Genomic DNA, 57671 nt, shown 5'->3' with positions numbered 1-57671 from the left:
ACAAATCCATCAACAGATTTAAACATAGCCGGTAACTCTTTTTCCGATCTTAACAAAAATGGTGTACAAGATGCGGACGAACTAGGCTTAAATGCTGTTAAATTAGATTTATACAAAAAAAATAACAATGAATTCGAGAAAGTGGAAACCGTTTATACTTCCTCGGACGCTTTGGATAAACAAAAAGGTTTATTTGATTTTAATGGCTTGAGTAATGGAACATATAAAATAGCTGCTCATTTACCAAATAAAAATGCAGACTTTATTACTACCGGTCCAAATAAAATCGTAAAAGACTCAAAAGATGATTCGATTGGCTGGATAACAGTCAATAACTCTACAGAATTCACAATTGATGATTTGGCTAACGGAAATCCTAAAAGTCTAGTTGGTATTCATATACCTATTTATATGGCAACACCTATAAAAGGCGCTGTTGTTTTTGTAAATAAAGACGGAGAACCAAAAATCACATCTTACGGTCAAGATTATGAAATAGCTTTATTTGATAAAGATGGAAAAGAAGTACAATCAGCAATTAAAACGAATAGTAAGGGAGAATTTTCTTTTGGTGATGTAGCTATTAAAAACCCAGCTGATTTTAAATTAAAAGTAACTGCGCCAACTGGAACGAATTTTGTCTATTCAGCAAAGAATCCTTTATTTAATATGTCTACAAAGGAATATACTTTAAATAGTGTAGTTCCAGGTGTGGGTGGGGTAGCAGAAATTTATATTACTGAAACTAGTAAACCAACTACAAAGATTATACTAGATAAAGCAGTTACTCCAAATGCAATTACAATTGAATCAAGTGATGAGGCTACAGAAGTAACAAATGAATGGACAGTAGTAGATAGTAATGGAACAGTCATTTATTCTGGAACTGGAAATACGATTCGTATTCCAAACGATGAAGGAACATATATCGCTAAAAACACAGCAACAGATGAGGCTGGAAATACCGCTTCTGATGAAAAAACGTTTGATATAGATTATACAGTTCCGACATTAACAGTTAATCAAGATGCATCAGCAGAAGTAAATAGTACGGAAGCAAATATTGATTGGAATAAGCCGCTAAATGTAACAGCAACAGATACGCATGATGGAAATATCACACCAGTAGTAGACTATAGTAAAGTTAAATGGGATGTACTTGGAACATACCCAGTTACTGTTACAGCAACAGATGCAAGTGGCAACAAAGCTACTCAAACAGTAAATTTACGCATAGTAGATACTACTTCGCCTACAATTTTAATAACGAATAATCCATTAACGTATTCTATCGAAAACATGCGAAAATTAACTGAACAAGAATTGTATAAAGCGGCAGGACTTATCGGTGGAGATAATTATGATTTAGCACCAGGTCAATCAGTCCAACCAAATAAACAGCCAATGGTATTTACTAGCAACTTTAGTACTATTTTTAGTGACATCGCTAGTGTGAAACCTGGACAATATCAAGTTCAAGTGAATTTAGCAGATTCTAGTGGAAATCAAGCTATTCCACAAACAATTACTATTAATGTAGTAGATACCGTGGGACCAGTGATTAAAACAGATAATGTGTCTTACCACGTTAATACAACAAAAACAGAAGCAGAATTCTTCCAAGATGCTCGTTTAGATGTGACAGATAACAATGATGATACAACTGATTTAATTATTACTTCTAATTTTGCAGAAAAAGTGAATTTGAATAAGCCTGGTAAGTATGAAGTAACCATCAGTGCTACAGATACTAAAGGCAATCAAACAACAAAAAAAGTAACGGTTGAAGTAAGTAAGGATAAACCAGTGATTAGTGCAGATCCAAAAATAAGTTATCAAGGAAAAACCGAAGTAACAGAAGCTACCTTTTTAAGCGATATCCACGGGGAAGTAACGGATGAATTAGATGGTGATGTTAAAATTACTAGTGATTTTGCTAAAAAAGTAGATTTTAATAAAGTAGGAACATATACAGTTACTTTAAATGCGAAAGATGAATATGGTAATACTGCAGAACCTGTAAAAGTGTCAGTAAGTATCTTTAATAAGATCGCACCAACTTTCAATAATGCTGATAATAAAACAATCGAAGCAGTAAACGAGTTACCATCATTAGAATCTATATTTAATATTGAAGCCAAAGATTATCTTTCAGGCAATAAATTAAAAGTAACTTATACACCAGAACAAACAATTAAAGGCAATGTTTTAGGTGAGTATTCTATTAAAGTCACAACGAAAGATGATTCAGGCAACACAGCTGAAACAACTGTTACTTTAACAATTAAAGATACAACAGGACCAAGCATAAAAATGACTAAATCAACAAACAAATTAGAAGTACAAAGCAAAGAACCGAATTGGATAACTTTCTTTGGAATAAAAGCGACTGATATTGTTGATGGTGATGTAACAAAAAATATTAAAGTAGACAGTAGTGAAGTCAATCTTAATAAAGTAGGAACTTATCCTATCTACTTTACAGTTACAGATGCACTTGGAAATGAAGCTAGTAAATCAAAAAGCACAGTGCAGATTGTAGATACAAGTAGTCCTGCGCTAACAATCGACAAACTAGAAATTAGTTATCCAACAGGAAAAACAGTTTCTGATAAGCAATTTCTACAAGATATTGGTACAAAAGTTACAAATAGTTATGGAACAGTAAAAGTAACTACTAATCTAAGTAAAATTGTTGATTGGGACAAAGCAGGGCAGTATAAAGTAACTGTAACAGCGACAAATTCCTCTGGAGGGGTTGCTGAGAAAACGATTCTATTAACAGTCAAAAATACTGATGCATCGTTTATAGCAATACCAAGTAAGAATGATAATAATAACAAACCAGCAAAAAACATACCAAAAACAGGAGATACTTTAAATACAGAGTTAATTGTCTTTGGTGTTATGTCGCTACTTGTTGGAGGATGGTTGTTCTTAAGAAGAAAAACAAAAGTAAAAACAAAGTGATTCATAATATTTGAAGAATGTTGTAAGACTCAAAAGTTAGACCTAAAACCGTCCAGAGAAATCTGGTCGGTTTTTTATTCGGCTTGCATTCTATATAACCAATAAAAATACGCCTCAAGAGTTAGATTTTTTGGTCTAACTTTAGGAGGCGCACTAAATTGAGTCCGTTCTTTTTTACAAATATTTAGTAATAAACTCGCTATTCTGCGGTCGATCTTTCATTTCCAGTACAGATATATCATGGACGATACTATCCAGCTTAATTTGCTCCATTTCAAGTTCTATTTTTTGTTGGAGAAGTTCATATTTACTTGAAAGTACTTGTTGGATATTGGCTCCGACGATGCAATCTGGGTTGGTTTTTGGATCGACATGGATTAAATTTGTGTTGCCTTCAATACTTTTATAAACATCTAGCAGCGATATTTCCTCGGGTGGCTTGGTGAGAATCGGATTCGCTTTACCAGTTTGTGTTGTAATAAGATTTGCTTTTTTTAAATTGCTCATAATTCTTCTAATATTGGCAGGATTTGTTTTAACACTACTAGCGATAATTTCACTCGATAATAAATTCGTGTTTTTGAAAATCTCTATATAAGCCAAAATGTGGATAGCATCACTAAATTGGATGGAGTATTTCATTTTATTCAATCCTTTCAATTTTTCTTCTTGACTTATCTTATCATAATGTTTATTATAAAGGTGTAAATTATAAATGTACAGCTTAAATAATTAAAATTTTGAAGGAGTGGTTTAAATGACTTATTTAGTAACTGGCGCAACAGGTGGACTGGGTGGTTATGCCTTAAATTATTTGAAAGAATTGGTTCCAATGACTGATATTTATGCTTTAGTTCGCAGTGAAGAAAAAGGTGCGGATTTGAAAGCAGCGGGATTTAATATCCGAATTGGTGATTATAGTGATGCAGAGTCAATGAAACAAGCATTTGCAGGAATCGATCGTGTCTTGTTTGTCTCAGGTGCTCCAGGGAATCGTCAAGTAGAGCACGAAAATGTAGTGAACGCTGCAAAAGAAGCAGGCGTTTCTTATATTGCTTACACAAGTTTCGCAGACGCAGATAATTCCACAAGTGCTCTAGCGGCAGACCATATTTTTACAGAAAAAGTAATTGAAAAATCCGGAATTGAACATACATTCTTGCGCAATAACTGGTACTTCGAAAATGAAATGCCAATGATTGGTGGCGCTTTGAATGGTGGAAAATTTGTTTATGCAGCTGGAAATGGAAAAACTGGCTGGGCATTGAAACGGGAATACGCAGAAGTTGCTGCTAAAGCGGTGGCAGGAGCTCGTTTCCCTGAAATCTTAGAATTATCTGGCCCAGTAATGACATACGCAGAACTTACAGAAGCATTAAAAGAAGCTACTGGAAAAGAGTTCGAAGTTATTTCTTCTGATGATAAAGGATTTGTCGAAAACCTGGTCAATGTTGGTATGCCACAACCAGTTGCAGAAATGTTCTTATCTTTCCAACATGATATAAAAAATAATCAACTAGATGTTACTTCTGGAGATTTCGAAAAAGCATTAGGCAAACCATTAACGAACCGCGTGGATGCGCTTCGGGAATTACTGCAATAAAATAAAAACGTCTATCTTCGCGATAGACGTTTTTTTATAGTTCATCATGTGCAAGCAACGTAAATTCACGAGCTAATTGATCTAAAAAATGCTTCTGCCAATCATGATCTCGTGTGGTGCCGTGTAAGTTAGTACTAAGCGTCAATTCACCGCGGAAAGTAGTAGCAGCGACTTGGAAAAACGGAGCATATTTCAAAGAGCCACAAATAAAACAATCCGTTAAAGTACTGCCATCAAAAATGAGCTTCTCTTCATCAATAATTCCAATGTTTGTAAAACTCGTTTTTGGAATTGAATACATTTTTTCAGAAGCCTTTTTCGCAAAAGAATAGCTTTTTTTCTTGAAAATCAGTTCTAGTAAATAATAAATCCGTAAAGGAGCTAGGCTGTTTTTTTGTGGATTAAGTGAATTTTTGACAGCTTGGAGGGTGCTCTCGAATGAAGTTAAGTCGTCATTTGCATTAATTTGGCATGTAATATTAGCTGTTAAGTTGGTAATTCCTTGGCTAGCTTTACCTGGCAAATATTTGCGAAGGTCTACTGGACAATCAATCGATAATTCATTTTGATGCGTCGTCTGCTGAACTATTCGTACCATTGCGGCAAAAAAGACATCATTTACAGTTGCATCGTTTTCTTTCGCATAATGAACGATTCCGTCAAAAACCTCTTTTGGTAGCTTTGTCCAAATGATTTTCGGGTTTTTCGGGTCACCTTTGAGTGGAAATGGTGGGTTATAGACAGTTTTTCGATTTGTTTTTTCAGTAAAAATGGTTTTTATTTCTTTGCGTGAAAATTGATCGAAAACTTGTTTTAAATTTCGCGACCCTAAACTCAAATTAGCTTGGTAGTTTGGGTTTTCCAATAGTTTCGAATAAAGTTCACTTAACAAATAGAGATATTCTTTAAAACCAGCACCGTCAGCCAACATGTGGTTCAAAATAATGACAAGTTTATCAGCTGATTCGGTACGGACGACAGTTAAGCGAATTTGTGGACCGTTTTCTGTAGATAATTTTCTCACTAGCGCCCGATTTACTTCAGCTTCGGGTTCGGTGGTTTTAATAAGGAAAACCAAATCCTCCGCAGAAAAAACACTTTCTTGCCAAAAAGCACCATTTTTCGTTTCTTTAAAATGGCAAAGAAGTAGCGGAAGTTTTTTAGCAGACTGTATAACTGCTTTTTTTAGAACGTCTATATTTAAATGACTATCAAATGTAAGCACAGTATGCAAATGATGGTCATTTTTCATTTTTTCTCCAGAAATATAATGTTTAATATCAGAAGGTTCAGCGGGATAACTCGTGATTTTTACCATGGGATTTCCTTCTTTCTTCGGTTTAAATAGTTGTTAGTAGTTTCCCTGAAAGCCGGTTTGCGAAACTAAACCAAGTAAGTCCAGTAAAAAGAGCAACCCAGTTCGCGAACTGGGTTGCTCTTTTTTTATTTATACATACTTTCAATTACTGGTTTTAGCTTATCGATTACAAGTCCGCTACCACCACGACCTTTGACGTTTTCGATCATTCCTACCATGAGGTAATTGGGATTGTCGGCATCGAAGGCATAAACAAAGCCATTTTCAAGGCCATCTTCGCCTTGTTTTTCTTTTAGTTCGGCTGTACCGGTTTTGGCTGCGATATTGTGACCTTGAATTTGTAGGGCGTGCGCTGTACCGGCTGGATCAGAAACAGTTTTGACTAAAGCTGCTTTGACTTGGTTGGCAGATGCCGCTTCGGTTGCTTGTGTTTCCTTGCCAGCTTTTTCTTTTGTATCTAGTTTTGGATAAGGCATTTTTCCGTCGTTGGCAATAGCCGAGTAAGCAATCGCTTGTTGAATTGGCGACATCAGTAATTCGCCTTGTCCGTAAGATGTGTCAGCTAGTAAAATTTCCGAGTTCAGTCCATCATTTGAAATTTGTGCTGGTTTCATTGTGAAAGGTAAGTTATATTCTTTATCAAAATCGAATTTTTTCAAGCCAGCAGTTAGTTTATCTTTACCGATTTCTAGACCTTCTTGGGCGAAATAAATGTTATCAGAGTGCACAAGTGCGTCCGTCATATTTACTTTTGGAACATCATGGACACGAGTAACAAAGTATTTGCCCCATGAAGCATCTTTTTGCCACTGTAATCCAGAAATTTCACGGACTTTGTCGGGTTTGGTAATTCCAGTATCCAGCCCAATCGTTGCAGTAATCGTTTTAAAAGTAGATCCCGGTGCGTAACGATTTGCGTATCTTGCTAAGAAAGGAAGGCGTTTATCGTCATTATATTTTGCGTAATCTTCGGAAGTAATTCCTAGCACCATTTGATTTGCATCATAAGAAGGCGTGCTCACTAATGCTAATAGTTCGCCGTTTGTTGGATTAATCATTGTTACGGCGCCAGTTTCAGAGCCAAGACTATCAAATGCTTTCTTCTGAACATCAGCATCAATAGTTAGTTTAATTTCTTCGCCGTCTTTTTTATCGATTTTTTGTAAAGTGTCTTCTTGTTTGGTTTGATCATTGATGATTTTAATTGCGCCACCATTTTTACCGCGCAATTGTTTGTCATAGTAACGTTCTAAGCCACTTTTCCCAATGACATCACCAACGCTGAGTTTTGGATTTTTTTCAATATCTTCAGCACTAACTTCACCGACATAGCCAATTAAATGCGAGGTTGCTTCATTTAATGGATACGTCCGCATTTCTTTTTGAGCGTAAGTAAGACCTGTTGCTTCGGGAAGTTTATCTTTATTTAAAGTAACTAGTGGCACAAAACTATCTGCTTGTACCCATTTTTGCTGGAGTTGCTTGTTAATATAATCTGTCGAAACATCTAGTTTTTTGCTAATATCAGCAATGTTTTTCACTTTTTCATCGCCTTCACCAAGCTTGGAAGGAACAACTCCAGCTTCGGCAAATTGTCCTGTAGTTGCAAGCGGTTTTCCATTTCTGTCAACGATTTGACCACGTTCTGCATCATCTTCTGTCATTCGAACTTTATCTGTTTTCACCATCCCGGGGAAAATTAGTGCCGGTTTCCAGTCGATTTTCCAGTCGTCATCTTGCTTGGAAATAGTTGTTTTATATTTTTGCGTAGCGAGTTTTCCAAGGCTTGTCCGCATTTCTAGTTCATATGTTAAGTTGAATTTGTTTTCTTTGTCATCATAGACTGATTTTAAATTTTTGACTTTAATATCTTTCGCACCAATTCCGTCGTAAACGGCTTGATACTTTTCTTCCATTTCTTTCTTTGTGAACTCTACTTTTTTCAGAGATTCACTTGAGACGCTATTTCCTAGTTTATCGTACTTTTCTTTAGCGATATTTGATGTAAAAGTTTCTGCGGCTGCTAAAGCGTTTTTTTCATCTTTATGTTGATTTTGGATGAAAAAATAAATGGCAATACCTGCGAGGACGACAACAGCAACAATACTTCCAATGATAATTGCTTTCTTGTTGTTACCTTTTTTCCCATTTAAATTAGCCATAATACACCCCTTAATTCATGTTTTATTCAACTAATTATACCAAACACTTCTAAAAAAGTTGAAAAAATTAAAGAAAACTTTAGATTTGACTGACATATTTTTTTCTAATTCATGTCATAATTTGTTCTTATTTGCTTGGTAAAGTAGTGGTAACGAAAGGATGATGTTGGATGGAAGAGATGGAACAACCAGAAAAGAAGGTCATTATTCGTGGGAAAGGCATCCACAATAAATGGAAGTGGAGCACGATTATTGTTAGTATTCTTTCTGTCATAATTATTAGCGTATTAAGTTATCAGCTGTATTCAGTTAGTCAAAATACCCCGGAAAATAATAATGGAACGATGCAAGGCCCAGGAGGAAACGGTGCGCCGAGTGGAACGCCGCCATCTGGTGAGCCAGGTCAGGCGCCTTCAGACGATAGTTCGGATTCTGGAACAAGTGATAGTACTAATAGCGACAGTACGCTTTAGAATACGCTAGAAGCCCTCTAAAATCATGTTTTTAGAGGGCTTATTCCAATCTTTAAAAAATCTTATGGAATTATCGCTCTCTTTTTTTGTCATTTTATTGTAATATGGAGGTAAGTTACAATAAATGAGGTGTGAAAAATGGCAAGACATGCACAAAAAAGAAAGGCACGTAAAGGTAGAATTTTTGGTACGATACTTGTAGCCCTATTAATTTTAGTTGGTGTAGTTGCAGTTATAGGTTATTTTCAATATCAATCGAGCTTAAAAGAAGCGCAAAATGACAGTAAATTAAAAGAATACAAATTTAACGGTGCAAAAGCAGTTGGAGATGAGATTAATGTTTTACTTATCGGTAGTGACTCTCGTGGCGAAGACCAAGGGCGTTCAGACAGCTTGATGATTGCTCATTATAATACGAAAACAAATACGCCAAAATTAGTATCAATCATGCGTGATACTTATGTAGATATTCCAGGTCATGGCAAAAATAAAATCAACGCAGCTTATTCATACGGTGGTCCAGAACTTGTCCGCCAAACGATTAAAGAAAATTTTGGTGTAGATGTGCAGTATTATGTAGTAGCAAATTTCGAAGGTTTCCCTAAGATTGTTGATACAGTAGCACCAGAAGGCATCAAGATCAATGCAGAAAAAGATATGTCGAAAAATATTGATGCAAACATTAAAAAAGGCGAACAAGTAATGGATGGTAAAACATTATTACAATATGCCCGTTTCCGTAAAGATGCTGAAGGAGACTTCGGTCGAATTCGCCGTCAACAGCAAGTTTTAGAAGCACTGAAAGAACAAGCTATTGATGTTGGAGATGTTACTAAAATTCCAGATGTCATCGGAAAATTACAAGGTTATTCTTCTACCAATATCCCGACTGGCACATTAATGTCAATTGGCGCAGATTTTCTACTAGGAAAAACAGAAACAATGGAAAAATTCGCGATTCCTGTAGAAGGAAAATGGCACAATGAGCGAATTGACGGAGCAGGAGCAGTTCTTCGTTTAGACGATATGGCTGCCAACGCGAAAGCATTACAAGATTTTTTGAAATAAAAGTAAAAACACGGAAGTCCTAGTTACTGGATTTTCGTGTTTTTTATTAGAATTTGTCGTTATCCCACCATTTTGCAAAAGTGTTTGGGCATACTTTTTTGATAGAATCTTCGTCGTCTTCATCCCACTCAAAATCAAGCTGAGGCAACGGTACTTCCTCAAAATTAATTCTACTTGATGCTTCAAGCATAGCATCGTCAAAGTCCTTACCTAGTTTGTTCTCGAAAACATCCATCACTAAGTAAGCTACCTCTTCATTTTCAGGATATTCATCCTCTGTTAACGAATCGAATTCGTCACAAAGCGTATCTGCATTTTCCATAGCGGATGTGAATACAGACTTACCTCTTGTTAGTAACCAATAACGGAAGTAGTCAAATCCATCATCACTACAACCGCCCAATACTACGTAAGCAACAGCCCAGAGTGACTGGTCATAAGATTTTTTATGAAAGTAATTCCACCAATAATCGTAACCGAAAAGCTCATCTTCACTCAACTTTTCTAGTAATTCTTCCAATTTGCTGCCTTTGTCAGAGTTATCAATAATCCCCCAAAACTGGTCTTGGGTTAATAAAGATGATACTTTTTTCATTCGATTTTCCTCCATTTGAAAGATAGATTTAGTATGAGTTTAGTGTAACAAATTAGAAAGTACAGGTAAAGCAACAGTAAAGTAATAGATGCGCAAACAATAAATATTACTTGTTTCAGACAGAAATTTGTCACAAAATAGTGGCGGAGAATTAACAGGCTGGTTTTAAATTTCTTTTTTCGCTTCACATAGATTATAATGAATACATATTTTAAAAAGGGGTGAGGCGCTTCATGAAAGACAAAATGAAAAAACGGAAATGGAACTGGGCACAGATTCTTGCAATTTTTGTATTAATAACGCTCGTGATTTCTATGGTTTATGCAATAGTTAACTTAATTACAGCACCATCTGGCAATGTACCAGAAGGACAGCAAACAAAAGGCGATTACTCACTTATGCTTATGCAGTGTGTTCTTGGCGTGGTAGTTCTATTTCTACCATCAATTATTAGTAAAAAAATGAAATTCGTCATTCCGAATGCGATGTATATTGTATTCATCGTTTTCTTATATTGCGCAATTTATCTAGGGGAAGTTCGCAGTTTCTATTATTTAATTCCTAACTGGGATACGATTTTACATACATTTAGCGGGGCTATGCTTGGTGGGCTTGGCTTTTCGATTGTAAGTTTACTGAATAATGATGAACGGATTACGCTTTCTATGAGCCCGGTTTTTGTGGCATTATTTGCTTGTAGTTTTGCTGTATTTTTAGGCGTTTTCTGGGAGTTCTATGAATTTGCAGCAGACAGCTTTGGAATGAACATGCAAAAAACGATGCTAGAAGATGGTACAATGCTACAAGGTCATGCAGCAGTTGCAGACACAATGGGCGATCTGTTCGTAGATTTCCTCGGCGCATTTGTCATCTCGGTTGTCGGTTACTTCTCCATTCGTAAAAATAAAAAATGGATGAAAAACTTCGAATTTAAAAAAGTAGAAGAAGACGCGAAATAAAAAAACTGCCAGCAAAGTGAGAAATCATTTTGTTGGCAGTTTTTTTATATTATTTTACTTTCTCTATCAATAAACATCATTAAAAATGCGATGAATTGTAAAAACGCACAAACAAGAATAGCATATTGGCCGAAAAGCTGAATAAAGAAATTACCAACGACCGCACCAACGATAAAACTAAGAATAACCGTAAAATATAGCCCACTATTACGAAGGTATTGCTTTTCCTTGTACTCAAAATAATCACATAAGTTTTGTGTAGCACTTCTTAGATTTCCGATACACATCGTCGTTGCAACACCTCTACCATGCATTTTTCGAAAACTTTCTACTTGAATACCACATACAAAAGATATAAGCGAATTAGCAATTAGATTATGATCAAGTGGAATAAATGCAACAGCGACCAAAATAACAACCTCTATCATTACGGAAAGCTGTCTCCAGTGTAAACGTCTAATATCACGTCGATGAATCACTTCAGATATCGCAATCCCGACCGTAAAAGAGACAACTGGCCAAAAATACTGAATTGCGATAGCCCAGTTCCCCTCCGAAAGATTAATTCCGAATAAAAGTATGTTCCCTGTCTGTGCATTTGCGAATACTTGTCCTCTTTCAATATAAGAGTAAGCATCCATAAATCCGCCTGCTAGAGCTAACAAGAGCCCGAGCCCTATTGATTCTGAAATTTGCCTTGAGCGTACCATAACTTTTCATCCTTTTTTCTTATTTATTAAGCAATTGCGCGCGAATCGTACTAATTAAGTGATTTACTTGCTCGATATTTTGCAACATTTTCTTTTCAAAATGGTGAATTGGCAGGAATACGCCAAGTTCGTCTGTATTATCAGCAGTTTCTTGTCCATAAAAAATCCTGCTTGATGGAATGATTTCTTGAATTTTTAAGAACGTTTCCCAAATATCAGCATAAACTTGAGCTTCTGTCATTCCAAGCTTAAGCGTGCTAGGAAGAGAATATAAAACAAGTATCCCACGTTTCTTATTTATTGTTTTGGTCGATATAGTAAAATCAGGCTCATAGGAATGAACAATATCCTCATCGTCTACTAAATAAATGGCAGTTTCCGAACTAGAAAGCTCCGAATGAAAAATTTCTTGAAACTTTTCGAATTCGCGGTTAGAAACTTCTTCCTTACTCGCGGTCAAAGTGCCTTGTTGATCTGTTAAAAACAAAGGAGAATGGCTGGTTTTTCCAGTCAGCTTTTTAGGAATTAGAAAAGCCTGTCTAAGAAGTTCGAATAAAGTCCTCCCGCAAATACCTAACAATAGCGCACTTACATCACTTTGTTGGTAGGCGGATAAAATAATTTTAGCAAAAAGCGAATCCTCTTTTTCAAAACCACGCGTTTCTTGGTAGCTCTCTAAATTATCTAGAAATACATCTTTAAAACGTCTACACTCTGTTGGATTAGCTAAAATCTGCGCAAATAATTTAGTTGTATTTTCTTCTTTAGGAAAAATAGTTGTCATTTTTTTGCTCTCCTTTGTTTTTTATAGTACACCAAATCAACTAATTTAAAAGCAATTCGAATATATTATCTCATATTTACCAAGAAATAATAAAAAATTCATAGAAACAAGCCCATAATAATTCATGGGCTCGTTTCATTATTTATCGTGTTTGTTTAAAAGCGCGATAATTCTCTCAGTAAGCTCGATTTCATTTTGCTTCATTCCTTTTTCCGCGTCATTATTACTATAAACCTGAGCCTCATAAATTTTTGTTAGCTCGGTAAAGTCGGCGGTTTTCAGCTCATTATCAACACGTATTGCAAAGTGGCGTAACGTTTCACTTGGCTCGCGAACATAACCATAAACTGCAAGAGATTTCATTAATTTATGATATGTTTTACTGAATTCAGGTGCTTTTGATAGTGATCGAAGTAATAAATAACTACGAATTCTGCGTCTAAATAGAATGGCTAGAACAAGTAAAACAGCAACTAAGCCAGTAGGAATCCACCAGAACCATGAAGGTAGTTTGAAGCTTGAAGTTGAGTCGGTTTTTGGTTGTTCTTGTTTTGGTGTTTCCCCAGTAGAGCTACTTCCAGCTTCTTGCTCAGGTGTTTTATCTGGTTTAGCTGGTGTTTCTGGAGTACTCGTGCTGTCATTTGGTGTTTCTGGTTTATTGGCAGTTTCGGTAGTTGGCTCTTGGAAGTCTTCCGGATTTGTAAAGGTAGCTGTTGGCTCAAATGGAACCCATCCAGTACCAGGGAAAAACACTTCTGGCCAAGAATGTGCATCGTTATTTGTAATGGTATATGTTGACTTAGAGTCGTTTCCTTTTTTCTCGCCTTCACCCGGAGTGTAACCTTTCGCCCATCTTGCTGGGATACCAAGCGAACGAAGCATTACCACCATGGAAGTAGAAAAATTATCGCAATAGCCAATTTGCGTTTCAAATAAAAATTGATCGACATAATCAGCTCCATTTGGCGTTTCTTTCGCATCCTCAGTACTATATGTGAACGTACCTGAAGAACTTAAGTAGCTTTCAATGGCTTTTGCTTTATCGTAAATTGAATCAGCATCTTTAGTTACTTTATTGGCGAGTTTTGTAACTCGGTCGGGCAGTTCTTTTGGCATTTGCGTATATTTTGAAACAAATGCGCTGGATAAAGTACTGAAATCAGCTTTTTGCATTTTTTCGATGTCGTAAACAGGTGATTTCATTTGAACCGTGTAATTTTTGATTGTATCTACAGGATTAATTTTTTCAGTCGTTAAATTGGCGCTAAATGAATCAACCGCACTATTAATTGTTTGGGTTCCATATGGGTACGGCGTGTAATCACTTGATGAAGCAAAACTGATTTCGGCTGTTTTGGTATCTCCAGTTGTTTGTTCTGTAAGTTGGATAGGGAAGTCATCACCAGAAGAGAAAGACGTTATGTCTGCTGATTTTTCGTTCGCCCAGCCAGTTCCAGTATAAACACGTTTTGACTCAACGCGCCAATAGTGCCCTTTTTCCGTACGAGCGGTAAATACGGTAGCATTATCTTTTTGGAGTGCGCCACCAAGCGTTGTATCGTCTTCACTGTAACCGACTGTGCGAGTAGTATTGATTCCAAGCGCATTTTTAATCGTCGGTACTGGATCAGGGAAAATGGGCGCTTTTTTAGGTAACATTAGCGAACTAAAAACAAATACTGCAAGCAATAGGACTATAAAGACATGATAAAATAGGCCATTTCGTTTGAGTGAATCCGCGCTAATTCGATTTGGAGACGCAATTCGGCTCGAAAGCGCAAGATGTAGCAATAAAAATCCTTCTAAAACAGTTCGAACAATTGCCCAATTACTATTATAATCTGTAAAAGTATTGATAACTGCTAAATAACCGACCGTTAAAACTAACACACTCATAATCCGTTGTTTTCGCAAAATACTATAAGTTGTAATATAGCTAAGCAGCCACAAAGCAATTAAAAAGACGATTAAAATAAAGTTCATGGCAATATCCGATGAACGGAATTGAACCATATCTCTAAAACCATTAAATGTGATTTGGAAAAAAGAACTAAACCAATTCATGGAAAAAATACTATCTTTAGCATAATAAATTCCCGAAACCACGAAAATCATGATTAAATGAAGGGGAATCGTCCAATAATATTTCAAACGAAGGAAAAAACTACCGAGTGAAATAGTTATAAATAAAATAATCCAATTTGGAGTAGATAGTTCTGTTAGCTCAGAAAATGGGTAAATCCACTCTGAAATTAGCAAAACAGATAAGATAAATAGCAATACGAGAGATAAATATCTTTTCATCGATTTTCACGCTCCCATCTGCTTTCGAGGCTAGCGGGCTCAAGGTAAATCGCTGGAATATCAATAGCTTTAGCATGTTCTGATTGAAAAGTAATAATCTGTAATTGCTTATTATCCGTTAACCGTGTTACTTTTTGCATTAACATCGTATCTATACATGGTGTGAAAAGAAGAATTTTTTCGCCAGCATGCAGATTGCTATCAAGTGATTCTTGGAGCGACAAACTATCGACAGGCGCAATTTCAGCAAATGCTGTCGAAATATCTTGAAGTCGATTTGTACCTTTTGAAGGAGCAAATTTACTTATTTGATCGCCAAGAATAGTAACACGAATTTCGCCGTTTGCTTCGGAGATTTTACGGATAAATGAGTAGGCGGCGCGCAGTGTCAATTCAAAATTTGGATGGCTCGCTCCGTAAAAAATAACCGACAAACGCGATGTCGCACTATTTTCAAATTCTCGAGTCATTAGTTGAGCGCTTTTAGCAGAAGATTTCCAGTCAATAAGGGAAATTCGGTCACCAGAAGAAAATTCGCGCAAACTGTGCAAATTGCTGTTTTTCTTAAGCGTCCAGTAAGCGGCATTGCGTTCGTTTTCTGGAGAAGATTCACTGATTTTTTCTAGTACGTCCGGAAAATAGGTTGGATAAATAGTGAGCGTTTTTTCGAAAGATAGTTGGCGCGAACGCTCTAATAAGCCAAAAGCATCACTAGTTTCTACATCAACAGGTGGAAATGAATGAATCCCACGAACACCTACAAATCCAGCCAATGTGACCGTGAAATGCTTTTTAAAAAGCGGATAAACCACTTGTTGGCGGGCGCTCACATTGCCAAAACTAGCGGGTATTTTTTGTTGGAATAGCAAATAACCCACCGGATAACGCGATTTTCGAGTGAATGATACTTGCATATCAATTAAATCGCCATCATGATAGGTATTTTTAACAAAATTCCGATTCACTTTCCACGCTTTTAGTGGATAAATCGAGGATAAAAACAAAAATAACAAGATAAAACTAAAAAAGTAGGTTAAAAACCAGCTAGCTGTATCACCTTGAAATAACGTATAAGCCCAAAGTCCAGCGTAAATAATTAGCATAATAATCCACCGAGATGCTAATAAGAGACGTTTTTTTAACATCTTGTTACCTCTTCTCTACCGGGACTGACGTGTTTTTCAGAATGGAAGCAATAATGGATTCGGCTGTTTCTTCATTATAATAAGCTTCAGACTTCAAAATGAGACGGTGGGTGAAAATATAAGGCGCTAAATACTGAATGTCATCAGGAATAACGTAGTCTCTGCCTTCAATAAGTGCAAAAGCTTGAGCTGCTTGCATAAATGCGAGCGAGCCACGTGGACTAATCCCTAGCGCAACAGACGGATGTTTACGGCTCGCATCTACTAAGCGAATAATATAATTTTTTAAAACATCATCAATAAAGACTTGTTTTGCTTTATTTTTTAGCGTTACTAATTCTTCTAAGGTTACTACTTGTTTCGTTTGATCAAGCGGGTCTTGGTATTGTTTTAAAGTAAGTAGTTGCATTTCTTCTTCCACAGTCGGGTAACCAATGTTGATTTTAAGTAAAAAACGGTCTAATTGGGCTTCTGGCAGTGCATAAGTTCCTTCGTACTCAATCGGATTTTGTGTCGCCATAACGAAAAAAGGGTCAGCAAGTTTGCGCGTAATACCGTCAACAGTCACGCTGCTTTCCGCCATACCTTCAAGTAAAGCTGCTTGAGTGCGCGGTGCTGTACGGTTAATTTCATCGGCCAGCACAATATTACCCATGACTGGACCTGGACGGAACTCAAATTCACGAGTTTCTGGGTTAAAAATCGAAACTCCAGTTACATCTGCCGGTAATAAATCTGGTGTAAACTGAATTCGTTTAAAGGAAACCCCAATAGTTTTTGCTAATGTACGAACCATCATTGTTTTACCAACACCAGGAACATCTTCTAGTAATACATGACCTCCCGCAAGTAGGGCAGTTAAGCTTAATTTAACAACATGTCGTTTACCGACGATAACTTTTTCAACTTCATTAATAATCTCATTTATTTTAATGGATGGCTCTGTAGACATAATTTGCCTCCGTTTCTTTTCATGTGTTTTTAGTCAGAATATGTTTATTCATGGTTTAATGCTACTATAATCAACCTGGAATGTAAAAGATTTAAGGTGGCATGGACTTTTCTAAGGAGATTGTTTACACTTAGAATAACTGGAGGTGGCGAACTTTGAGCGTAAAATTAGCAGATTTAATGAAACTACCATCTTTAAAAGAAGCGAAAGTAGTATCTGGGAAATCAGGATTATCTAAGCTTGTTTCGTCTATTTCTGTTTTAGAATATACAGAGGTAGCTCTTTTAGAAGATGATTTATTTGATAATGATGAATTTTATGGCAGTGAAATAGTTGTATCGGCTTTTGTGAATATTAGGGATGATGTCGAGGCGCAGTGTCGCACGATTGAACGATTACATAAGGTGGGAGAAGTTGCTTTAATACTTTACTATGTTGGAATATTTGTCCCGAAAATTGACCAAAAGCTAGTGGATTTTGCAAATGAACTCGATTTTACCATTATTGTTATGCCAGAAAATGAGATGTCGCTTAGGTATAGTGAAGTCATTTATGAAGTAGTTGAAGCCATTGTGAAACAGGAAATGACAGACACTAATTTTGTAACCGAGTCACTAGAACAAATTTCAAGCGTAAGACCGCCGCAACGAAACATTGATACGACACTGAAAATCCTGTCTGATAGAACGCATGTCTCGCTTGTTTTAACGGACAATTCCTTCCAAGTCATTAATTCCATCACTTGGCCACGGACCCGTCACTGGGATTTTGAAAGAGTAATTGAAGCATCAAAACATATAAACGAGCACGAACTTGTCCAGTTGACCCTAGACGAACGAGATTTTTATACCGCTAAAAGACCGATTTTTCAAGATGGTATGCAGGCAATGCATTTATTTATGATGAAAGAAAAAGGAGCATTAACTATCGACGTAGCTATGCAAATTAGCGAGGTTGTCCAAGTATTTATGAATTTATGGGGCAAAAATTATGTCGAAATTAGTACAACCGAACTAATGAAGGCTATTTTGAATGATGAAAGTGTCAAGATGCGCCGACTTGGAAAAATTCTAAATGTCGATGTTTCTTCTATTAAATGGATGTGGCTTGTAAAACCTGAAGCTGTTCGTGACAATGAACTAGTATTAAAGGAATTGAAAAGCTATGTTTCTAGTCATTTCAATGTTTCGCTGATTGATTTATTTGAAGATAATATCGTCGTCCTTTTAGATAATTCCGTTGCGCAACGAGACCGGACGCATACGGCTCAAGCATTTTCTGAAATGATGCAGGAAATCGGGATAGCTTTAAAAATCACCGTCTGCCAAGGTATGGAACAAACCTCAGATGTCCAAAACGCTTATTCACTAGTAAATGAATATAAAAATGCAGCGAATGCAATTTATGCTAATAAGTCGATATATTCGCTCCAAGAATTCGATTTTGCAGCGAAATGCGTCGAAATAGTCGGTCGAGGGGAACTTGCAATTGCGGAACAAATGAAACCTTTAAAACCGTTGGAAGAAAATGCTGAGTTGATTGAGACGCTTTCGGTATTTTTACTAGAAGGGGAATCGAATTATAACCAAGCAGCAGACATACTATTTCTCCACAAAAATACGATTAAATACCGAATTCAGCGGATAAATGAGTTATTGCAATACCCAGCAACGAAAATTCCCGAGTCTTATAACCTTTATTTAGCAGTAGCAATTCGGCGTTTACTTGGCGAAACAAACAATAATAAATGAAAATAGCGCGGTTTTTGTCAAAAATGACAAAGATTGCGCTGTTTTTTTTCAATTCTGATAAATACAAATGCTAGCTAGTTCTTATATAATTAGTCATTAATACAACTATTTCAAGAAAAGGGGCGAAACAAAATGACAGAGAAGAAAACAGTAGAGCAAACACAATCCTGGCAGAGTTTGGCATTTGTATGGACCGGCGCAATGATATGCGTTCCGAGTCTTCTTGTAGGAGGAACACTTATTTCAGGCATGCCTTTATGGGAAGCCATTTTAATAGCACTTTTAGGATACGGCGTTATTGTCTTATTTATGATATATCAAGGAATGCAAAGTAGTGACTTAGGGATTCCAGCAGTTAGCGTAGCCTCACAGGTTTTTGGGGAACAAGGATCTAAGAAAATTATTTCAATTCTACTGGCGATTGCTTGTCTTGGTTGGTTTGGAATTCAAGCCAATGTTTGCGGGGCGGCATTTTCACAGTTTTTAGGACTTTATGGTATTAATCTTCCAGTTCCGATTTCTTCCTTGATTTGGGGAGTTATCATGTTACTTTCAGCTATTTATGGTATTCGAATTTTGAGTATTTTAAATTATGTTGCAGTTCCGATTTTACTTTTCGTATGTATTTATGGGTTAATAGTTTCTTTAAACAATGGCGGAATTGCGGTTGTGGAAAATTACAAACCAGCAAGTAGTATGTCGTTTATGACGGGTCTTGCTATTACAATTGGCTCGTTTGCATTAGGGGCAGTTATTGCTGGGGATTATTCGCAGTATACGAAATCACGTAAAGACGTTGTAAAAGCAGCTATTGTTGGGATTTTGCCATCAGGTGTGCTAATGATTGCGGTAGGCGCGGTCCTTGCCTTAACAGCAGGTACAGCAGATATTTCTGTCGTATTTACTAATCTAGGGTTACCAGTTCTTGGAATTATCGGCTTGATCCTTGCCGCATGGACTACCAATGCAGTAAATGCTTTCTCAGGCGGAATTGCAATCATCAATGTATTTAATATCTCAGAAAAATATCATAAAGTAGCAGTCGCGATTGCTGGTGGACTTGGTACTATTCTAGCAGTTATCGGAATCTTGAACCACTTTGTTCCGATTATGTCGGTACTTTCGGCGATGGTTCCACCCGTTGCAGGAGTTATGATTGCATCTTACTGGATTGTTCAAAAAGGAGATAAATCCAAATGGGCACCAGTATCAGGCGTAAACTGGCTTGGCGTAAGTTCTTGGTTAGTTGGTGCAGTAATCGCGGGAATTCCAGTTATTTTGACATTTTTCCCGACGCTACCACAATTACCAAACCAACCACTTATCGGCATTATCTTGTCACTAGCTGTTTACTTAGTTGGGGCAAAAGTGCTGAGCGGGAAAACGAACAATGTAGAAAATTTGGAGGGAAAATAAATGCGTTATTTAGATGAACAAGCTATTGAAAATATCGCGATTGGTGCCGCGTTTCTTGGCACTGGCGGCGGCGGAGATCCATATATAGGCAAGATGATGGCATTAACTGCAATTAAAAAACATGGACCAATTAAACTTTTATCCCCAGAAGAAATTGCAGATGATGATTATTTCATTCCAGCTGCGATGATGGGGGCGCCGTCTGTACTCATTGAAAAATTTCCTAAAGGCGACGAGTTCGTTCGTGTATTTGAAAAGTTAGGTAGATATGTAGGCAAAGAAGTAAAAGGAACATTTCCAATGGAAGCTGGCGGAGTAAATTCAATGATTCCAATCGTTGTGGCTGCCCAACTAGGATTGCCAATGGTGGACTGTGACGGCATGGGCCGGGCTTTTCCAGAACTACAAATGGTGACGTTCCATCTAGACGGGATTTCCGCAACACCAATGGCTATCACCGATGAAAAAGGTAACATTGGCATCATGGAAACGATTGATAATAAATGGACCGAACGACTTGCACGTGTGACAACGGTCGAAATGGGCGCGAGTTCTCTTGTGAGCCTGTACCCGTGTAACGGCGCGCAAATTAAGCAAAGCAGTATTAAAAATATCGTGACACTATCAGAAGAAATCGGTAAAGTAATCCGCGAAACTTCGATGGACGAAGCAGAAAAACTACAAAAACTATTAGATGTAACGCACGGTTATCATTTGTTCGAAGGGAAAATTACCGATGTTGTTCGGGAAACACGCGCAGGCTTCAACTTTGGTCGCGTGAAAATCGACGGGCTAAACAAAGACACGGATAGCGAAGTCATTGTCCATTTCCAAAACGAAAATCTTGTCGCGGAGAAAAATGGCGAACCGATAGCAATTACACCAGATTTAATTTGCATGGTAGACCTTGAAACACTGATGCCAGTAACAACGGAAGCGCTCAAATACGGTAAACGTGTCCGCGTGATGGCACTCCCAGCTGATGATGCTTGGAGAACAGACAAAGGTATTGAAACAGTTGGACCGCGCTATTTCGGCTACGATGTCGATTTTGAACCACTAGAAGAACTTGTCAAAAAGGAGGAACGCCGTCATGTATAAAATTGGAATTGACGTTGGCGGTACAAACACCGATGCCGTTATTTTAGATGAAAATCAAAAACTCATTCATAGTGTAAAAATGCCAACGAGTGAAGATATTGAAACAGGAATTACTGAGTCACTTCATCGCGTATTGAGCGAAACGGGCATTGATCGCTCGAAAGTAACTCATGCTATGCTTGGAACAACGCAGTGTACGAACGCAATTGTGGAACGTAAAAAATTAGCAAAAGTCGGCGTTCTTCGTTTAGGCTATCCTGCAACAGCATCCGTTTTACCATATACAGCTTGGCCGGAAGACATGGTTGGCTTTTTATCTGGAAAATATAAATTAACTGGTGGCGGCTACGAATATGATGGTCAGGTGTTATCAGAAATCAACGAAGCAGAAATTCGTGAAACATTAGCTAGCTGGAAAGATGAAGTGGAATCCGTCGCAGTTGTGGGCGTCTTTTCTTCCTTGAAAAACGATCAGGAATTAGCTGTTCAAAAAATAATTGAAGAAGAACTAGGCGCAGATATTCCGGTTTCGATTTCCTCTTCCGTAGGTTCTGTTGGCCTGATTGAGCGCGAAAACGCGACGATTCTAAACGCAGCCCTTTTCAAAGTTATCGCGGCAACGAGTGATGGTTTTGAAAAAGCACTAGAACAAGAAGGAATTGAACACGCTGAAATCTATCTTTGCCAAAACGACGGGACTTTAATGTCACTAAACTATGCAAGACAATTCCCGATTTTGACGATTGCCTGTGGACCAACGAATAGTATCCGCGGCGCATCCTACTTGGCGGGACTTAAAGACGCGATGGTTCTCGATGTTGGTGGCACGACTTCTGATATTGGAGTGCTGACGGATGGTTTCCCTAGAGAGTCCTCGCTTGCGGTTGATGTTGGCGGAGTGCGTACGAACTTTAGAATGCCTGACATTATTTCCATCGGGCTTGGTGGCGGAAGTATCGTTCGCGAAAAAGATGGCGACATAACAATCGGACCAGATAGCGTTGGCTACCGTATTTCCGAAGAAGCACTAGTTTTCGGAGGTAAAACGATGACCACTACCGACATCGCGGTTCGTCTAGGGATGGCTGAAATCGGTAACCCTGAATTAGTCGCACATATCCCAACCGATTTTGCCGAAAAAGCCTATAAAAAAATCGCTGATATGACCGAAGATGCGATTGATAAAATGAAAACCAGTTCGGGTAGTGTAAGCCTGGTGCTTGTTGGCGGTGGTAGCGTGATTATTCCAGACGAAATCTCTGGTGTCGCACAAATTTTCCGCGACAAAAACGGCCCAGTCGCCAACGCTATCGGTGCATCCATTTCCCAAATCAGCGGACAATATGAACAAATCTACATTTATTCTCAAATCGAGCGGGAAGAAGCGCTCCAAGATGCCGAGCAAAAAGCAAGAGAACAAGCAACTCTTGCCGGCGCAGTGACTGACTCGATTGAAGTGGTGGAAGTGGAAGAAATCCCATTGGCGTATCATCCGGGTAATGCGACCAGATTGCGCGTGAAAGTTGTGGGGAATTTGGTTTAAGGGAAGGGAATAGTGAGTATTGCTCATTTCAGACTGGAGATAAAGTGAGAAATTACTTTATCTCCAGTCTGTTTTTTAATGTAATCCCATGTGTATAAAAATGTATTTTATACACATGGGATTTTAGTTCTGTTTGAAATAGATTATTTATTTGAACGATTTAATGGCTTAGTTTATTTTTTTATGTATAAAATTATGTATATTGACACAATTTGTGTTATTTTGAACATGTATTCAAATGAATCAATTCTTAATGTATTGATTTTAGCCTAAAATAGTTCGTTCATGACAAGAATCGGACATTTCATTACATTTTTGGTTATACATTCATTTTCTATGCTATGGTTTTAGTAGGAACAACTATTTTGGTACAGGAAATAAGCCTGTTGTGCAAGTATTTCCGTCCTTAGTTACCGTGTATGATTTACCAAACTATTTTTCAAAAGCATATATGCCCCAACAAGTTAAATACTTTAAATAAATCTAATGTCTTAGGAAGTGTAACTAAATGAAAAAGTATAAAAAATGGTGGATAACAATAGGTATAATATTCATTCTTAGTGTTATTGGATATGTTTATTGGTTTGCAATTCCCAAACATACAGCGAATAAAGCTGTGGATAATTATCTAGCAGAGCAAAAAATTAAATCCAATCAAATTGAAACTAGGGTGATAAAGAAAGATTGGAAAATGGGTGGTTATCTTACAAAGATAGTTTTTAAAGAGGATTCAAAACTAAAGTATGAATATAGTTATGATGAAAGGATAGACTTACCTTACCATATTTATGTCAGTGCTTTTAAAGATGGCTCAAGTCAAGAGGACAATCAAATGAAGCATCCACCACTACAAGAACAAAATAATTAAAACAAAAACACAAGCATATCAAGTAAGCAGCACTACTACTGCTTACTTTTTTCTATCACTTTGATGTAAGCTCCACGTTCACTCTTCATCTTCGCCTCTCGATTCATTTCACGTACGTTTTCCAAAAGCTCATCAGCCGGAATAAGCCGCCCATCCACCAAAACAGACGGATTAATCAAACGCATTTTCTTCTTATGATGATAAGTAAAGTCCGCCTCATTTTCTTCCAAATGGGGACTCGCGAGCAACTGAATTTTCTCCCGAGCATCCGAATTCATATTCAATTTAGCCAATAATTCAGCATCAGTCAACCGAAGATCAGCCGTCGTAATCGTCTCCTGCTGAAACGCAATGCGCATTGCTTCAGCCAAAATCTCATAACTATAAACATTCAGCGGATCATAAAAATAATCAATCACTTCCGAATAATATTGCGCAACAAACCATTCTGCGGAAGCGATATTCGCCAGGTAAAGCCGCCCATCCACCATTACTAAAGCCTGCAAAAATTCTTCCACCTCAGCCAAACTAATTTTCCTATGGCGATACAAATCTTGCAGCGTGTAATCAATCCGGTCAGCACAAAGCTCCGGGGCTTCTTGCTCCAAAATCTTCCACTTCGAAATATCATCAAAAATCCCTTCAAAAGAATAACCATACTTCTCTAAAATGGCGGGAATCGTCGAAGTTTTTACAAAGTCCTCAAAAATCTGCTCATGATAATCTTCCTCTTCAAAATCAAGCGCATAATCCACCACATGCGAAAAAGCAGTGTGCGATACGTCGTGCAGTAAGCCAGCAATTTGCTCCTCCAAAGAACCACCGAATTTCCTAATAAATAGCATCACACCAATCGAATGATCAAGCCGGCTAAGGTCCCAAAGCGGATTTACTAAATAACTCGAGCCACCTTGATGCACGTATGCTAGCCGGGAAACCAATGGGCTTTGGATTAGTTCAGCCAAAACAGGTTCTATTTCAAATGTTCCGTAGAGTGGGTCTGTCATTTTCATCATATTCACCTCTTTTTTTCAATTATATATTAGCGAACAAATGTTTTCCATGTTTTCCCTAGCAATTCCAACCCCACCTGAGATACAATTAACCCAAACAAACGAAACGAGGCGGATGCCATGGCGGAATCACTCATTACTAAAAAAGCGATTGCTGGGGGGCTGATGGAGCTTTGTCAGCATAAGCGGTTTGAAAAGATTAGTATTGCGGATATTACGAATATTTGTGGGCTTAATCGGCAAACTTTTTACTATCATTTTACAGATAAATACGATTTGCTTACTTGGACGTATGAAAATGACTTTTTCCATTGTTTGGCGGATGGGATTACGCTTGAAAATTGGGATAAGCATGTGCTGAAAATGCTGGAATCGATTAAAGAAAATGCTGATTTCTATAAAAATACGGTTTCGGCGGATGCGAGTATTCTTTCTTTTTGCTTTTCTAAATTAACGAATTCGCTGTTTATGGATTTATTTGAGAAAATTGATACGAATGGGGCCGTGAACGAGGCAGACCGGGTATTTTATGCGGAATTCTTCTCTTACGGATGCTCCGGAGTACTGATTAAATGGATTACGCGCGGTTTCAAAGAAGCTCCGGAAACAATCGCCAACCAGCTATTTCGACTTGCGAAGGATACGGAATTTTTGGCAAATAGCATGTACCGCGAAAACTAGACAATATGGCGAATTTGTCTAAAAACCAGACATAAGCGTTCTTTTGCCCAGATTAAAAGCGAACGAGGCGAGGTATACTATCTGTATCAAGAAATTGGAGGAGATAGTGATGAAAAATAAAAAACGTACGCTAGTCGCTCTAACTGGGGCTGCAATTGGGACAGGTATTGCCGCAAAGAAAATTTCTGAACAAAAGGCCGCTGAAAAAGAACGGGCAGTGGATGAAGCAATTAAAGCGCGCTATTACGGCGACAAACAAGTGTATTTCGTCGGCGGCGGGATTGCTAGTTTGGCTGGAGCTGTTTATTTAATTCGCGATGCCAATTTTGATGGGAAAAATATTCATATTATTGAAGGAATGCATATTTTAGGCGGAAGTAATGATGGAGCCGGAAGCGTGGAACATGGCTTTGTTTGTCGCGGCGGTCGGATGTTAAATGAAGAAACTTATGAAAATTTCTGGGATCTATTTAGTAGTATTCCATCTCTTGATATGCCGAACTTTAGTGTGACTGAAGAAATTTTGAATTTTGACCATTTACATCCAACCCATGCGCAAGCGAGATTAGTTGATAAAGATCGCAATATCCTTGATGCGCATTCGATGGGATTTAATAATAATGACCGGATGTTGATGACGAAACTGCTCGCTACTCCGGAAGAAAAACTGGATAATTTAACGATACGTGATTGGTTTGACGAACACTTTTTCGAAACGAATTTTTGGTATATGTGGCAAACCACTTTTGCTTTCCAAAAATGGAGCAGCTTGTTTGAATTTAGACGTTATATGAATCGGATGATGTTAGAATTTAGTCGGATTGATACGCTAGAAGGTGTAACGAGAACGCCTCTAAACCAATACGAAAGCTTGATTTTACCTTTAAAAACATTTTTAGATAAACACCATGTTGATTTTACGATTAATCAAACGGTGGAAGATATTGATTTCAAAGATGCGCCTGGAATTACAGTAACAGCACTTCATTTATCGGATGGATCCACTATCGAACTTGGTCCGGATGATGATGTGATTATGACGAATGCTTGTATGACAGATAGCGCGACTCTTGGTGATATGAATACACCAGCGCCAAAACCTGAAGAAAAACCAATTTCTGGTGAGCTTTGGTACAAAGTCGCTCAAAAGAAACCAAATTTAGGCAATCCAGAGCCATTCTTCGGTCATGAAGAAGAAACAAACTGGCAAAGTTTTACCGTCACTTGTCATGGCGATAAATTATTAAAACGCATTGAACGCTTCACAGGGAACATTCCAGGAAGTGGTGCGCTCATGACTTTCAAAGATTCTAATTGGTTAATGAGTACGGTTGTTGCCGCACAACCTCATTTTAAAGCGCAAGATGCAAACACTACGATTTTCTGGGGTTACGGATTATATCCAGACCGCGTGGGTGATTTCGTGAAAAAACCGATGAAAGAATGTACTGGGGAAGAAATTTTATATGAATTAATGTGTCATTTGAATTGGCAAGACGATTTTGAAGAAATTAAAGCGGATATTATCAATGTAATTCCGTGCTACATGCCATATATCGATGCGCAATTTGAACCACGGGCAATGAGTGATCGTCCGGCCGTTGTTCCAGAAGGTAGTACAAACTTTGCGATGATTAGCCAATTTGTGGAAATTCCAAAAGATATGGTTTTCACCGAAGAATATTCCGTTCGCGCCGCTAGAATCGCCGTGTATACGTTACTTGATATTGACAAAAAAATCTGCCCAGTAACACCACATAATCGTGATCCAAAAGTGCTAGCGAAAGCAACCCAAACCATGTTTAGATAAAGTGAGAAAGTAGCTATTTGTGACAGAATAGCTACTTTTTTAGTGCGAGACAGGACAAACGACTGATATTTACGAAATAGCATTGCTTGTGAACCATAAAACAGCTATAATCTTTATAGACGAAAACAAGACCTGAAAAGAGGCTGAACAATGGAAAAGAGCTCCATTTACGGATTAACATGGACAAAATTAACAGAATGGCTAGAGGCACACGGTCAAAAGAAATTCCGCGCGACACAAGTGTGGGACTGGCTTTATAGAAAACGTGTCAAAACTTTTGAAGAAATGAGTAACGTTCCAAAAGAAACAATTGAACTTTTAACAGCGAATTTTGTAATGAACACTTTAGAAGAACAAGTAGTACAAGAATCTACAGACGGCACGACGAAATATTTATTTAAGCTGAGTGACGGGAACTTAATTGAAACCGTGATGATGAAGCAAGAATATGGCTTGTCGGTTTGTGTAACGACCCAAGTTGGCTGTAATATCGGCTGTACTTTTTGTGCGAGTGGGCTTTTGAAAAAAAGTCGCGACTTAACTGCTGGTGAAATCGTGGAACAAATTATGAATGTACAGCATTATCTGGATGGACGTAATTTGGAAGAACGCGTGAGTCACGTTGTTGTAATGGGAATCGGGGAACCGTTTGATAATTATGATAATGTGATGGATTTCTTGCGTGTGATTAATCATGACAAAGGTCTAGCAATCGGCGCGCGCCATATCACAGTTTCGACAAGTGGTCTTGCACCGCGCATTATTGATTTCGCGAATGAAGATTTCCAAGTCAACTTAGCGATTTCCCTTCATGCGCCAAACAATGAACTGCGGACGAGCATTATGCGTATTAACAAGACATATTCAATTGAGAAATTGATGGAAGCAATCCATTATTACGTTAACAAAACTAACCGCCGAATCACTTTTGAATACATTATGCTAAAAGGTGTAAATGACCACAAAAAAGAAGCGCTCGAACTTGCGGCACTTCTCGGCGAACATCGTCATTTAGCTTATGTTAATTTAATTCCTTACAACCCGGTGGACGAGCATATCGATTATGAACGTAGTACAAAAGAAGACGTGCTTGCTTTCTATGATACGCTGAAGAAAAATGGTATTAATTGCGTTATTCGCCGCGAACACGGGACGGATATTGATGCCGCGTGTGGCCAGCTTCGTAGTAAACAAATCAAACGAGTTGGCGTGCGCGAACGGATGAAACAAAAACAAGCAGCAGCAGAAGAATAATATTCAAACTATCTGGTTTCCATTTGGAGATTGGATAGTTTTTGTTTATACTTAAGGTACCTAAAGCAATTGAAGGAGGACAAAAATCATGGAAGTAGAAATTGTCGAACGAAATGCTTTTACAGCGGTCGGAAAAAAACGAACTTTTTCGGTTGAAAATGATGCGCAAAAAGAAAAAATCAGCCAATTTTGGCAAGAAGCAAACGCAAATGGCGATGCCGAACGAATCAACGAATTAGCTGAATTTGCAACAATTGACGGTATTTTAGGCGTTTGCCAAATGAACGGCGACAAAATGGACTATTATATCGCGATTGAATCCGAACTCACTCCGCCAGAAGACATGGAAAAACTAACCATCCCAGCAAGCAAATGGGCCATCTTCAAATCAGTCGGCCCACTACCAAGCTCCATTCAAAAAGTGTGGGAATACATTTACGGCGAATGGTTCCACACAAGTAACTACAACCACGGAAATGCTCCAGAACTAGAAGTCTACACAGAAGGCGACACAACTGCCGCTGATTATTATTCCGAAGTTTGGATTCCGGTGGTTGAAAAAGAATAATTATTAACAAGAACAAATTTGCGGATACTCAAATTTGTTCTTTGTGCTATTTTTACATCATGATAAACAGAGGTGATTTAATGACCACAATTCCACTCTCAATCCCAATGACCATCTTATTTGTAGTTGTTTTTGAACTAGTATACTTAGGCTTTAAAAAATTCAATATTTCAAAATCCGCTTTAGGTTCCTACATGTTTGTAGCGTACTTGGCTATTTTAACAGAAGTAGTTTTATTGCCGTTTAATCTAACAGCTGCCGGAGAAACCTATCCATTAGAGGCTTACTTACAAATAATTCCCTTCCAAACCATACTATTTTATCTTAAAAACATCCCAAATCTACACCTAATGATCCAGTTTTTAGGTAATGTAGTCCTACTTGTTCCATTTGCTATTTATATTAATCGGTTTAAAAATATTTCTGTTTTAAAAAATATAGTTTTAGCTTTGGGAATTTCTTTAGTTATCGAAATTAGTCAAGGAATCTTAAATTTAATCACACAATATCCAAATAATGTTACTGATATAGATGATGTTATTTTAAACGTTTCAGGATATGTACTCGCTTGGCTCATTTTTTCATCATTTAAATCGAATAATAACCGCCCTAAACCCGTTTCCTAAAATTGACATTGAGAATCATTATCAATATAATGGAAGGAACTAGCCTATTATACATACAATACAATTATCCAAGGGGGATTTAAGAATGATTATTGTAACTAATACGATTAAGGTAGAAAAAGGCGCAGCAGAGCACGTTATCCGTCAGTTCACAGGCGCAAATGGCGACGGACATCCAACAAAAGATATTGCAGAAGTAGAAGGTTTCCTAGGCTTCGAACTATGGCACAGCAAACCAGAAGACAAAGACTATGAAGAAGTAGTCGTAACAAGCAAATGGGAAAGCGAAGAAGCCCAACGCAATTGGGTGAAAAGCGATTCCTTCAAAAAAGCACACGGCAGAACAAAAGACACCAGAGAACAAAGAGAAGACCGCAAAGGCATCGTAGGAAATGCAATCGCTCGTTTTGAAGTGGTTCATGTGCAAAACCCTGTGATTGTTGAAAAATAAGAAGTGAGTGAACAAGCCGTTTCGAGGTAGATGGCTTGTTTTTTTGTTTTCAGATGAGAAAATAAATACAGTGTTTTTCTCTCCAAAAGCCCCTTTACTAGCAACCCACAATCCAATCATGCTATAATTCTCTAAATGATAACGTTTATCATTTAAGGGGGAATTAAGAATGATTGAAAAAACAATTATGGAACGTCGCAGCATTAAAAAAGCGAACGACGCGCCAATTTCAAGAGAAACAGTGAACACCATTTTAGAGCAAGCTGCCTATGCGCCTTTTCATAGCAAAGTAGAGCCGTGGAATGTATACGTATTGCATACACTTGCTGAAAAAGAGCGTTACATCGAGAAAATCATCGAATTTAATGAGCGCGAACAAGGGGTTAGTTTTTCTGAAGCAGAGGTTGCGGATTTAAAAGCAGGCTATGCGAAGAAAATTATTACGCCGCCTTACTTACTCATTGTGACGACGAATATTATTGGTCACGGGAAAAAGGATTTCGAATCAATCGGGGCAACTAGTGCATTTATCCAAAACATTCAATTACTTGGCTGGGAAGCGGGAATTGGGATGATTTGGCGGTCGAATAGATTTATTTTTGATGCGAAGTTTGCGGAAGATTTAGGTATTCCTTCTGAGCAAAAAATTGTCGGAACTTTGCATTTAACTAGTTTAGCCGAAGTTCCTGAAGCAAAACCGCGCCGTCCTTTGAATGAATGGGTGAAGGATTTAGCGGATTTGTAAGATTGATGTTTCGTGTGATTAGCGTTACAATGGTACAAGTGTAAGAAATAAGGAGGCGAGCAAGATGGCAGTTCCAGCTAGACGTACGTCCAAAGCGAAGAAAAACAAGCGCCGTACGCATAAAGGCTTAACAGCACCAGGTTTGAGTCGCGATAGTGAAACAGGCGAATACCGTATGTCACACCGCATCTCACCAGACGGCACTTATAAAGGTCGCACAATTATCGAAAAATAAGAGGATTTGTTCCAGCGATTGGAACAAATTCTTTTTTTTGTGATACTATAATGGAAAGAGCTAAATACACAAAAAGGAGTCTGATTTTGACATGACAGAAGAATTTGTGAACAAAGAAGATGCGCTGAAAAATTATAATGCAAAAGAATTTCGTACACCAGATGGCTATACGAGCGATATGATTTTAACTACAGTAAAAGAGTTGAACGAAAAACCAACATTACATATTTTATTAATTAAACGAAGCCTTACAAACGCGGAAGGAAAACCAAATATGGAAGGCGGGAAATGGGCAGTTCCCGGCGGTTTTGTCGATGAAAATGAATCTGCGGACCAAGCTGCTGAACGTGAACTAGAAGAAGAAACAAGTTTGACAAATATTCCGCTGATTCCGTTTGGTGTCTTTGATAAGCCTGGTCGTGATCCGCGCGGGTGGATTATTTCACGGGCGTTTTATGCGATTGTGCCACCGGAAGCTTTGGAAAAACGAGCGGCTGGCGATGATGCAGCCGAAATCGGGCTTTTTCCAATGACAGAAGCACTCGAATTGCCACTTGCTTTTGACCATTTAGACATGCTGAAAAAAGCGTTTAGTGCAATTACAGAAGAATTTTTACTGACAACGGCGATTCGCGATTTCTTGCCGGAAACTTTTTCAGCAGAGCTACTTTACCAAACGTTGGATGGTTGCACAAAGCCGGGAATTTTACCGGATGAGGTAGAGTTTATGGAGAATATCGAGTATCTACCGTATTTAGAAAAAGTTGGCGATCTGTACAGATTTAATGCAGATGCTGAAGCGGGAAGTATTTATTTTTAAATAGAAAAGGAGCCACCGATTTGGTTGGCTCCTTTTTTTTATAGGAAATGTTTTTCACCGTAGCGTAATGCGAAATCTTTAAAAGCTTTGGATGCGGGTGAAATGTAGTGGTTTTTCAAGCTTGCTAAGTAAATGAAACGCTCATGTTTTGGCTCATTGATAGAGAGTACTTTGACGTTATAATGCGCGAGAGATGAGATTTTTGGCATGATAGAAATACCGTAATCAACACTCACAAGCCCAACCATTGCGGTATCTTCCTCAACATAACAGCCGATTTTAGGTTGAATATTTATTTCAGCAAAAAGAGAATCAATTAGAGGTCTGAGGCCACTTGTGTCAGAAAAGAAGATATACGAATAAGCTGCGGTATCTTTTAAATCGATTGAATCATACTTAGCAAGCGGATGGTTTTCAGCAACCACAATCACCAGTTCTTGTTTCGTTAATGGCAAAAATTCAATATCGGGTTCATTTTCGACGTAGGAACAGATTGCTAGGTCGAATTTTTCATTTTTTAAATCAGGAATAATTGATTTTGTCGCCCCTTGGTAAAAGGAAAACGTGATGTCTTTATGATTTTCAGCTTTGGTGAAATTTTGGACGAGTTCTGGAACTGTGTGTGCACCCATTGTATAGATAAACCCTAAATCAATATTTCCGTGCGATGGGCTTGTTAATTCGTGTAAAAGTTTTTCGCCTTTTTCTAGTTCGGCGAGGGATTTTTCCACATAAGTTAAATAAAAGCGACCGTATTTAGTTAAACGAATATTGCGGCCTTGTTTTTCAAATAAGTAGACACCAAGTTCGCGCTCAAGTTCTGCGATAGAATGGCTTAAGCTAGGCTGGGTAATGGATAATTCGGCAGCTGCAATAGTGTAATGCTCTTTTTCAGCCAGTTTTTTAAAATAGTATAATTGACGCAAATTCATGAAACTACCTCCTTGAAATGCCTTGATAACTCTATTGTAAGCGATTATATAGAAAAAATCTATGAATAAATCGAAAAATATACATTAGATTAATAATTATTCCTGACTTATAATGAAAGAGAAATAAGATTGTGCATTATTGAACGTGAATAATGTAACAAATCATTTGCTGAGATTATAGTCGCAGGAGGCTTATTATGACAGATTATCCGAGTATTTTTGAACCATTAACTGTAAAAAGAATGACCATTAAAAACCGTGTGATAATGCCACCAATGGGGACAAACCTAGCTGGATTAAATGGCGAATTTTTAGAAGAACATATGAATTACTACGAACAACGTGCAAAAGGTGGAACAGGTCTAATCACTATTGAAAACGCTTGTGTAGATTTTCCTTATGGGACAAACGGAACAACGCAACTTCGAATCGATAATGACCAATACATTCCTGGATTTTACAAATTAACAGAACGTCTTCATAAACATGGAACTTGTGTATCCATCCAAATCAACCACGCCGGTGCATCTGCTTATCCAGCACGTTTGAATGGACTTCAGCCAGTTTCCGCATCAGATATTCCATCTAAAAAAGGTGGTACTGTACCGCGCCCGCTTACAGTAGAAGAAATTTATGAAATCGTAAATAAATACGGAGATGCTGCAAGACGCGCCCAACAAGCCGGCTTCGATGCAGTCGAAATCCACGGCGGACACTCGTACTTACTATGCCAATTCTTATCGCCACTTTATAACAAACGAACAGATGAATTTGGTGGCTCGCCAGAAAATCGCGCCCGTATTGTCAAACTGATTTTAGAAAAAGTACGCGCAGAAGTTGGTCCGTTTTTCCCTATCGTGCTGCGTTTTAGTGCAGATGAATTTACAGAAGGCGGCAACCATTTAGAAGATATTTTGGAACTGCTAGATTATTGCCAAGAAGAAGCGGATATTTTGAATGTATCAGCGGCAATTAATGACAACCTATACTTGCAAATTGACCAAATGAACTTAGAAGATGGCTGGAGAAGCTACCTTGCAAAAGCGGTGAAAGATAAATTTAACAAACCAACGATTACTTCCGGTAACATTCGCAGTCCAAAAGCGGCAGAGAAAATTTTGTCAGAAGGATACGCGGACTTGCTTGCGATGGGACGTGGCTTAATCGCTGAGCCTAACTGGGTGAGCAAAGTGGCAACTGGTCAAGAAGACATGCTTCGAAAATGTATTTCTTGTAATATCGGTTGCGCGGATCATCGGATTTCGAAGTCGAAGCCAATCCGTTGTACCGTAAATCCAGATATTATTCATGAAGATAAATACAAAGAAACAAAAGTGACTCATCCTACCAATGTTGTCGTAATTGGCGGCGGAACAGCAGGACTTGAAGCAGCTTGTACGGCGGCCGAAGTTGGCTGTAACACAACGCTAATTGAAGCGAATGAACAAACTGGTGGCTTGGCGCGAGCTATTGCCAACCTTCCAGATAAAAGTAGAATTGCCGATTTCTCTAATTATTTAGCGAACCGAGCAGAAAAATTAACCAATTTAAAAGTTATTACAGGCACTAAAGCTGATACTGCGCTTATTGATACATTTAATCCTGATGTGGTTGTAAATGCCACAGGATCCAAACCATTACTTCCACCAATTAAAGGTTTGCTCGACGTGATTGACAAAGAAGGCAGTAAGGTTCATTCGATTTTCGGACTTATTTCGAATATCGATGACTTTACCGAATTTAGTAACAAGAAAGTCGCAGTTATCGGCGGTGGTGCAGTTGGTCTTGATGTGGTCGAGTACTTCTCAGAACGCGGCTCGGATGTTACAATTGTAGAAATGATGCCAATCCTTGGAAAAGACTTGGATATGATTACACGACTTTCGATGATGGATATTATTGAGAAAAACCACGTCGATGTGCAAACAGAAACGGCATTAACAGAAGTAGCAGCCGATCATTTCAAAGTGAAGCATGACGGAGTAGACGCCGAGATTCCATTTGATTATGGCTTTGTCTGCCTAGGAATGCGACCAGAACGCCCACTTATGGAAGAACTTGCGGCATACGGAAAAGAAAAACAAATTGAAATCGTAAATATTGGCGACAGCGCAGCGACAAGAAAAATCTTGGAAGGCGTTCGCGAAGGAAGAAATATTTTAACTACATTAGAAAAAATAGGCTCTTTGTAAGCCGAACTGGCAAGGCGGATTCCGTTTTGCCAGATTCGCTCTTTATATAAGTTCACATTTTCACAAATAAACTTTAACTTGGAAAGGAACGATGTTATTATGACAAACAAAATCACTGAAAGAATCACAGGACACACAGAATTAATCGGGTTAATCGCCACTCCAATCAGACACAGTTTATCACCAACAATGCACAATGAAGCTTTTGCAAAACTAGGGCTTGATTATGTATACCTTGCTTTTGAAGTTGGAGACAAAGAACTGAAAGATGTTGTACAAGGATTCCGCGCAATGAACTTACGCGGCTGGAACGTTTCTATGCCTAACAAAACAAACATTCATAAATACTTAGATAAACTTTCTCCAGCGGCTGAACTTGTAGGGGCAGTAAACACAGTTGTTAATGATGACGGCGTGTTAACTGGACACATCACGGACGGCACTGGCTATATGCGTGCGTTAAAAGAAGCCGGTCATGACATTATCGGTAAAAAAATGACGATTTGTGGCGCTGGTGGTGCCGCAACAGCTATCTGCATCCAAGCAGCTCTTGATGGCGTGAAAGAAATCTCGATTTTCAACAGAAAAGACGATTTTTATGCCAATGCTGAAAAAACAGTAGAAAAAATCAATACAAAAACAAATTGTAAAGCACAATTATTTGATATGGAAGATCATGAACAACTACGTAAAGAAATCGCTGAAAGTGTGATTTTCACGAATGCGACTGGCGTTGGGATGAAACCTTTCGAAGGCGAAACACTTCTACCAAGTGCAGATATGCTTCGTCCAGAATTAATCGTTTCGGATGTTGTTTACAAACCAACTAAAACTAGATTGCTGGAAATCGCTGAAGAACAAGGCTGTCAAACACTTAACGGCTTAGGCATGATGCTTTGGCAAGGTGCGAAAGCTTTCGAAATTTGGACACACAAAGAAATGCCAGTTGATTACATTAAAGAAATCCTATTTTAAAAACTTGCAAAAGAACAAGGTTATCGCTAATCTTAAGACATAATATCGAATGAGGAGAATTATACATGAATAAAGTAGTCGTAAAGAATGTTACGTTTGGTGAAGGTGCGCCAAAAATTTGTGTACCAATGGTCGGTAAAACGGTTGCTGCTCTTAAAGAAGAAGCAGAAATGTTAAAAACAATCGATTTGGACGTTGTCGAATGGCGCGTTGACTTTTATGAAGACGTAAAAGATTTAGTTAAAGTGGAAGCTGCGCTAGATGAGATTCGCGCAATTTTGCCAGAAACACCGATTTTATTCACTTTCCGCAGTGCAAAAGAAGGCGGCGAGTTAGCTGTTAGTGATGAATTTTATTTTGAATTAAATGAAACACTAGCTGGCACTGGCAAAATTGATTTAGTTGACGTGGAACTTTTCAATGAAGAAGTGGATGTTTTACGTTTAATTGAAACAGCCCACAAAAACAATGTAAAAGTAGTGATATCGAACCATGATTTTGATAAAACACCTGCGAAGGAAGAAATTGTTTCTCGCTTAACTCGCATGGAAGCACTCGGCGCGGACCTTCCGAAAATCGCTGTTATGCCAAAATCTGCTGGAGATGTACTAACTTTATTAGATGCAACGAATACTGTATCTGAAAAAGCTAATCAACCAATCATTACGATGTCGATGGCTGGAACTGGTGTTATCAGTCGTCTTGCTGGCGAAGTATTTGGCTCGGCAATGACATTTGGCGCTGCGAAAAAAGCATCGGCGCCTGGTCAAATTGATGTTAATGAGTTACGTCATGTCCTTGATTTACTGCATAAACAATTTTAATGAAGTTCGAAAAACCTTAAATTTAGATTAATCGTCTAAGTTTAAGGTTTTTTTGTTATAATAAGGCATCAGGAATTTTAAAGGAGACGGAACTAAATGAAGAAGTTACTTTTTTTAGGTGATAGTGTGACAGATGCTGGGCGCGATTTTGAAAATGACCGCGAATTAGGACATGGTTATGTGAAAATGATTGCAGACCAACTTCAGAAAGAAGATGTAACGGTTATAAATCGAGGTGTTAGTGCGAACCGGGTAGCGGATTTGCATCGTCGTATTGAGGCGGATGCAATTTCACTTCAACCAGATGTAGTTACGATTATGATTGGGATAAATGATACGTGGTTTAGTTTTAGCAGATGGGAAGATACTTCTGTGACGGCGTTTAAAGAAGTATATCGCGTGATTTTGAGCCGATTGAAAGAAGAAACAAATGCGGAACTGATTTTGATGGAGCCGTTTGTATTACCATATCCGGAAGACCGGAAAGAGTGGCGCGACGATTTAGATCCGAAAATTGGAGCTGTGCGCGAACTTGCGGCAGAATTTGGTGCGACGCTTATTCCGCTTGATGGGCTAATGAACGCCCTCGCTATCAAACATGGGCCGACTTATTTAGCTGAGGACGGTGTACATCCTACCAAAGCAGGACATGAAGCTATTGCCTCCATTTGGCTAGAGTTTACAAAATAACGCTTTACAGAAAAATTTATCCATGCTATAGTTGGGTCTATGCGATGAGCCTACAAGCAGTGACTTAAGTATCACTGCCCCATTTTCCGCGTTATAGCTTTGTGGAAGGCTGCGGAAAATGACGCTATGAAATGCCCCTTAAAGTAATTTAAGGGGCATTTTTCTATAAAAAAGGAGTGTTTGCTTTGCAGAAAGAAAAAGCACCAATAGGACTTTATTTTTTATTAATTGCAGTGATGGCGAGTTGGGGTTTTAACGTAACGATGACGAAAGTATTAGTTAGCTATTTTCCGACAGTTACGATGACATCTTTCCGGATTTTCACAGCAGCGATTACCGTTATTATTATTTTATTTATCACCAAAAAATTACGTCTGCCTACAAAGCGGGAATTTGGCTTGATTTTCCTCGCTAGTATTTTTAATATTGTTATTCATCATTTTTTCTTGTCGAACGGGTTGAAGCTGACGACTGGGACGAATGCTGGGCTTATTCTTGGTTCGGCGCCGATTGTGGTGGCGATTTTTTCCGTGGTATTTCTCCGTGAACGAATTGGGGCATGGCGCGCGGTTGGTTTTTTAGCAGGGATTTTTGGCGTGAGTTTGGTTGTTCTTTCTAATGGGACGGGGATAAGCGGGATTTCATTGGGAGATATAGACATCTTTATCGCGATGGCTTCCCAAGCATTTAGTTTTATTATTATTAAAAAGCTCGCTGGATCAATGGATACGGGTCTGATGACGGGATACATGTTATTTCTTGGTTCGGTTATGTTGTTTGGTTTAAGTCGCTTCATGGAGCCGGGGGGCGTGTCAGAATTAGTGGCCGTTCATTCGTGGAAACTATGGCTCTTGTTTGTCGTTTCAGCTGTGGTCGCAACGGCCTTTGGTAATTTCGTTTATAATTATGCGGTTGGGAAAATTGGGCCATCACGCTCGGCTATCTTTATGAATTTCAATCCATTATTTTCGCTAATTGGCGCATTACTTTTCCTCGGAGAAGCAATTCGAATTCCACAATTAGTCGGGTTCGTTTTTATCATTATTGGCGTCCTGCTTGGTTCGGGCGCATTAATGGAGCTTATTTATGAACGCAAAAAAACAAAAGTACGCAATCCTGAAAAGCTGCTCGAAAAAGAAGTTTGACTTTTATTGACCTTTATATTATAATTTGGTTAGTTACTTATTAAAAGTAACTCGATAATGATAGGAGGGATAGCATGAAATTGTTATTAAAAAATATTAATGAACTTGCTGCAAAACAAAAAAGTGAAGGATTAACTGCTTTTGAAAAAGAAAGACAAGCTGCCCTTCGTCAAGAATATTTGAAGAAAATTAGAGGAACTGTTCAAGATAATTTACATCACGTAACAATTATTGATCCACTTGGAGACGACGTAACTCCTAAAAAACTAAAAGAAATCCAAGCCGAATTAAGAGGCTAATATAAGTCATAGAAGGTTGAAAGAGCTCATTGCTTTTTCAGCCTTTTTTTTGTTGACAGAGCTAATTTACCATCTTGCGGAGTCGAGTAGAGAAAAATGGTGACGAACAGTTTAACATTTTCGGAAATACTGGTGCTACAATCAAAATGAGAAAGGAGAGGATAACATGGAAATTGCAATTGCAGCTGACCATGGCGGATTTCAGTTAAAAGAAAAAATTCGCGCACATTTAATTGAAAGCGGCTACAAGGTGAAAGATTTTGGTTGTTATTCAACAGAAAGCGTCGATTTTCCGGGGTACGCCGCTAAAGTAGGGCACTTCGTTGCAACCGAAAATAGTTTAGGTGTACTTTGTTGCGGAACAGGAATTGGGATGTCCATCGCAGCCAACAAAATAAAAGGCGTGCGTGCTGCTGTCGTTTCAGACACTTTTTCAGCGATGATGACTAGGCGACATAATAACAGTAATGTTCTTTGTCTTGGTGAACGTGTTCTTGGCGATAGTCTGGCGTTACTCTTACTTGATACCTGGCTTGCGGCGGAATTTGAAGGTGGAAGGCATATGACAAGGCTTGCAAAATTGGCAGAGCTTGAGGAACAGGAGGGAGTTGAATGAAAATGATTGCGGCTTCCATTATGTGCGCAGACTCGCTTCATCTCGCTGACGAACTCCGGGCACTCGAACAAGCAAACGTAAAGATGCTCCATTGTGATGTGATGGATGGTGTGTTTGTAAAAAATGCAGCGATGGGCGCCTATGTCCTTCAAGATATAAAAAACAATACAGATATGTTGCTTGATATTCATTTAGCTACAGTGAATCCTGATAAATTTGTGGATTTGTATGCGGCGATAAAGCCAGCTTATATGTCCTTCCACGTAGAAGTTTCACCTGATGTCGATGCGACTATAAATCATATTCGTGCGCTAGGAATCAAACCGTCCATCGCCATCAGCCCGGATACAGACATTGAACAGATTTATCCATTTTTAGATAAAGTCGATATGGTTTTAATGATGACCGTTAACCCTGGGTTCGCGGGACAAAAATTCCAGCATCATGTACTAGAAAAAATCAAAAAACTTCAAAAAGAGCTTGAAAGCCACACCAATAAACCATTAATTGAAGTAGATGGCAATATTTTTGAAGAAACAGTCCGGTTACTTGAACCAATTGGCGCAGATGTCTATGTCGTTGGAACAGCCGCATTATTTAACGACAAGGCAGGTAGTTATACAGAAAAACTAGCGCCACTCAGAGAAGTTATCCAAGAAAGGTGAGGGAAAATGCATTTAGATTCAGCTAATTTAGAAGACGTGAAAAAAATTCAAACCAGCTCCATTTTTAAAGGAATTACTACGAACCCAACCATTTTAGTAAAAGAAAAATGCAATCGACAAACAGCGATTAATCGTATTTTAGAATTTACGGATAAACAAGTTTTTGTACAGACAGTTGGTTTTAGCTATGAGGAAATTTTGGCAGATGCACGCATGTTACTAGCGATGTTTGGGAAAGACAAAATAGCTATTAAGATTCCGGCACATGAGGCTGGTATTAACGTGATCGATACACTCAAAAAAGAGGATAAAACCATTCAAATCTTAGGAACTGCTATTTATTCGGCTGATCAAGCAATCGCGGCTGCCTTGGCTGGCGCAGATTTTGTTGCCCCATATGTGAATAGGATGAGCGCAGCGAACATCGATCCTTTTAAAGAAATTGCTGGGATGCGTCATTTTTTTGATAAAAAGGCACTTAAAACACAAATTATGGCAGCGAGCTTTAAACATAGCGGACAAGTAATGCAAGCCTATGAAAACGGCGCAGATACGGTAACCGTTCCTTATGAAATTTATTCGCAAATGACCAACAAAGTTTTAGCATTAGAAGCAATTCGTGTCTTTAATAAAGATGCTACATTGTACGAAAATTAACAATCTCCTTCTCATGTTGTGGAAGTGTGTGGAGAAAACTTGTGATGAAAGCGCATTCTTAAGCGCCAAACCCTATGCTATAATTAGGCTATCAAAGGGGGGGAGACGCATGTATCTGGATAACAGAAGTAAAACACTATTTCAAGAAGTCATAAAAAATCCGAACATTACAAATAAACAACTCGAAGTAAAGTATAAATTATCGCGTTACCAAATCAGCTATAGTTTTCAGAAAGTAAACGAATGGCTCAAGTGGAAAAATTATCCAGAAGTAAAGCGTTCCAAAAACGGCAGATTTATATTAGAACCAGAGCTTACAGCGCTATTTTCTGAGAAAGAAACTCGAGATCCAAGCGTAGAATACTTACCTTCCGAAAATGAACGTGCCAATTTAATTTTGCTGATGCTTTTAACAGCAAAAGAAGAACTATCCCTCGCCCATTTTACAACGAAGATTCAAGTAAGCAAAAACACCATTCTTCGTGATTTAAAAGTAGCGCAAAAATTACTTCCTAAAGAAACAACGGTCACTTATAGCAGAGCATCGGGTTATCAGTTGGCAGGCAGTGAGTGGGAACTGCGCAAGGTTCTGACACAAGTTGTAAGTAGCGTGAAAGAGATGTTTCGAGGAGAGCACTATTTCCTATCGTATTCAGGGATTGAAAAAGTCCAACTAATGGAAATTCGCCGCACACTCGAAGAAGCAGAAGCGATGATGCAAATAAAATTCACCTATGAACAAATCGAATTACTACCCTATTTGCTATCTGTGATGTTCTTAAGAATCAGAGACCGGCGTTTAATCGATACTGCTTTTCATATTGACGAGAAATCACTTTCAGACACGCGAGAATACCACATTACCGATATTTTACTCGAAAAAACTGGCCCAGTTCCAGAACAAGAGCGACTTTTCATCACATTACAACTTCTTACAACAAACATTTTTTCCGGCGAAATTTTAACTGAAAAATTAACAGAAGACTTGGAAAAAGTTGTCCTCACATGCTTAGACCTATTCGAGAAAAAAGCACTTGTTTCACTTAAAAACAAACATATCTTAATTGAAAAATTACTCTTACATCTAAAACCAGCCTATTACCGGATTAAATACCAAATGAATTTAGAAGATACACTTTATGAAAAATTCAATCAGGAATTCGAGGCGCTTAACTTTATTGTTAAAGAAGCTTTTGATCCACTTGCGAAATTTATTGGTCGCGAAATTCCGGCAGGTGAAATATTCTTCATTTCGTTGTTCATTGGGAGCGATATGATTCCGCAAAATGATATTTATCATAAACAAAAACGCGCGATTGTTCTTTGCCCGAGCGGGGTTACTTTTTCAAAAATTATGGAAAATATTTTAGTAAAACTATTCCCAGAAATTCATTTTTATCCAACTATATCTGTTCGTGAATACGCCTTTTTCAAAGCAGAAGTTGATATTGTTTTTTCTTCTATTCCATTAAAAGATGGCGAAAATGTTTTTGTTGTTCAACCGTTTATGAACGATATTGAAAAAACACAACTAAGGCAACAAGTGCTACAAAATCTTTTCGGGATGGGAAATCAGCTCACAAACATTGATAAAATCATGGAAGTCGTAGAACGTAACGCCGATATAAATGATCCGAATGCAATACGAGATGGAATCATTGATATTTTGTCAGCGAATACAGCTACAAATGAAAATAAACGTGTGAAAAAAGTCTATTTACATGATTTAATCACCGAAGATAACATCATGATTTGTGAGGATGTTAAAAACTATCAAGAAGCGATTCGTCTAGCGAGTCAGCCGCTGTTACTGCAACAAGCAATTACAGCGAACTATGTAAAGACCATGATTGATAACCATAAATTCCACGATCCGTACATTATTATCGGTGAAGATATTGCCATTCCACACGCAATGCCTAATGCAGGGGTAAATCGACTCGCTATGTCTCTTTTAGTCGTGAAAAATGGTGTATATTTTTCAGAAACCGAACAAGTTCATTTCGTAATAGTCATCGCGCCCGTGGATAAAGAACAACACATTGAAGCTCTTTACCAAATCGTTCATTTAGCAGAGAATCACCAAATTTTAGATGATTTGCTCGAAAATGTAACGAAAGAAAAAGTCATGCAAACAATCAACCAATTAGTAATTAGAGAGGATGAATAAATTTTGGATAAACAAGCTATTTTAGATAATATTCACCAAACATGGCAAGAAGAAGCAAATGCGATTTCCCGTTTGCCGGAAGTAACAAGTGAAGAGGCACTCGTTAAAACTGTTGAAAAAATCGCCGAGTGCACAGGGAAAATAGTCGTAGCTGGTTGTGGAACTTCTGGCGTCGCTGCGAAAAAATTAGTACATTCTTTCAACTGTATCGAACGTCCGGCAGTCTTTTTAACCCCATCAGATGCTGTGCACGGGACTCTCGGTGTACTTCAAAAAGAAGATATATTGATTCTCATTTCAAAAGGTGGAAATACAGGCGAATTACTTAATTTAATTCCTGCTTGTAAAACAAAAGGGAGTACATTGATTGGTGTAACAGAAAACCCAGAATCTGTTATCGCCAACGAAGCAGATATCTTTTTCCCAGTAAGTGTAAAGAAAGAACCAGATCCTTTTAATATGTTAGCAACGGCAAGTACAATGGCTGTTATTGCAAGCTTTGATGCAATAATTGTTTGCTTAATGACCTATATGAATTACACAAAAGAGCAGTTTTCAGTCATCCATCCTGGTGGTGCCGTTGGAAACAAATTATTAAATAAATAAACAAGCAGCCAGTCGGAGGGATGCAATTTGGATGTATTAGAATATTTTAAAGAAGAAATGGTTCGCTTTTCAAACGAACAAAATAAAGAAAAATTACTTACGGAAATGGCTGAACAGTTGTGTGAAGTAGGCGCTGTAAAGCCAAGTTTCAAAGACGCCGTAATTAAACGGGAAAAAGTTTTTCCAACGGGATTACTAACCGCTCATGCTGGAGTCGCCATTCCACATACAGATAGTGAACACGTTATTCGTCCAGTTATTGCTGTGCGGATACTTAAAGAACCAGTTTCTTTTATCGAAATGGCCTCTGATAACGAAGCAATTGATGTGAGAATTGTCTTTATGATGGCGCTGAGGAGTGCTGACGAACAACTAGATATGCTACAAACACTTATTCAACTTATTCAAGACGAGGAGGTGATGACGACCTTACTTAAAGCGCAAGAGACGGGAGATGTTCTCTCAGCAATAGAACATTTTTCTAATAATAATTAAGGGAGGTCGGGAATAAATGGGGAGTTTTTTTGCAAGCTTTGTAGATTGGTTAATAGGAAGCCCTGGTAGATTTATCGTTAATTTAATTGAAGGGAATATGCTAATTTTCATGTTCGTAGTAATGATTTACGCCACCACAATTTTATATGCCAAATGGACACTCGCATACTACTTACCGAAAAAAATGAGTCAGTTAGCAGAAATGAAAACGTGGGAGCTGGACGAATTACATGCAGCGTGGCAAACAGAGAAAAAAGCTCTACCATGGTATATTCTCGTTCCAAGTCGCAATGAATTTTGGGTGAAATCTGCCCGAAACGCACCAGAATCAACTAAATTACTCCATTTTAGTCAGCAAAAATTAAAACTAAGTGACAAAGAAAAGTTACAAAAAATCATAGAAATTCAATCTTGAGGTGATAATAGTGGCAAAAATAGTTCCGTCTGTTTTTGGAGCAGACATTGGCAGAATTAATGAACAGTTACAAGTCCTAGAGAAAAATGGCATCGATTTATTACATGTAGATATGATGGATGGTTCGTTCGTTCCGAATATCGCTTTTGGTCCAGATCAAATCAAAATGATGAAAAAAGGCACAAAACTTCAATTTGATGTGCATATGATGGTGTATGAACCAGATCGTTATATTCCAAGATTAGTGGAAGCTGGTGCACATATGATTACTGTTCACCAAGAAGCAACAACTCATTTGCACCGTACAATTCAACTAATTAAAAGTTACGGAGTGCGCGCTGGAGTTGTGTTAAATCCAGGTACACCACCAAGCACTTTAGAATACGTGTTAGATGATATTGACTGTATTTTGCTTATGACTGTAAATCCAGGCTTAGGTGGTCAAAAATTCTTCCAATCAAGTTTAGAAAAAATCAGAAAAACCAAAGCGTATATTGGAAATCGTCCTATTCAAATCGAAGTAGATGGCGGAGTAAATGCCGAACTTGCGAAAGAATGTACACTTGCAGGCGCAGATTTAATCGTCGTAGGATCTTATTTATTTGAAGGCGATATCGAAGCGAATTTGGAAAAGTTATCGAAGGGAGTTTTAACAGAATGAAAGCTTTAAAATTATATGGAAAAAGAGATTTGCGTTATGAAGACGCAGATATGCCAACAATCGAACAGCCAGATGATGTTATTTTGAAAGTAAAAACGGTTGGAGTTTGCGGATCAGATATTTCGAGATACAGTAAACTTGGTCCGTATGTACCGGGAATGGTGTGGGGACACGAATTTTCAGGGGAAGTTATTGAGGTTGGTAGTGCGGTAACTGATATTGAAATTGGTGATAGGGCTGCCGGATGCCCAGCACTCTATTGCGGAGAGTGTGAATACTGTAAAAAAGGCGAATTCGCCCGCTGTCGGAAGCTAACAGTAATCGGAGCAAGACATCCTGGAGCCTATGCTGAGTATATCAAACTTCCAGCAGAAAATGTAGTAAAAATACCAGACGAATTAGATTATGAAGCGGCTGCACTTGTAGAACCTTCCGCAGTGGTCGTTCATGGATTTTATCATACGAAATTACAAGCAGGCGATGATGTCGTCGTTGTCGGAAGCGGCAATATCGGTTTGCTAGCAATTCAATGGGCAAAAGTTTTTGGGGCAAGAAGAGTTATTGCAATTGATGTAGACGATAAAAAGTTAGCTCTTGCGAAAGAAGTGGGAGCAGACGTAGTTATTAATTCATTAAAAGAAGATCCATTAGAAGTAGTCGCAGCACATACAGATGGTTTAAATGCTGATTTAGTTGTAGAAGCCGCGGGATCACCCATTACATCCGCTCAAGTTTTTGCCTATGCGAAAAAAGGTGGAGGCGTCGTGTTCCTAGGAATTCCATATGCCGATGTAACAATCGAACGTTTCTATTTTGAAAAAATTGTGCGGAGTGAGCTTACAGTTTGGGGTTCATGGAACGCAATTTCCGCACCATTTCCAGGAAAAGAGTGGCAAACAACCATTCACTTCCTAGCTAACAAACAAATCAACATTGAGCCAATGATTACACACCGTCTTTCACTTGCTGAAGGACCAGAAGTTTTTGAGCGAATCTATGAAAGAAATGAATTTTTCGGGAAAGTACTATTTTTCCCAGAATGATAGGGGGATTTTAAGATGAAAAAGAAGAGAATTTATGTATGTTGTGGGACAGGAATTGCGACTTCCACTGTTATTTCCAAAAAAGTGCGTGCAGTACTAGACGAAAAGCGCATTCCATATGAAATTAGTCAATGCACGGTTCAAGAAGTAGCATCAAAAGTAAGCACATCTAAGCCAGACATTATTGTTAGTTCAACAACAGTTACAGGTGATGTTGGTGATGTACCAGTTGTCATTGGAAGATCATTTTTAACAGGCCTAAAAAAACAAGAAACAATCGATGAAATACTCGCGATACTTCAAGATTAAAGGGAGGGCACAAAATGGATATTATTCTAGATTTCTTTAAATATATTATCGGGCTTGGTGTAACAGTTATGATGCCAATTATCATTACCATTCTAGGTGTGATTTTCCGCAAAAAAATTAGTGTAGCTTTTAAAGCGGGGCTAACGGTTGGTGTTGGGTTTGTTGGGCTAGGCGTTATCACTTCACTTATGTTAACGACCATTACACCAGTAACAAAAGCACTGGTAGAGAACTATAATTTTAAATTAACAGCGACGGATATTGGTTGGGGAGTTGGCTCGTCACTCGCATGGGGAACTGAAGTAGTACCATTTGTTTTTGTAGCAATTATTGCAACCAATATTTTAATGATTGCCTTTAAATGGACGAAAACAATGGACGTAGATATTTGGAATTACTGGCAGCCGCTTTTTATCGCGAGTGCACTTTACTTAACAACTGGTAGTATGATTATTGCGATTCTTAGTTCGATTATTAATATGGCAATTATTTTCAAAATCGCTGACTGGACGCAAAAAGATGTAGAGGATGTATTAGGTTTGGATGGAATTTCCTTACCACAAATTCAAACTTCTGGGTGGGCCCTTGTTGGTTATCCGATGAACTGGCTACTTGGAAAAATTCCTGGCGTTAGGAAAATCAATTGGTCCACAGAGAAAGTTCAAACCCGGTTAGGTATTTTCGGCGAACCGATGCTGATGGGCTTAATTATCGGTGGTGGACTTGCAGCAATTGCGCAAATGCCACTAAGCCAAGTATTGCAAACTGGAGTAACAATTGCAGCTAGTTTAGTACTTATTCCGCGGATGGTTTCGCTTTTAATGGACGGACTTACAGTTATTTCAGAAGCTGCCCATGAATTCATGGAAAAACGTTTTCCAGGTCGCGAACTATTCATCGGACTAGATTCAGCGGTTGGGATTGGACACCCATTTGTACTTTCACTTGGACTTTTAATGATTCCAATTACTTTAATCTTAGCGTTCATTTTACCAGGCAATAAAGTATTACCTTTAGCTGATTTAACGGCATTACCATTCTATATGATTTTTGCCATTGTTCCTTCAAAAGGTAATTTGTTTAGAGGGATTTTCACAGGTATTGTTATCGTCATTATTACCCTCTACCTATCAGGCGCAGCGGCACCACTGATGACGGAACTTGCTGGTCAAATCGGCTATAATATACCAAAAGATGCTGTAGAAGTAACTTCACTAGCTGTAGGGACTCAGTGGTATACTTGGATTGTATATTACGGACTTCATTGGTTCGGCGGCATTCTTTAATTGCAATATAGTGAAACAAGCATTAGTTCGCGCTAATGCTTGTTTTATTTCCGGGAAGAATTTTTAGCTAGTAGACAACCCTCAGACAGTTCTATATAATAATAAGGAGAAGAAATTAGTACGGCGGAAGGAGATAGCAATGACAGGCAAAATGAAACTTTTTTCTGTGACGAGTGAGAGACCACTTGCGACAAAAATTGCAGATTATCTAGATATACCTTTATGTGAGGTGGAGCTCCAGAAGTTCAGTGATGGAGAAGTGAAAATTAATATTGAGGAAAGTATCCGCGGGACTAACGCGTATGTTGTTCAATCAATGAATGCAAACGTAAATGAACGTTTAATGGAACTTTTAATCATGGTAGATGCCTTAAAACGCGCTTCCGTGCACTCAATTAATATAATTATGCCTTATTATGGCTATGCTCGTCAGGACAGAAAAGCACGCTCAAGAGAACCTATTACTGCCAAATTAATGGCAAACCTAATCCAACGTGCGGGAGCAAATCGTTTAATTACAGTTGATTTGCATGCAGCTCAAATTCAAGGCTTTTTCAATATTCCAATCGATCATCTTTCAGCAGTTCCACTTATCGGTGATTATTTGATTGAAAAATACGGTGAAGAGGACGTCGTTGTAGTCGCACCAGATCATAGTGGTGTTGTTCGTGCACGTAGAATTGCTGATCGATTAAATGCGCCAATCGCCATTTTAAATCGTAAACCAAGACCGCACGAAGATGAGATTATGAGCGTTATCGGCGACGTGAAAGGCAAAGTCGCAATCGTTGTCGATGATATTATTGATACCGGTGTACGTGCCACAACCTCAGCTGACATTTTACTTGAAAAAGGGGCAGTAGAAGTAATCGCGTGCGCAACCCATTCAGTCATGGCTGGAGACGCGACTGAACGCTTGCAAAACTCAAGAATCAAAGAAGTCATTACATCCGACTCTATCGACCTTCCAGAAGAAAAACAATTCGAAAAACTAACAACCATCTCCATCGGCCGCATCCTAGGCCGCGCAATCGAAGGCGTCCAAGAAAACCGTTCATTGCATCCGTTATTTTAAAGGATAAGTAGAAAACAGTAACTAATAGAGTTGCTGTTTTTTGTTTTTAGTAAACTATCGACCAGCAGTAACGTAAAAAACACTGAAGACCGACAGAAATTTGTGAATGCTTGGAGGAAGCGGAGTTTGGAGATATTTGCTTTGAAAAAGTATGCTGGCAAAAGTAGATTTTATCTGATTTGGAACAAGTCGACAGAAACAGCCTTTTGAGGTAAGATGGGAGTAAGAAGAAAAGCGCACGGGTTTTAGTTACTTATTGTGAAATGTAAATTTTGTTTTAGTAAGCATATCTCGAATAAATTCAAGTGTTTTAGTTACTTATTGTGAAATGTAAATGACACATTCTTGCGAAACGAGTGTTTTTTAGAGTCAGTTTTAGTTACTTATTGTGAAATGTAAATAACTGATATGCGTTATCTACTGTTTGTGTTTTTAAGGTTTTAGTTACTTAATGTGAAATGTAGGAAGCGGCTTTAAAGAAATTACTAAATAATCTGGAGGACATCAACATGAAAAAAGTTCTAATGCCACTTATGCTACTCGCAGTTTTATTATATGGGTGTTCATCACAAAACGAAGGAGTAACGAAAGAAACTGCCATTTCGAAGACGATTTCTATACGGGCGGACTACACTATTCCGGCAAATTTGGAGGAACTAACAGCGAACAGTGATTCTATTGTTAAAGTGAAATTTTTACAGAATAAAGACATCGGTAAAAATGGAAGTACGATTAGTGAAGTAGAGATTTTAAAAAACTACAAAGGTAATTTTAACAAAGGCGAAAAAGTAAATATTTCGGAACCGTGGTATTTAAGTAATGATAAATATGTCGCGGTTGAAAACTATATTGCACTTGAAAAAAATGAAGAATATACCTTGTTTCTAAACGAGGGTGACGATAAAGTAAGTTCCATAGTTAGCATGGGTTATGGTAAATTCAGTGAAAAGCTCCAAGAAAAACAAGGCGTTCTGGCAGATTTTGACAAACTTGGCGAAGTTCAAAAATACGATTTTATTTCCGAAAGTAAGGATGAAGTAAAGAATTACCAAGCAATCAAACAACAAGTTTTCGAAAAATATCAAGATTCAAAGTAAAAAAGGCAAATGGTTTAGCCTAGTTGCGGAAACCCTAAAATTCCGTCATAATAGAAAAAAATGACGGGAGCTGATAAATTGATTATTGATGTATTGCAACATGTGCCGCACGAAGGACCTGGACTTATAGCGAATTGGGCGAGAGAAAATCAGCATCAGTTAAAGATACATACGTTATTTGAAGAAAATGAACATGTTCCAAAAGACTCGGATTTTTTAATTGTGCTTGGAGGACCGATGGGGATAAATGATACAGCTGAATTTCCCTGGTTAGTGGAAGAGAGGGCCTTGATAAGACGATTAAGTGAGCAAAATAAACCGGTATTTGGCGTATGTCTTGGCGCTCAGCAAATTGCAGCGACTTTTGGCAGTATGATTACGGTAAATAAAGAAAAGGAAGTCGGCTGGTTTCCTATTAAGCGAACATCGGAAAAATTAGCGTTTTTTACCGAATCGCTCGACGTATTTCATTGGCATCAAGATACATTTTCGTTGCCGGATGGTGCTACTCGTTTGTTTGCTAGCGAAGGCTGCTTAAACCAAGGCTTTATATACGGAGAAAATATTATCGGTTTACAATTTCATTTTGAAATGGAAAAGGCTGGAATAGAGACTATTTTGCAAATTGATGAGGAGTTTATCACACCAGGTAAATACGTTCAAAGCATCGAATTAATGCGAGCTAAAAGTGTTCCTCGGGATAATAAGCAAATGTTAGAAGCTATTTTGGACTATTTAATAAAAGTAAAACCATCTGACTAAAAATCAGATGGTTTTTTCTTAATATCCAGTTTCAACAGAAGCGTTGACAATATACATTAAATCGTTCTTGTCTTCTTTATCTTCCAAGAAAATGCCGCTTGTTGTCATCATGCCGCCAGCCATTTTTTCGATTGTTACCGTACCATAAGGGATAATTGCGCGAATAGTATCTTCGTCTAATTTATCGGCATCGCATGGTAAAGCTAGTTTGATATTCACTACCATGTTTTGTAAATCGCCCTCTGGAAGGAGCCCCTGAATCCCGGGCATCGAATTAGTGAAAATCGCATTTCTTACAGCGCGTTCAGCCGCTTTAGTTATATTTTGGCCGTGTACATCTACACCAAAGCCCGTTTGAATGAATAAAATTTGTTCCATCATTGTCACTCCTTAAAGTCTTTTATTAAAGCTGCACCAGGTCGATTTTTTGCGTAGCCTTCCATCACTTCGGTAAAATGTAAGCCATCAGTATCAGAGGAATTAGCGAATATTTCTGCCATCTGTTTTCGCTGTGCAGCGCCAAGTTCATTTTCTAATTCTTTACCCGCTGTGGTCAAAAAAATACAGCGTTGGCGTTTGTCGCGAGTGCCTTGTTCAATTGTAAGAAGTTCGCGATCTTTTAACTCTGCAAGTGGCTGGTGTAAGGCTTGTTTCGATATTTCTAAAAAGGTTAAAAGTTCGTTAATCGTAAGTCCAGGCATCCGTGCAGTAAAGAACAAAATGCGATGATGTAATCTTTTTAGTGAATGTTTGGCAATAATTAAATCAGCGGTCTCTGTAAATGCTTTATAGCCGAAGTAAAATAAAGCGATTTGTTGATTCATGTTTTGCTCATTGTTCATAAATATACCCCTTTTTCTGTCAATATCAACAGTATAGCATAAATAGGGCGAAGGAATGATGGTAAGCGCACTACTTTTTTACAATAAAAAAAGCTTGTTTTTTAAGCTGAATTTGATAAGTTTTTAAATAAATTGGAAACAGAAAGTGTAATATTAGTATTTGCAAACCCGTATTTGTGTACAAAATGTTACGTTAATAGAATTTTCAATCTTTTATTTTTTGAGAAATAAAACGCTTTCTTTGTTGATTTAAAGCGATTTACAAATATTATAAACTGAATAATATGAATATTAAAGCAAATCAAACGTGAAATATTTTACGAAAACGTATTGAGAGTTAATTTTTATGACGTTATACTTTGGAAAGAAATCAACCATTAAGGAGATTATAAATGAAAAAAGTTCTAAAATTGTTTCTCGTAACTATTTGTATGTTTATAATGATCTATCCTACAACGGCAGTTCATGCAGATGAAACATCAGATGTCGTTAATATTCCTGATACAAACTTAAGAGCATATCTGAATGGATTACTCAAACAAACGACGAATGCTCCAATCACTAAAAGCCAACTAGCAACAATCAAAACCGTCACTCTTTCTGGAAGTAATTATACTGATCTTACCGGTATAGAAGAAGCGGAAAATCTTACAACACTTACACTTAACAATACAAACATTCAAACCCTAGAGCCAATTAAAAACCAAACATCTTTGACTTACATAACGGTTAGTGGTGACAATGTGAAAGATAGCCTTTTTGTAGATTTAAACGGGCTAGTTAATTTACAGAGCTTAAGTATTAGTGGCAGCGAAGTAACACATAATGTTTTTAATAATTTTAATAAATTACCGAAACTAACCTATCTGTACGCACAAAATTCAATGAAAATCACGGATATTTCTGCATTAGCCTCTTTGCCAGCATTAACAACGCTTTTTGTGCAATTTGATGGAATTGATGATTTTCGTCCTTTAAATAATTTTGAGAGTTTTAAAAATGGTAACTTAAAAGCTTTAGCAGCATTTGGACAAAATACCGGGCGGACAAATCCGCGCATCACGCTTAAATCAGGCAAACTTGATTTTAACGAAGCAAACCAAACGTTATATTTACCATTTTCGATGATGCCAAAGCCATTAACTAGCTTTGATGGGACAGTTGCTCCTTTTTCTAAGTCAACCTCTGCAAGTAACACGTATTTAGGTTTTAACGATGTGGCACTTCCAAGTTCACGTCTTACAATTACAGATGATGGCATTACAGTAAGTGGCGTAACGAAAGAAGAATTTGATAACCTTGACGAAATTGAATATAATGCACGCTATGACTTTCCAACTGGCAGCTATCCGACACCACCAAGCATGACTTCATATACAATCTCCAGCGGAACATACGATCAGTATTTTGATATTAGCCACACTTTAGATTTAACAGCCGATGAAAGTTTTGACTATAACCAATACGATGCAACAACCGAAGAGCAATTTTTAAAAGATGTTCATGCTAAAACGGACGATGGCACTCTTGTCCAAAGTGACTTTAACCAAGTCGTAAAACTAGATGTACCGGGCGAATACACGGTCACATTAAACGCAGAAAATGCAGCAGGGCTAAAAGCAACTCCTGTGACAGTAAAAGTAACTGTACATGAAAAACCTGTTATCACAGCAGATCCTACCATATCTTATAACAAAGCAACAACTAAATCAGTCGACGAATTTTTAACCGAGATTCATTCCGCTGTAACAGGAAACGCGACACTTACAAGCGATTTTAATAAAGTAGTAGATTTAACCACACCAGGAAAATACACCGTAACATTAAATGCTGAAAATGAGCGCGGCCAAAAAGCAGATCCTGTAACAGTTATTGTGACAGTCACTGATGCGGACGGCGAAACAGTTGACCCGACACCACCTACACCTGAAGAAAAGACCCCAACACCCGAAGAAAAACCCTCAACGCAAAATGAAAAATCACCTTCAGAACCTACAAAAAACCCAGACATACAAAGTGAAAACACAGAAGAACAAGTTACTGTGCAAGAAAAAGCAAATAATACTACATTAACAACTAATGAAAATGTAAGAGCAAAAACAAACCAGCCAAAAACTAAAGCACTTCCAAAAACCGGAGATGCAGGATTCGGCACTCTTCCGTTAGTTTCAGCAGGAGCAATGCTTAGTTTGACGGCTCTCGTTCTTTTCAGAAAACGCAAATCTTAAACATCTGAAATGAAGCCTAAAATTATTTTTATAGGGTATTGAATACTATAAGAAAAGTTGTAGGAGGTTATAATTATGGAAAAATATCATCGTATTCTTGTAGCTGTAGATGGCTCGGAACCAGCGAAGTTAGCCTTTGAAAAAGGATTAGAATTAGCTCTGAAATTAGATGGTGTTCTTGGTATTGCAAGTATTGTTGATTTACGAGCTTTTTCTCCAAATGTTTCTTATGATGGAAGTTTAGAAGAAAAAGCGGAATTGGAACTAAAAACGAGCGTAAATGAATATGCCGACATTGCAAGGAGAGCTGGAGTGGCGAAAGTAGAAACTTTTGTAGCTAAAGGAAATCCTAAAATCTTACTATCGACTGATATTCCCGCAGAATTTCAAGCAGATTTAATTATTTGTGGAGCTACCGGAATGAACCGGGTTGAAAAACTTGTGCTTGGTAGCGTATCTTCTTATATTATGGCCCATGCGATTTGTGACACTTTAATAGCAAGATAAGAAAAGAGTAGATACTTTCATCTAGAAGGTATCTACTCTTTTTGTTTTATCAAAACGGATCAAAGTACGTATATTCCGTTACTCCACCTGGAACGGGTTTACTGATACGAGTTAGTTCATTAACTATTTTCTTAGCATCTTCACCAAATACTGGAAGAGGCTGATAGTTGTTTTCTGTTGTGCTACCATCGGAATTTTCGTAAGTAGGAACAATGGAAATATTTTTTAAAACAATTTTATTAGCTTCTTTTGTAAAACGCAATTGGAACATCGAGGTCATCCTTGAAAGGAGAGTTGGGTCCGCGCCAAAAGCAAAATCGCCCATACTGTATACAATATATTTATCTTTATATTTTTCGACACTTTCCAGGCGGTGGGGATGAGCTCCCATAATTATATCAGCACCAGCATCTAAAATAGCATGTCCAAATTGAGTTTGGTAGTTTGTTGGAGTTTCACGATATTCGACGCCCCAGTGCATATTAACAATAACGAGCGTATCTTCTTTTTTATATTTTTTAACGTCTTTTACAATTCTTTCAAGATAGGCTGGAGACTGCTGACTCATTCGGCAATCGTAACCAAGCATCACAGTTTTCATTCCTTTAATCGTTGTTTCAAGCGGTGCATCGGAATTAAAAACAGGAATATTATTATCTTTGAAAGCTTTTAAAGTATCATCATAACCAACTTGAAAGTAGTCTTTAGTATGATTATTTGCAAGATTCGCTGCGTCCACGCCACTCGCTGGTAAAAAGGCTACATGGGCTGGATCGCTTTTAATGCGCCACTTTTTATTTTCAGCTTTTGTAGCATTTGTAAAAGCACTTTCGGCATTAATTACTGTAAAGTCATCAGATTTAAACCAGGGAAGACAATTTTTAAAAACATACGTATTAGTACCATTATTTTTTTTGAATACATTATCAAATTTTAGGTTTTCTGGTGTTTCTGGATAGGTGCCAAATGAATTATCACCAACCATTGTTAACGTAACGACACCGTTTTCTTTTAATCCTTGCTCGTTAGCTGCTGCTGCTGCATAAAACCAATCATATTGGCTTGTTTTTTCTATTTCAGTTAATTTTTGTTCGCTTAAAAGAAAGTTAGGATATACTTTTCCAAGCGCTTTTTCATCAGCTTTCCCAGTGCTATATGATTTTACGGCTTCTAAGCATGCTTGCAGGTTTTTGATATAGTCACTAGATTCATTTTTTTCGGTAGAATAGTTGTTCAGCTCTTTAATTAATTGATTCAACTCAGAAAGGGAAGCTTTGTCGGCTCCTGAATTTGCTAGGGAACTTAAGGTTTTCTTCGTTTTTGCTGAGATTGTTTTGAGATTAGCAGGGCTTATTTTTTTTTGAGTGGTGGTTTGGGTATTATTTTGTTCGGGTTTGTGACTGGAATTAGTAATCCAAAAAACTCCTGCTATAAAGATAAATGCAAAACCAATGATAATAAAAGTAAGTTTCTTCAACTAGATGTCCTCCAAGGTTCCATTTTCTCTAAGTATATCTATAGTTATTTAGAAATACAAGATTCTTTTTAAAGTAAAAGCCCAAAATAATTTGGGCTTTTACGGTGATTTTTATTTAGAACCTTTTTCTACATAGCTTAAATCATTTACATCGCCAATAGTGAATTTACCATCTTTGTAAGTGATTTTTGTAACACTTGCATTTTTAATTCCAGCTGGTGGAAGTTTATATCCAGGTTCAATTGTATCAAGAAGCGCGCCAATACTTAAGCCATGGGAAACTAGTAATACATTGCTGTCTCCATTTTTGCTTTCTTTCTTAGCAACTTCTGTTAAACCATCTTTTAGTCGAGCTTGGATAGTTGCGTAATCTTCTGCAGGCCAGTTTTCGCCTTCTTTTACGCGAGTTTTATCAAGAGCAGCTACACTATCCGCAAATCCTTTTGGAGAGATACCAGCTTTTTGCCATTCTTCTAAAGTTTTACCTTGGCTTTTCGCAATATCAGTCCACATATTTTCATTTAAATCGCCTTCATAAGAACCAAAATTAAATTCGCGGAAACGCTCATCTGTTTCTACTTTTTTATCCGCAGATTTAGCACTTTCTTTCAAAATTAAGTTTGCAGTTTGGATGGCACGACCGCTATCACTACTATATGCAGCAGAGAAGTCAACGTCTTTTAAGCCTTTACCAGCACTTTTTACAACGTCTTCCCCAGCTGGAGTAAGAACTGCATCTGACCAACCTTGTACACGGTCAGTTGTATTTAACATTGTTTTACCGTGACGTACAACATAAAAAGTCACAGTACCATCTTTTTTAGTTTCTTTGGATGCTTTGTCTGCGTTTGAGTTATTTCCACAACCCGCAATTAGTAGTAATGCACAAAACACCATCATTAATTTCAAAATATTTTTCTTCATCTTATTCTCCTTTTTGTTAGTATTTAGCAAAATAAAAACCTAGATAAATCGAAAAATAGCCCAAAAAGCCAATTCTCCATTTATCTAGGTTATGCCCAAGTTGGTAACATTCCTGAATAAGGATATTTATTTATAGCTCGATTTTAGCATGAACGGAAAGCGTTTACAAGTCTGTTTTTAATAAATTTTAAAAAATAAATGAAACTCTGGGGGATAAAGTGGCTTAAATACTAGCGGTTAAAGATGTTAATTAGTTGAAAAATTCATTTATTTATTTGATTGATTAATGTTGATAATTGGAATGAAATGATTGGAAGGGAGCATGAAAAGTATTTTTTTGAAAGTTAAATCCTTAATAATAAATATTAGGTGTACGGTGATTGTTGAAAATACATAAAAGAAAAGGTAAGGAGTTGAAATAGACTTTGAGGTTTACACGAAAAGCTAGGGAGCAAAAACAAAAAAATTGGCGGATGTGGAAAAAAGGGAAGCAGTGGCTTTGTGGGGCAGTTTTATTTTTCACTGTCGTTTCGTCGCCAGGAATGACGGTTTTAGCAGCAGAAGGAAATGCAGTGGAAACATCAGTGACGGTAGGGCGACAAGTAGCAGCTAAGGAACCTCCTCCAGAAGAGGTAGTAAAAAAAGAATCTGAAGAGGATTCCAAAATAAACGAAAATAAAAGTCCTTCAGCTGGTGCTCTAAAACAAACACAGGAAAGTAAGAATAGTGAGCAAGCAACAAATACAGAAAGTAAAGAAGCACCAACTAAACTTAGAAAAGCAATTCCAGGTCCAACCGCGATTAGTAGTATATTTCCGGATGCTAATTTAGCAGAAGTTATGCGTACTCAATTT

The 57671-nt window shown here is 37.9% G+C and carries 56 protein-coding genes and 1 pseudogene (2 of these 57 cut by a window edge); 42 read left to right on the top strand and 15 right to left on the bottom strand.

Annotated elements, in window-relative coordinates; translation table 11 throughout:
• Positions 1-2970, top strand: the final stretch of a protein-coding gene (locus tag AC4PG8_RS06055) for a LapB repeat-containing protein (RefSeq protein ID WP_492170145.1). Its footprint begins 3072 nt before the window's first position; the window shows 2970 of its 6042 coding nt (coding positions 3073-6042); its start codon lies off the left edge, out of view; its stop codon occupies positions 2968-2970.
• Between the two features lie 174 nt (positions 2971-3144).
• On the opposite strand, the gene AC4PG8_RS06050 is transcribed toward AC4PG8_RS06055, so the two are convergent.
• Positions 3145-3612: an Rrf2 family transcriptional regulator gene (locus tag AC4PG8_RS06050; RefSeq protein ID WP_492170144.1), complete on the bottom strand. Its 468-nt coding sequence runs from the start codon at positions 3610-3612 to the stop codon at positions 3145-3147.
• 115 nt (positions 3613-3727) lie between these two features.
• Between AC4PG8_RS06050 and AC4PG8_RS06045 the strand changes: the two genes are divergently transcribed.
• Positions 3728-4573 (top strand): SDR family oxidoreductase, encoded by an 846-nt coding sequence (locus tag AC4PG8_RS06045; RefSeq protein ID WP_185324995.1) that lies wholly within the window; start codon positions 3728-3730, stop codon positions 4571-4573.
• Between the two features lie 34 nt (positions 4574-4607).
• Here AC4PG8_RS06045 and AC4PG8_RS06040 read toward each other — a convergent pair whose 3' ends face one another.
• Positions 4608-5891 carry a condensation domain-containing protein gene (locus AC4PG8_RS06040; protein WP_492170143.1) on the bottom strand — a complete coding sequence of 428 codons (1284 nt, stop codon included), beginning with the start codon at positions 5889-5891 and terminating at the stop codon, positions 4608-4610.
• A 125-nt stretch (positions 5892-6016) separates the two neighbouring features.
• Positions 6017-8053, bottom strand: a complete 2037-nt coding sequence (gene pbp4 / locus AC4PG8_RS06035; RefSeq protein ID WP_185548039.1) for a penicillin-binding protein PBP4(5) — start codon at positions 8051-8053, stop codon at positions 6017-6019.
• Positions 8054-8223: 170 nt separating this feature from the next.
• On the opposite strand from pbp4, the gene AC4PG8_RS06030 reads away from it, so the two are divergent.
• A complete protein-coding gene (locus AC4PG8_RS06030; protein ID WP_003760499.1) occupies positions 8224-8526 on the top strand; it encodes a hypothetical protein in 303 nt (100 codons plus the stop codon).
• A 138-nt stretch (positions 8527-8664) separates the two neighbouring features.
• Positions 8665-9594, top strand: coding sequence for an LCP family protein (locus AC4PG8_RS06025; RefSeq protein WP_003770521.1), 930 nt, complete (start codon positions 8665-8667; stop codon positions 9592-9594).
• 46 nt (positions 9595-9640) lie between these two features.
• On the opposite strand, the gene AC4PG8_RS06020 is transcribed toward AC4PG8_RS06025, so the two are convergent.
• Entirely contained in the window at positions 9641-10189 is a 549-nt protein-coding gene (locus AC4PG8_RS06020) for a DUF4240 domain-containing protein (protein WP_070752566.1), read from the bottom strand.
• 233 nt (positions 10190-10422) lie between these two features.
• On the opposite strand from AC4PG8_RS06020, the gene AC4PG8_RS06015 reads away from it, so the two are divergent.
• Positions 10423-11148 (top strand): DUF2238 domain-containing protein, encoded by a 726-nt coding sequence (locus AC4PG8_RS06015; protein WP_185540413.1) that lies wholly within the window; start codon positions 10423-10425, stop codon positions 11146-11148.
• A gap of 44 nt (positions 11149-11192) precedes the next feature.
• Here the strand turns inward: AC4PG8_RS06015 and AC4PG8_RS06010 are convergent, their stop codons facing one another.
• The 5 genes from AC4PG8_RS06010 to AC4PG8_RS05990 form a co-directional block, all read right to left on the bottom strand.
• Positions 11193-11858: a YoaK family protein gene (locus AC4PG8_RS06010; protein WP_492170142.1), complete on the bottom strand. Its 666-nt coding sequence runs from the start codon at positions 11856-11858 to the stop codon at positions 11193-11195.
• Positions 11859-11877: 19 nt separating this feature from the next.
• Positions 11878-12642, bottom strand: a complete 765-nt coding sequence (locus tag AC4PG8_RS06005; RefSeq protein ID WP_492170141.1) for a DUF4866 family protein — start codon at positions 12640-12642, stop codon at positions 11878-11880.
• A 138-nt stretch (positions 12643-12780) separates the two neighbouring features.
• The gene (locus AC4PG8_RS06000) at positions 12781-14946 is read right to left on the bottom strand and encodes a transglutaminase TgpA family protein (protein WP_492170140.1); all 2166 of its coding nucleotides are present in this window, start codon (positions 14944-14946) and stop codon (positions 12781-12783) included.
• A complete protein-coding gene (locus AC4PG8_RS05995) occupies positions 14943-16091 on the bottom strand; it encodes a DUF58 domain-containing protein (protein ID WP_492170139.1) in 1149 nt (382 codons plus the stop codon). The genes AC4PG8_RS06000 and AC4PG8_RS05995 overlap by 4 nt, the downstream gene beginning before the upstream one ends.
• A 4-nt stretch (positions 16092-16095) precedes the next feature.
• The gene (locus tag AC4PG8_RS05990; RefSeq protein WP_003760516.1) at positions 16096-17043 is read right to left on the bottom strand and encodes an AAA family ATPase; all 948 of its coding nucleotides are present in this window, start codon (positions 17041-17043) and stop codon (positions 16096-16098) included.
• Positions 17044-17198: 155 nt separating this feature from the next.
• On the opposite strand from AC4PG8_RS05990, the gene AC4PG8_RS05985 reads away from it, so the two are divergent.
• The 5 genes from AC4PG8_RS05985 (at position 17199) to AC4PG8_RS05965 (ending at position 23722) form a co-directional block, all read left to right on the top strand.
• Positions 17199-18794: a PucR family transcriptional regulator gene (locus tag AC4PG8_RS05985; protein ID WP_185324985.1), complete on the top strand. Its 1596-nt coding sequence runs from the start codon at positions 17199-17201 to the stop codon at positions 18792-18794.
• Between the two features lie 132 nt (positions 18795-18926).
• On the top strand, positions 18927-20210 hold the full coding sequence (locus tag AC4PG8_RS05980; protein ID WP_070753628.1) for a cytosine permease: 1284 nt from the start codon (positions 18927-18929) through the stop codon (positions 20208-20210).
• Positions 20211-21311 (top strand): S-methyl thiohydantoin desulfurase family protein, encoded by a 1101-nt coding sequence (locus AC4PG8_RS05975; protein ID WP_003728991.1) that lies wholly within the window; start codon positions 20211-20213, stop codon positions 21309-21311.
• Positions 21304-22854, top strand: a complete 1551-nt coding sequence (locus AC4PG8_RS05970; protein WP_185540401.1) for a hydantoinase/oxoprolinase N-terminal domain-containing protein — start codon at positions 21304-21306, stop codon at positions 22852-22854. Before AC4PG8_RS05975 ends, AC4PG8_RS05970 begins: the two co-directional genes overlap by 8 nt.
• A gap of 508 nt (positions 22855-23362) precedes the next feature.
• Positions 23363-23722, top strand: coding sequence for a DUF3139 domain-containing protein (locus AC4PG8_RS05965; protein ID WP_185540399.1), 360 nt, complete (start codon positions 23363-23365; stop codon positions 23720-23722).
• A 35-nt stretch (positions 23723-23757) separates the two neighbouring features.
• Here the strand turns inward: AC4PG8_RS05965 and AC4PG8_RS05960 are convergent, their stop codons facing one another.
• Entirely contained in the window at positions 23758-24735 is a 978-nt protein-coding gene (locus AC4PG8_RS05960; RefSeq protein ID WP_185540604.1) for an HD domain-containing protein, read from the bottom strand.
• A gap of 120 nt (positions 24736-24855) precedes the next feature.
• Between AC4PG8_RS05960 and AC4PG8_RS05955 the strand changes: the two genes are divergently transcribed.
• The 9 genes from AC4PG8_RS05955 to AC4PG8_RS05915 all read left to right on the top strand — a co-directional run bounded on the left by AC4PG8_RS05955 (position 24856) and on the right by AC4PG8_RS05915 (position 31925).
• Complete coding sequence (locus AC4PG8_RS05955; RefSeq protein WP_003735640.1) at positions 24856-25416, top strand: TetR/AcrR family transcriptional regulator; 561 nt, start codon at positions 24856-24858, stop codon at positions 25414-25416.
• Between the two features lie 109 nt (positions 25417-25525).
• Positions 25526-27226 carry an oleate hydratase gene (locus AC4PG8_RS05950; protein WP_070753620.1) on the top strand — a complete coding sequence of 567 codons (1701 nt, stop codon included), beginning with the start codon at positions 25526-25528 and terminating at the stop codon, positions 27224-27226.
• Between the two features lie 150 nt (positions 27227-27376).
• A complete protein-coding gene (rlmN, locus tag AC4PG8_RS05945) occupies positions 27377-28480 on the top strand; it encodes a dual-specificity RNA methyltransferase RlmN (RefSeq protein ID WP_003725208.1) in 1104 nt (367 codons plus the stop codon).
• An 88-nt stretch (positions 28481-28568) separates the two neighbouring features.
• Positions 28569-29048 carry a GyrI-like domain-containing protein gene (locus AC4PG8_RS05940; protein ID WP_003770546.1) on the top strand — a complete coding sequence of 160 codons (480 nt, stop codon included), beginning with the start codon at positions 28569-28571 and terminating at the stop codon, positions 29046-29048.
• Positions 29049-29128: 80 nt separating this feature from the next.
• Positions 29129-29674 (top strand): VanZ family protein, encoded by a 546-nt coding sequence (locus AC4PG8_RS05935; protein ID WP_185521116.1) that lies wholly within the window; start codon positions 29129-29131, stop codon positions 29672-29674.
• An 85-nt stretch (positions 29675-29759) separates the two neighbouring features.
• The gene (isdG, locus tag AC4PG8_RS05930; protein WP_003721271.1) at positions 29760-30125 is read left to right on the top strand and encodes a heme oxygenase IsdG; all 366 of its coding nucleotides are present in this window, start codon (positions 29760-29762) and stop codon (positions 30123-30125) included.
• A gap of 169 nt (positions 30126-30294) precedes the next feature.
• Entirely contained in the window at positions 30295-30870 is a 576-nt protein-coding gene (locus AC4PG8_RS05925; protein WP_003770564.1) for a nitroreductase family protein, read from the top strand.
• 64 nt (positions 30871-30934) lie between these two features.
• Positions 30935-31105, top strand: coding sequence for a 50S ribosomal protein L32 (rpmF, locus tag AC4PG8_RS05920; protein ID WP_003718584.1), 171 nt, complete (start codon positions 30935-30937; stop codon positions 31103-31105).
• A 91-nt stretch (positions 31106-31196) separates the two neighbouring features.
• A complete protein-coding gene (locus AC4PG8_RS05915; protein ID WP_267650535.1) occupies positions 31197-31925 on the top strand; it encodes an NUDIX hydrolase in 729 nt (242 codons plus the stop codon).
• Between the two features lie 38 nt (positions 31926-31963).
• Here the strand turns inward: AC4PG8_RS05915 and AC4PG8_RS05910 are convergent, their stop codons facing one another.
• Positions 31964-32857: a LysR family transcriptional regulator gene (locus AC4PG8_RS05910; protein ID WP_492170138.1), complete on the bottom strand. Its 894-nt coding sequence runs from the start codon at positions 32855-32857 to the stop codon at positions 31964-31966.
• 197 nt (positions 32858-33054) lie between these two features.
• Here AC4PG8_RS05910 and AC4PG8_RS05905 point away from each other — a divergent pair, with 197 nt between their 5' ends.
• The 20 genes from AC4PG8_RS05905 (at position 33055) to AC4PG8_RS05810 (ending at position 50839) form a co-directional block, all read left to right on the top strand.
• A complete protein-coding gene (locus tag AC4PG8_RS05905; RefSeq protein ID WP_492170137.1) occupies positions 33055-35049 on the top strand; it encodes an oxidoreductase in 1995 nt (664 codons plus the stop codon).
• Between the two features lie 99 nt (positions 35050-35148).
• Positions 35149-36024, top strand: a complete 876-nt coding sequence (locus tag AC4PG8_RS05900) for a shikimate dehydrogenase (RefSeq protein ID WP_003770572.1) — start codon at positions 35149-35151, stop codon at positions 36022-36024.
• A gap of 65 nt (positions 36025-36089) precedes the next feature.
• Complete coding sequence (gene aroD, locus AC4PG8_RS05895; protein ID WP_492170136.1) at positions 36090-36848, top strand: type I 3-dehydroquinate dehydratase; 759 nt, start codon at positions 36090-36092, stop codon at positions 36846-36848.
• A gap of 96 nt (positions 36849-36944) precedes the next feature.
• A complete protein-coding gene (locus tag AC4PG8_RS05890) occupies positions 36945-37538 on the top strand; it encodes an SGNH/GDSL hydrolase family protein (RefSeq protein WP_492170135.1) in 594 nt (197 codons plus the stop codon).
• 185 nt (positions 37539-37723) lie between these two features.
• Entirely contained in the window at positions 37724-38683 is a 960-nt protein-coding gene (locus tag AC4PG8_RS05885; protein ID WP_492170134.1) for a DMT family transporter, read from the top strand.
• Positions 38684-38757: 74 nt separating this feature from the next.
• The gene (locus tag AC4PG8_RS05880; protein WP_003721282.1) at positions 38758-38982 is read left to right on the top strand and encodes a DUF896 domain-containing protein; all 225 of its coding nucleotides are present in this window, start codon (positions 38758-38760) and stop codon (positions 38980-38982) included.
• 166 nt (positions 38983-39148) lie between these two features.
• A complete protein-coding gene (gene rpiB, locus AC4PG8_RS05875; RefSeq protein WP_160464227.1) occupies positions 39149-39598 on the top strand; it encodes a ribose 5-phosphate isomerase B in 450 nt (149 codons plus the stop codon).
• A complete protein-coding gene (locus tag AC4PG8_RS05870) occupies positions 39595-40263 on the top strand; it encodes a ribulose-phosphate 3-epimerase (RefSeq protein ID WP_160464226.1) in 669 nt (222 codons plus the stop codon). The genes rpiB and AC4PG8_RS05870 overlap by 4 nt, the downstream gene beginning before the upstream one ends.
• Before the next feature lie 6 nt (positions 40264-40269).
• Positions 40270-40920: a transaldolase family protein gene (locus AC4PG8_RS05865; protein ID WP_160464225.1), complete on the top strand. Its 651-nt coding sequence runs from the start codon at positions 40270-40272 to the stop codon at positions 40918-40920.
• 109 nt (positions 40921-41029) lie between these two features.
• The gene (locus AC4PG8_RS05860; RefSeq protein ID WP_492170133.1) at positions 41030-43090 is read left to right on the top strand and encodes a BglG family transcription antiterminator; all 2061 of its coding nucleotides are present in this window, start codon (positions 41030-41032) and stop codon (positions 43088-43090) included.
• Between the two features lie 3 nt (positions 43091-43093).
• Positions 43094-43696 (top strand): KpsF/GutQ family sugar-phosphate isomerase, encoded by a 603-nt coding sequence (locus AC4PG8_RS05855; RefSeq protein WP_033533376.1) that lies wholly within the window; start codon positions 43094-43096, stop codon positions 43694-43696.
• 27 nt (positions 43697-43723) lie between these two features.
• Positions 43724-44191 carry a PTS sugar transporter subunit IIA gene (locus AC4PG8_RS05850; protein WP_185330594.1) on the top strand — a complete coding sequence of 156 codons (468 nt, stop codon included), beginning with the start codon at positions 43724-43726 and terminating at the stop codon, positions 44189-44191.
• 16 nt (positions 44192-44207) lie between these two features.
• The gene (locus AC4PG8_RS05845) at positions 44208-44606 is read left to right on the top strand and encodes a hypothetical protein (RefSeq protein ID WP_033533374.1); all 399 of its coding nucleotides are present in this window, start codon (positions 44208-44210) and stop codon (positions 44604-44606) included.
• Between the two features lie 10 nt (positions 44607-44616).
• On the top strand, positions 44617-45267 hold the full coding sequence (gene rpe, locus AC4PG8_RS05840; protein ID WP_033533373.1) for a ribulose-phosphate 3-epimerase: 651 nt from the start codon (positions 44617-44619) through the stop codon (positions 45265-45267).
• On the top strand, positions 45264-46310 hold the full coding sequence (locus AC4PG8_RS05835) for a galactitol-1-phosphate 5-dehydrogenase (RefSeq protein ID WP_185540385.1): 1047 nt from the start codon (positions 45264-45266) through the stop codon (positions 46308-46310). The genes rpe and AC4PG8_RS05835 overlap by 4 nt, the downstream gene beginning before the upstream one ends.
• Positions 46311-46325: 15 nt before the next feature.
• A complete protein-coding gene (locus tag AC4PG8_RS05830) occupies positions 46326-46619 on the top strand; it encodes a PTS sugar transporter subunit IIB (RefSeq protein ID WP_003721293.1) in 294 nt (97 codons plus the stop codon).
• A 14-nt stretch (positions 46620-46633) separates the two neighbouring features.
• On the top strand, positions 46634-47905 hold the full coding sequence (locus AC4PG8_RS05825) for a PTS galactitol transporter subunit IIC (RefSeq protein ID WP_003765524.1): 1272 nt from the start codon (positions 46634-46636) through the stop codon (positions 47903-47905).
• Between the two features lie 139 nt (positions 47906-48044).
• Complete coding sequence (locus AC4PG8_RS05820) at positions 48045-48980, top strand: ribose-phosphate diphosphokinase (protein ID WP_003765526.1); 936 nt, start codon at positions 48045-48047, stop codon at positions 48978-48980.
• 509 nt (positions 48981-49489) lie between these two features.
• Positions 49490-50077, top strand: a complete 588-nt coding sequence (locus tag AC4PG8_RS05815; RefSeq protein WP_185540383.1) for a hypothetical protein — start codon at positions 49490-49492, stop codon at positions 50075-50077.
• 78 nt (positions 50078-50155) lie between these two features.
• Positions 50156-50839, top strand: coding sequence for a type 1 glutamine amidotransferase (locus AC4PG8_RS05810; protein WP_185540381.1), 684 nt, complete (start codon positions 50156-50158; stop codon positions 50837-50839).
• A gap of 18 nt (positions 50840-50857) precedes the next feature.
• Here the strand turns inward: AC4PG8_RS05810 and AC4PG8_RS05805 are convergent, their stop codons facing one another.
• Together AC4PG8_RS05805 and AC4PG8_RS05800 are read right to left on the bottom strand one after the other, a co-directional pair.
• Entirely contained in the window at positions 50858-51217 is a 360-nt protein-coding gene (locus tag AC4PG8_RS05805; RefSeq protein WP_003770606.1) for a Lin0512 family protein, read from the bottom strand.
• A 5-nt stretch (positions 51218-51222) separates the two neighbouring features.
• Positions 51223-51681: a MarR family transcriptional regulator gene (locus AC4PG8_RS05800; protein WP_003770608.1), complete on the bottom strand. Its 459-nt coding sequence runs from the start codon at positions 51679-51681 to the stop codon at positions 51223-51225.
• Positions 51682-52073: 392 nt separating this feature from the next.
• On the opposite strand from AC4PG8_RS05800, the gene AC4PG8_RS05795 reads away from it, so the two are divergent.
• Both AC4PG8_RS05795 and AC4PG8_RS05790 read left to right on the top strand, forming a co-directional pair.
• On the top strand, positions 52074-53909 hold the full coding sequence (locus AC4PG8_RS05795) for a LapB repeat-containing protein (protein WP_003760596.1): 1836 nt from the start codon (positions 52074-52076) through the stop codon (positions 53907-53909).
• Between the two features lie 75 nt (positions 53910-53984).
• The gene (locus tag AC4PG8_RS05790; RefSeq protein ID WP_003760597.1) at positions 53985-54416 is read left to right on the top strand and encodes a universal stress protein; all 432 of its coding nucleotides are present in this window, start codon (positions 53985-53987) and stop codon (positions 54414-54416) included.
• A gap of 49 nt (positions 54417-54465) precedes the next feature.
• On the opposite strand, the gene AC4PG8_RS05785 is transcribed toward AC4PG8_RS05790, so the two are convergent.
• Together AC4PG8_RS05785 and AC4PG8_RS05780 are read right to left on the bottom strand one after the other, a co-directional pair.
• The gene (locus tag AC4PG8_RS05785) at positions 54466-55893 is read right to left on the bottom strand and encodes a CapA family protein (protein WP_185540378.1); all 1428 of its coding nucleotides are present in this window, start codon (positions 55891-55893) and stop codon (positions 54466-54468) included.
• 111 nt (positions 55894-56004) lie between these two features.
• Complete coding sequence (locus AC4PG8_RS05780) at positions 56005-56817, bottom strand: histidine phosphatase family protein (RefSeq protein WP_003760599.1); 813 nt, start codon at positions 56815-56817, stop codon at positions 56005-56007.
• A gap of 425 nt (positions 56818-57242) precedes the next feature.
• Between AC4PG8_RS05780 and AC4PG8_RS05775 the strand changes: the two are divergent.
• Positions 57243-57671: pseudogene (locus AC4PG8_RS05775) on the top strand (leucine-rich repeat domain-containing protein) (its annotated part continues 804 nt past the right edge of the window); the annotation flags it as partial.

This window comes from Listeria sp. MAN/IMW/UF555 (assembly GCF_058684075.1).
Note: the sequence above shows the minus strand (reverse complement) of the source record. Positions and strands in the feature narration are given on the sequence as shown.

Coding starts and splice junctions, on each gene's coding strand:
- AC4PG8_RS05955 (WP_003735640.1), top strand. CDS start 24,856: ATGGCGGAATCACTCATTACTAAAAAAGCGATTGCTGGGGGGCTGATG.
- AC4PG8_RS05805 (WP_003770606.1), bottom strand. CDS start 51,217: ATGGAACAAATTTTATTCATTCAAACGGGCTTTGGTGTAGATGTACAC.
- AC4PG8_RS05965 (WP_185540399.1), top strand. CDS start 23,363: ATGAAAAAGTATAAAAAATGGTGGATAACAATAGGTATAATATTCATT.
- AC4PG8_RS05990 (WP_003760516.1), bottom strand. CDS start 17,043: ATGTCTACAGAGCCATCCATTAAAATAAATGAGATTATTAATGAAGTT.
- AC4PG8_RS05815 (WP_185540383.1), top strand. CDS start 49,490: ATGAAAAAAGTTCTAATGCCACTTATGCTACTCGCAGTTTTATTATAT.
- AC4PG8_RS05950 (WP_070753620.1), top strand. CDS start 25,526: ATGAAAAATAAAAAACGTACGCTAGTCGCTCTAACTGGGGCTGCAATT.
- isdG (WP_003721271.1), top strand. CDS start 29,760: ATGATTATTGTAACTAATACGATTAAGGTAGAAAAAGGCGCAGCAGAG.
- AC4PG8_RS05980 (WP_070753628.1), top strand. CDS start 18,927: ATGACAGAGAAGAAAACAGTAGAGCAAACACAATCCTGGCAGAGTTTG.
- AC4PG8_RS05870 (WP_160464226.1), top strand. CDS start 39,595: ATGAAAATGATTGCGGCTTCCATTATGTGCGCAGACTCGCTTCATCTC.
- rpmF (WP_003718584.1), top strand. CDS start 30,935: ATGGCAGTTCCAGCTAGACGTACGTCCAAAGCGAAGAAAAACAAGCGC.
- AC4PG8_RS05865 (WP_160464225.1), top strand. CDS start 40,270: ATGCATTTAGATTCAGCTAATTTAGAAGACGTGAAAAAAATTCAAACC.
- AC4PG8_RS05795 (WP_003760596.1), top strand. CDS start 52,074: ATGAAAAAAGTTCTAAAATTGTTTCTCGTAACTATTTGTATGTTTATA.
- AC4PG8_RS05820 (WP_003765526.1), top strand. CDS start 48,045: ATGACAGGCAAAATGAAACTTTTTTCTGTGACGAGTGAGAGACCACTT.
- AC4PG8_RS05940 (WP_003770546.1), top strand. CDS start 28,569: ATGGAAGTAGAAATTGTCGAACGAAATGCTTTTACAGCGGTCGGAAAA.
- AC4PG8_RS05915 (WP_267650535.1), top strand. CDS start 31,197: ATGACAGAAGAATTTGTGAACAAAGAAGATGCGCTGAAAAATTATAAT.
- AC4PG8_RS06040 (WP_492170143.1), bottom strand. CDS start 5,891: ATGGTAAAAATCACGAGTTATCCCGCTGAACCTTCTGATATTAAACAT.
- pbp4 (WP_185548039.1), bottom strand. CDS start 8,053: ATGGCTAATTTAAATGGGAAAAAAGGTAACAACAAGAAAGCAATTATC.
- AC4PG8_RS05835 (WP_185540385.1), top strand. CDS start 45,264: ATGAAAGCTTTAAAATTATATGGAAAAAGAGATTTGCGTTATGAAGAC.
- AC4PG8_RS05995 (WP_492170139.1), bottom strand. CDS start 16,091: ATGTTAAAAAAACGTCTCTTATTAGCATCTCGGTGGATTATTATGCTA.
- rpiB (WP_160464227.1), top strand. CDS start 39,149: ATGGAAATTGCAATTGCAGCTGACCATGGCGGATTTCAGTTAAAAGAA.
- AC4PG8_RS05905 (WP_492170137.1), top strand. CDS start 33,055: ATGACAGATTATCCGAGTATTTTTGAACCATTAACTGTAAAAAGAATG.
- AC4PG8_RS06025 (WP_003770521.1), top strand. CDS start 8,665: ATGGCAAGACATGCACAAAAAAGAAAGGCACGTAAAGGTAGAATTTTT.
- AC4PG8_RS05780 (WP_003760599.1), bottom strand. CDS start 56,817: ATGAAGAAAAATATTTTGAAATTAATGATGGTGTTTTGTGCATTACTA.
- AC4PG8_RS05860 (WP_492170133.1), top strand. CDS start 41,030: ATGTATCTGGATAACAGAAGTAAAACACTATTTCAAGAAGTCATAAAA.
- rlmN (WP_003725208.1), top strand. CDS start 27,377: ATGGAAAAGAGCTCCATTTACGGATTAACATGGACAAAATTAACAGAA.
- AC4PG8_RS05890 (WP_492170135.1), top strand. CDS start 36,945: ATGAAGAAGTTACTTTTTTTAGGTGATAGTGTGACAGATGCTGGGCGC.
- AC4PG8_RS06045 (WP_185324995.1), top strand. CDS start 3,728: ATGACTTATTTAGTAACTGGCGCAACAGGTGGACTGGGTGGTTATGCC.
- AC4PG8_RS05935 (WP_185521116.1), top strand. CDS start 29,129: ATGACCACAATTCCACTCTCAATCCCAATGACCATCTTATTTGTAGTT.
- AC4PG8_RS05925 (WP_003770564.1), top strand. CDS start 30,295: ATGATTGAAAAAACAATTATGGAACGTCGCAGCATTAAAAAAGCGAAC.
- AC4PG8_RS06020 (WP_070752566.1), bottom strand. CDS start 10,189: ATGAAAAAAGTATCATCTTTATTAACCCAAGACCAGTTTTGGGGGATT.
- AC4PG8_RS05800 (WP_003770608.1), bottom strand. CDS start 51,681: ATGAACAATGAGCAAAACATGAATCAACAAATCGCTTTATTTTACTTC.
- AC4PG8_RS06000 (WP_492170140.1), bottom strand. CDS start 14,946: ATGAAAAGATATTTATCTCTCGTATTGCTATTTATCTTATCTGTTTTG.
- AC4PG8_RS05880 (WP_003721282.1), top strand. CDS start 38,758: ATGAAATTGTTATTAAAAAATATTAATGAACTTGCTGCAAAACAAAAA.
- AC4PG8_RS06015 (WP_185540413.1), top strand. CDS start 10,423: ATGAAAGACAAAATGAAAAAACGGAAATGGAACTGGGCACAGATTCTT.
- AC4PG8_RS05845 (WP_033533374.1), top strand. CDS start 44,208: ATGGGGAGTTTTTTTGCAAGCTTTGTAGATTGGTTAATAGGAAGCCCT.
- AC4PG8_RS06050 (WP_492170144.1), bottom strand. CDS start 3,612: ATGAAATACTCCATCCAATTTAGTGATGCTATCCACATTTTGGCTTAT.
- AC4PG8_RS05900 (WP_003770572.1), top strand. CDS start 35,149: ATGACAAACAAAATCACTGAAAGAATCACAGGACACACAGAATTAATC.
- AC4PG8_RS05960 (WP_185540604.1), bottom strand. CDS start 24,735: ATGAAAATGACAGACCCACTCTACGGAACATTTGAAATAGAACCTGTT.
- aroD (WP_492170136.1), top strand. CDS start 36,090: ATGAATAAAGTAGTCGTAAAGAATGTTACGTTTGGTGAAGGTGCGCCA.
- AC4PG8_RS05970 (WP_185540401.1), top strand. CDS start 21,304: ATGTATAAAATTGGAATTGACGTTGGCGGTACAAACACCGATGCCGTT.
- AC4PG8_RS05825 (WP_003765524.1), top strand. CDS start 46,634: ATGGATATTATTCTAGATTTCTTTAAATATATTATCGGGCTTGGTGTA.
- AC4PG8_RS05830 (WP_003721293.1), top strand. CDS start 46,326: ATGAAAAAGAAGAGAATTTATGTATGTTGTGGGACAGGAATTGCGACT.
- AC4PG8_RS05975 (WP_003728991.1), top strand. CDS start 20,211: ATGCGTTATTTAGATGAACAAGCTATTGAAAATATCGCGATTGGTGCC.
- AC4PG8_RS06010 (WP_492170142.1), bottom strand. CDS start 11,858: ATGGTACGCTCAAGGCAAATTTCAGAATCAATAGGGCTCGGGCTCTTG.
- AC4PG8_RS06005 (WP_492170141.1), bottom strand. CDS start 12,642: ATGACAACTATTTTTCCTAAAGAAGAAAATACAACTAAATTATTTGCG.
- AC4PG8_RS05910 (WP_492170138.1), bottom strand. CDS start 32,857: ATGAATTTGCGTCAATTATACTATTTTAAAAAACTGGCTGAAAAAGAG.
- AC4PG8_RS06030 (WP_003760499.1), top strand. CDS start 8,224: ATGGAAGAGATGGAACAACCAGAAAAGAAGGTCATTATTCGTGGGAAA.
- AC4PG8_RS05790 (WP_003760597.1), top strand. CDS start 53,985: ATGGAAAAATATCATCGTATTCTTGTAGCTGTAGATGGCTCGGAACCA.